The 57,671-nt window shown below is 44.6% G+C and carries 53 protein-coding genes (1 of these 53 running past the window's edge); 32 read left to right on the top strand and 21 right to left on the bottom strand.

Annotated elements, in window-relative coordinates:
• The 3 genes from dnaG to rpsU all read right to left on the bottom strand — a co-directional run.
• On the bottom strand, positions 1–427 hold the 5' portion of the coding sequence (gene dnaG / locus ACYQ28_RS10555) for a DNA primase (RefSeq protein ID WP_460050100.1). The gene continues 1,679 nt to the left of window position 1, outside the view; only the first 427 of its 2,106 coding nucleotides appear in the window; its start codon is at positions 425–427; the stop codon falls past the left edge of the window.
• A 51-nt stretch (positions 428–478) separates the two neighbouring features.
• A complete protein-coding gene (locus ACYQ28_RS10550; protein WP_460050102.1) occupies positions 479–928 on the bottom strand; it encodes a GatB/YqeY domain-containing protein in 450 nt (149 codons plus the stop codon).
• Positions 929–1,171: 243 nt separating this feature from the next.
• The gene (gene rpsU / locus ACYQ28_RS10545; RefSeq protein WP_460050104.1) at positions 1,172–1,387 is read right to left on the bottom strand and encodes a 30S ribosomal protein S21; all 216 of its coding nucleotides are present in this window, start codon (positions 1,385–1,387) and stop codon (positions 1,172–1,174) included.
• Between the two features lie 440 nt (positions 1,388–1,827).
• Here rpsU and tsaD point away from each other — a divergent pair, with 440 nt between their 5' ends.
• From tsaD to ACYQ28_RS10525, 4 genes are all read left to right on the top strand, one after another.
• Positions 1,828–2,856, top strand: a complete 1,029-nt coding sequence (gene tsaD / locus ACYQ28_RS10540) for a tRNA (adenosine(37)-N6)-threonylcarbamoyltransferase complex transferase subunit TsaD (RefSeq protein WP_460050208.1) — start codon at positions 1,828–1,830, stop codon at positions 2,854–2,856.
• Between the two features lie 258 nt (positions 2,857–3,114).
• Positions 3,115–3,489: a dihydroneopterin aldolase gene (gene folB, locus ACYQ28_RS10535; RefSeq protein ID WP_460050106.1), complete on the top strand. Its 375-nt coding sequence runs from the start codon at positions 3,115–3,117 to the stop codon at positions 3,487–3,489.
• Between the two features lie 323 nt (positions 3,490–3,812).
• Positions 3,813–4,355 carry a 2-amino-4-hydroxy-6-hydroxymethyldihydropteridine diphosphokinase gene (gene folK / locus ACYQ28_RS10530; protein WP_460050108.1) on the top strand — a complete coding sequence of 181 codons (543 nt, stop codon included), beginning with the start codon at positions 3,813–3,815 and terminating at the stop codon, positions 4,353–4,355.
• A gap of 253 nt (positions 4,356–4,608) precedes the next feature.
• The gene (locus tag ACYQ28_RS10525) at positions 4,609–5,505 is read left to right on the top strand and encodes a DMT family transporter (RefSeq protein ID WP_460050110.1); all 897 of its coding nucleotides are present in this window, start codon (positions 4,609–4,611) and stop codon (positions 5,503–5,505) included.
• An 87-nt stretch (positions 5,506–5,592) separates the two neighbouring features.
• Here the strand turns inward: ACYQ28_RS10525 and ACYQ28_RS10520 are convergent, their stop codons facing one another.
• Positions 5,593–6,879, bottom strand: a complete 1,287-nt coding sequence (locus ACYQ28_RS10520; RefSeq protein WP_460050112.1) for an ATP-binding protein — start codon at positions 6,877–6,879, stop codon at positions 5,593–5,595.
• Positions 6,880–7,380: 501 nt separating this feature from the next.
• On the opposite strand from ACYQ28_RS10520, the gene ACYQ28_RS10515 reads away from it, so the two are divergent.
• Entirely contained in the window at positions 7,381–7,965 is a 585-nt protein-coding gene (locus ACYQ28_RS10515; RefSeq protein ID WP_460050114.1) for a response regulator, read from the top strand.
• Between the two features lie 80 nt (positions 7,966–8,045).
• On the opposite strand, the gene ACYQ28_RS10510 is transcribed toward ACYQ28_RS10515, so the two are convergent.
• From ACYQ28_RS10510 to ACYQ28_RS10500, 3 genes are read right to left on the bottom strand one after another with little or no spacing between them, the layout of a single operon-like run.
• Positions 8,046–9,554, bottom strand: coding sequence for a SpoVR family protein (locus tag ACYQ28_RS10510; RefSeq protein ID WP_460050116.1), 1,509 nt, complete (start codon positions 9,552–9,554; stop codon positions 8,046–8,048).
• Positions 9,551–10,831 (bottom strand): YeaH/YhbH family protein, encoded by a 1,281-nt coding sequence (locus tag ACYQ28_RS10505; RefSeq protein ID WP_460050118.1) that lies wholly within the window; start codon positions 10,829–10,831, stop codon positions 9,551–9,553. The genes ACYQ28_RS10510 and ACYQ28_RS10505 overlap by 4 nt, the downstream gene beginning before the upstream one ends.
• A 38-nt stretch (positions 10,832–10,869) precedes the next feature.
• Entirely contained in the window at positions 10,870–12,792 is a 1,923-nt protein-coding gene (locus tag ACYQ28_RS10500; protein ID WP_460050120.1) for a PrkA family serine protein kinase, read from the bottom strand.
• Between the two features lie 500 nt (positions 12,793–13,292).
• Here ACYQ28_RS10500 and galE point away from each other — a divergent pair, with 500 nt between their 5' ends.
• Positions 13,293–14,315 (top strand): UDP-glucose 4-epimerase GalE, encoded by a 1,023-nt coding sequence (galE, locus tag ACYQ28_RS10495; RefSeq protein ID WP_460050122.1) that lies wholly within the window; start codon positions 13,293–13,295, stop codon positions 14,313–14,315.
• 134 nt (positions 14,316–14,449) lie between these two features.
• Here the strand turns inward: galE and ACYQ28_RS10490 are convergent, their stop codons facing one another.
• From ACYQ28_RS10490 to ACYQ28_RS10465, 6 genes are all read right to left on the bottom strand, one after another.
• Entirely contained in the window at positions 14,450–15,274 is an 825-nt protein-coding gene (locus tag ACYQ28_RS10490) for a symmetrical bis(5'-nucleosyl)-tetraphosphatase (RefSeq protein ID WP_460050124.1), read from the bottom strand.
• A 42-nt stretch (positions 15,275–15,316) separates the two neighbouring features.
• Positions 15,317–15,691, bottom strand: coding sequence for a Co2+/Mg2+ efflux protein ApaG (gene apaG / locus ACYQ28_RS10485; RefSeq protein ID WP_460050126.1), 375 nt, complete (start codon positions 15,689–15,691; stop codon positions 15,317–15,319).
• 141 nt (positions 15,692–15,832) lie between these two features.
• Positions 15,833–16,633, bottom strand: coding sequence for a 16S rRNA (adenine(1518)-N(6)/adenine(1519)-N(6))-dimethyltransferase RsmA (gene rsmA / locus ACYQ28_RS10480; protein ID WP_460050128.1), 801 nt, complete (start codon positions 16,631–16,633; stop codon positions 15,833–15,835).
• 50 nt (positions 16,634–16,683) lie between these two features.
• Positions 16,684–17,685, bottom strand: coding sequence for a 4-hydroxythreonine-4-phosphate dehydrogenase PdxA (gene pdxA / locus ACYQ28_RS10475; protein ID WP_460050130.1), 1,002 nt, complete (start codon positions 17,683–17,685; stop codon positions 16,684–16,686).
• A gap of 38 nt (positions 17,686–17,723) precedes the next feature.
• On the bottom strand, positions 17,724–19,058 hold the full coding sequence (locus ACYQ28_RS10470; RefSeq protein WP_460050132.1) for a peptidylprolyl isomerase: 1,335 nt from the start codon (positions 19,056–19,058) through the stop codon (positions 17,724–17,726).
• Positions 19,059–19,161: 103 nt separating this feature from the next.
• On the bottom strand, positions 19,162–21,996 hold the full coding sequence (locus ACYQ28_RS10465; protein ID WP_460050134.1) for an LPS-assembly protein LptD: 2,835 nt from the start codon (positions 21,994–21,996) through the stop codon (positions 19,162–19,164).
• Positions 21,997–22,092: 96 nt separating this feature from the next.
• Between ACYQ28_RS10465 and ACYQ28_RS10460 the strand changes: the two genes are divergently transcribed.
• Together ACYQ28_RS10460 and murU are read left to right on the top strand one after the other, a co-directional pair.
• Entirely contained in the window at positions 22,093–23,181 is a 1,089-nt protein-coding gene (locus ACYQ28_RS10460; protein WP_460050136.1) for an aminoglycoside phosphotransferase family protein, read from the top strand.
• 37 nt (positions 23,182–23,218) lie between these two features.
• A complete protein-coding gene (murU, locus tag ACYQ28_RS10455) occupies positions 23,219–23,887 on the top strand; it encodes an N-acetylmuramate alpha-1-phosphate uridylyltransferase MurU (RefSeq protein ID WP_460050210.1) in 669 nt (222 codons plus the stop codon).
• Between the two features lie 8 nt (positions 23,888–23,895).
• Here murU and ACYQ28_RS10450 read toward each other — a convergent pair whose 3' ends face one another.
• Positions 23,896–25,173 (bottom strand): DUF3530 family protein, encoded by a 1,278-nt coding sequence (locus tag ACYQ28_RS10450; RefSeq protein WP_460050138.1) that lies wholly within the window; start codon positions 25,171–25,173, stop codon positions 23,896–23,898.
• A gap of 28 nt (positions 25,174–25,201) precedes the next feature.
• On the opposite strand from ACYQ28_RS10450, the gene rpe reads away from it, so the two are divergent.
• The 8 genes from rpe to ppnP all read left to right on the top strand — a co-directional run bounded on the left by rpe (position 25,202) and on the right by ppnP (position 33,378).
• Complete coding sequence (rpe, locus tag ACYQ28_RS10445) at positions 25,202–25,885, top strand: ribulose-phosphate 3-epimerase (protein WP_460050140.1); 684 nt, start codon at positions 25,202–25,204, stop codon at positions 25,883–25,885.
• 67 nt (positions 25,886–25,952) lie between these two features.
• Entirely contained in the window at positions 25,953–26,648 is a 696-nt protein-coding gene (locus ACYQ28_RS10440; protein WP_460050142.1) for a phosphoglycolate phosphatase, read from the top strand.
• A gap of 292 nt (positions 26,649–26,940) precedes the next feature.
• Positions 26,941–28,410, top strand: a complete 1,470-nt coding sequence (gene trpE / locus ACYQ28_RS10435) for an anthranilate synthase component I (RefSeq protein ID WP_460050144.1) — start codon at positions 26,941–26,943, stop codon at positions 28,408–28,410.
• 16 nt (positions 28,411–28,426) lie between these two features.
• Entirely contained in the window at positions 28,427–29,005 is a 579-nt protein-coding gene (locus ACYQ28_RS10430; RefSeq protein WP_460050146.1) for an anthranilate synthase component II, read from the top strand.
• A gap of 40 nt (positions 29,006–29,045) precedes the next feature.
• Positions 29,046–30,083, top strand: a complete 1,038-nt coding sequence (gene trpD, locus ACYQ28_RS10425; RefSeq protein WP_460050148.1) for an anthranilate phosphoribosyltransferase — start codon at positions 29,046–29,048, stop codon at positions 30,081–30,083.
• A 100-nt stretch (positions 30,084–30,183) separates the two neighbouring features.
• The gene (trpC, locus tag ACYQ28_RS10420; RefSeq protein ID WP_460050150.1) at positions 30,184–30,978 is read left to right on the top strand and encodes an indole-3-glycerol phosphate synthase TrpC; all 795 of its coding nucleotides are present in this window, start codon (positions 30,184–30,186) and stop codon (positions 30,976–30,978) included.
• A 1,009-nt stretch (positions 30,979–31,987) separates the two neighbouring features.
• Positions 31,988–32,986, top strand: a complete 999-nt coding sequence (hemB, locus tag ACYQ28_RS10415; RefSeq protein WP_460050152.1) for a porphobilinogen synthase — start codon at positions 31,988–31,990, stop codon at positions 32,984–32,986.
• Positions 32,987–33,066: 80 nt separating this feature from the next.
• A complete protein-coding gene (gene ppnP, locus ACYQ28_RS10410; RefSeq protein ID WP_460050154.1) occupies positions 33,067–33,378 on the top strand; it encodes a pyrimidine/purine nucleoside phosphorylase in 312 nt (103 codons plus the stop codon).
• Positions 33,379–33,726: 348 nt separating this feature from the next.
• Here the strand turns inward: ppnP and ACYQ28_RS10405 are convergent, their stop codons facing one another.
• The 3 genes from ACYQ28_RS10405 to ACYQ28_RS10395 all read right to left on the bottom strand — a co-directional run bounded on the left by ACYQ28_RS10405 (position 33,727) and on the right by ACYQ28_RS10395 (position 36,724).
• Entirely contained in the window at positions 33,727–34,602 is an 876-nt protein-coding gene (locus tag ACYQ28_RS10405; protein WP_460050156.1) for a ParA family protein, read from the bottom strand.
• Between the two features lie 553 nt (positions 34,603–35,155).
• Complete coding sequence (locus tag ACYQ28_RS10400; protein ID WP_460050158.1) at positions 35,156–35,362, bottom strand: cold-shock protein; 207 nt, start codon at positions 35,360–35,362, stop codon at positions 35,156–35,158.
• A 357-nt stretch (positions 35,363–35,719) separates the two neighbouring features.
• Positions 35,720–36,724, bottom strand: coding sequence for an adenosine kinase (locus tag ACYQ28_RS10395; protein ID WP_460050160.1), 1,005 nt, complete (start codon positions 36,722–36,724; stop codon positions 35,720–35,722).
• A gap of 157 nt (positions 36,725–36,881) precedes the next feature.
• Between ACYQ28_RS10395 and mrcB the strand changes: the two genes are divergently transcribed.
• From mrcB to ACYQ28_RS10375, 4 genes are all read left to right on the top strand, one after another.
• The gene (gene mrcB, locus ACYQ28_RS10390; RefSeq protein WP_460050162.1) at positions 36,882–39,215 is read left to right on the top strand and encodes a penicillin-binding protein 1B; all 2,334 of its coding nucleotides are present in this window, start codon (positions 36,882–36,884) and stop codon (positions 39,213–39,215) included.
• Positions 39,216–39,449: 234 nt separating this feature from the next.
• Positions 39,450–39,914 carry a tetratricopeptide repeat protein gene (locus ACYQ28_RS10385; RefSeq protein WP_460050164.1) on the top strand — a complete coding sequence of 155 codons (465 nt, stop codon included), beginning with the start codon at positions 39,450–39,452 and terminating at the stop codon, positions 39,912–39,914.
• A 433-nt stretch (positions 39,915–40,347) separates the two neighbouring features.
• Positions 40,348–42,720 (top strand): DUF1631 family protein, encoded by a 2,373-nt coding sequence (locus ACYQ28_RS10380; protein WP_460050166.1) that lies wholly within the window; start codon positions 40,348–40,350, stop codon positions 42,718–42,720.
• Positions 42,721–42,726: 6 nt separating this feature from the next.
• A complete protein-coding gene (locus ACYQ28_RS10375; RefSeq protein ID WP_460050168.1) occupies positions 42,727–43,098 on the top strand; it encodes a PilZ domain-containing protein in 372 nt (123 codons plus the stop codon).
• Between the two features lie 86 nt (positions 43,099–43,184).
• On the opposite strand, the gene hemL is transcribed toward ACYQ28_RS10375, so the two are convergent.
• The 3 genes from hemL to hemJ form a co-directional block, all read right to left on the bottom strand.
• Complete coding sequence (gene hemL / locus ACYQ28_RS10370) at positions 43,185–44,465, bottom strand: glutamate-1-semialdehyde 2,1-aminomutase (protein ID WP_460050170.1); 1,281 nt, start codon at positions 44,463–44,465, stop codon at positions 43,185–43,187.
• 85 nt (positions 44,466–44,550) lie between these two features.
• On the bottom strand, positions 44,551–45,372 hold the full coding sequence (gene thiD, locus ACYQ28_RS10365; protein ID WP_460050172.1) for a bifunctional hydroxymethylpyrimidine kinase/phosphomethylpyrimidine kinase: 822 nt from the start codon (positions 45,370–45,372) through the stop codon (positions 44,551–44,553).
• Positions 45,373–46,767: 1,395 nt separating this feature from the next.
• The gene (gene hemJ / locus ACYQ28_RS10360; RefSeq protein WP_460050174.1) at positions 46,768–47,190 is read right to left on the bottom strand and encodes a protoporphyrinogen oxidase HemJ; all 423 of its coding nucleotides are present in this window, start codon (positions 47,188–47,190) and stop codon (positions 46,768–46,770) included.
• 180 nt (positions 47,191–47,370) lie between these two features.
• Between hemJ and nrdR the strand changes: the two genes are divergently transcribed.
• The 11 genes from nrdR (at position 47,371) to ACYQ28_RS10305 (ending at position 55,634) form a co-directional block, all read left to right on the top strand.
• A complete protein-coding gene (gene nrdR / locus ACYQ28_RS10355; RefSeq protein ID WP_460050176.1) occupies positions 47,371–47,832 on the top strand; it encodes a transcriptional regulator NrdR in 462 nt (153 codons plus the stop codon).
• Positions 47,833–47,910: 78 nt separating this feature from the next.
• Positions 47,911–49,044, top strand: coding sequence for a bifunctional diaminohydroxyphosphoribosylaminopyrimidine deaminase/5-amino-6-(5-phosphoribosylamino)uracil reductase RibD (gene ribD / locus ACYQ28_RS10350; RefSeq protein WP_460050178.1), 1,134 nt, complete (start codon positions 47,911–47,913; stop codon positions 49,042–49,044).
• A 13-nt stretch (positions 49,045–49,057) separates the two neighbouring features.
• Entirely contained in the window at positions 49,058–49,720 is a 663-nt protein-coding gene (locus ACYQ28_RS10345; RefSeq protein ID WP_460050180.1) for a riboflavin synthase, read from the top strand.
• Between the two features lie 85 nt (positions 49,721–49,805).
• Positions 49,806–50,930, top strand: coding sequence for a bifunctional 3,4-dihydroxy-2-butanone-4-phosphate synthase/GTP cyclohydrolase II (gene ribBA, locus ACYQ28_RS10340; protein WP_460050182.1), 1,125 nt, complete (start codon positions 49,806–49,808; stop codon positions 50,928–50,930).
• A gap of 193 nt (positions 50,931–51,123) precedes the next feature.
• Entirely contained in the window at positions 51,124–51,594 is a 471-nt protein-coding gene (gene ribH, locus ACYQ28_RS10335; protein ID WP_460050184.1) for a 6,7-dimethyl-8-ribityllumazine synthase, read from the top strand.
• 29 nt (positions 51,595–51,623) lie between these two features.
• The gene (nusB, locus tag ACYQ28_RS10330) at positions 51,624–52,067 is read left to right on the top strand and encodes a transcription antitermination factor NusB (RefSeq protein WP_460050186.1); all 444 of its coding nucleotides are present in this window, start codon (positions 51,624–51,626) and stop codon (positions 52,065–52,067) included.
• A 103-nt stretch (positions 52,068–52,170) separates the two neighbouring features.
• Entirely contained in the window at positions 52,171–53,133 is a 963-nt protein-coding gene (gene thiL / locus ACYQ28_RS10325; protein ID WP_460050188.1) for a thiamine-phosphate kinase, read from the top strand.
• A 78-nt stretch (positions 53,134–53,211) separates the two neighbouring features.
• A complete protein-coding gene (locus ACYQ28_RS10320; RefSeq protein WP_460050190.1) occupies positions 53,212–53,700 on the top strand; it encodes a phosphatidylglycerophosphatase A family protein in 489 nt (162 codons plus the stop codon).
• 130 nt (positions 53,701–53,830) lie between these two features.
• Positions 53,831–54,502, top strand: coding sequence for a TIGR02281 family clan AA aspartic protease (locus tag ACYQ28_RS10315; protein ID WP_460050192.1), 672 nt, complete (start codon positions 53,831–53,833; stop codon positions 54,500–54,502).
• A 22-nt stretch (positions 54,503–54,524) separates the two neighbouring features.
• Complete coding sequence (gene ribA, locus ACYQ28_RS10310; RefSeq protein ID WP_460050194.1) at positions 54,525–55,139, top strand: GTP cyclohydrolase II; 615 nt, start codon at positions 54,525–54,527, stop codon at positions 55,137–55,139.
• Between the two features lie 144 nt (positions 55,140–55,283).
• Positions 55,284–55,634, top strand: a complete 351-nt coding sequence (locus tag ACYQ28_RS10305) for a DMT family protein (protein WP_460050196.1) — start codon at positions 55,284–55,286, stop codon at positions 55,632–55,634.
• An 86-nt stretch (positions 55,635–55,720) separates the two neighbouring features.
• On the opposite strand, the gene ACYQ28_RS10300 is transcribed toward ACYQ28_RS10305, so the two are convergent.
• Positions 55,721–56,137, bottom strand: coding sequence for a type I restriction endonuclease subunit R, EcoR124 family (locus ACYQ28_RS10300; protein ID WP_460050198.1), 417 nt, complete (start codon positions 56,135–56,137; stop codon positions 55,721–55,723).
• Positions 56,138–56,232: 95 nt separating this feature from the next.
• Between ACYQ28_RS10300 and ACYQ28_RS10295 the strand changes: the two genes are divergently transcribed.
• A complete protein-coding gene (locus ACYQ28_RS10295; protein WP_460050200.1) occupies positions 56,233–56,886 on the top strand; it encodes an IS1595 family transposase in 654 nt (217 codons plus the stop codon).
• Positions 56,887–57,671 lie beyond the last annotated feature (785 nt).

Genomic DNA, 57,671 nt, shown 5'->3' with positions numbered 1-57,671 from the left:
ACTTAGCGGCGTGTATTCTGCTTTCATGCTGGCGCAACTGTGTTTGAAAAAACAGATTCGCTTGCTCGAGTACTTGGTATATTAATTTTCTTTGCTTATCGGCGGCTTCTGCCTTTGCTGAACGCTCTTGCTTGGGAACCGTCAGGCCGACCAGTTTTGCTAAGTTTTCAACCGCCTCAGGAAAGTTAAGGCCGTCGTAGTTCATGACAAAACCAATGGCATTGCCACTGGCACCACAACCAAAACAGTGATAAAACTGCTTGTCTGAGCTAACCGTAAAAGACGGCGTTTTTTCTTGATGAAACGGGCAACACGCTTGGTAGTTTTTACCCGCTCGCTTGAGCTTTACCCGGCTATCAACAACATCAATGATGTCGACTCGACCGAGCAAGTCATCAATAAACGCCTGCGAAATTCGCTCTGACAAGAGTGTTTGATCTCACGCATTGAGATTGAACTACAAAAACTTAGCCAGCTATTAACCTAACTTGGCTTTCACCAACTTACTGACCAACCCCATATCGGCGCGACCTTGAACTTGTGGCTTAACTATAGCCATAACCTTGCCCATGTCTTGTGCAGCTTGGGCGCCAGATTCTTCGATAGCTTTAGCAACAATGGCTTCAATTTCAGATTCATCTAAGGCAGCAGGTAAGAACTCACCAATAACAACAAGTTCTTTTTGCTCTTGCTCGGCTAGTTCATCACGACCGGCGTCTTGAAATTGAGTAATAGAGTCGCGACGCTGTTTACACATTTTATCGAGAATGACAAGAATGCGAGCATCGTCGAGTTCAATGCGCTCATCAACTTCAACACGTTTGAATTCTGCTTGGATTAAACGCAAGGTATTTAGACGCTCTTTCTCTTTGGCACGCATAGCGTCTTTAACAGCGTCTTTTATTTGGGTGTAGAGTTCTGATGGCATGTACGGACTCCTTCGATAAACCGCTGCTGGCGTATTTTGGGTTTCACGCGGGCTCTGAGGGATGTTTGGCCAAGGGCTCCACCGTTAAAATTCAATAATTGTTGAATTCATCGGGATAACCACATCTAGACGCCTGAACTTTGAAAGACAACAAAGCCTATTCGCACAGGTGAACGAATAGGCTCTGAAATATTCTTGTCTTTAAGCCTTGATCTAGCCGTATTGGCTAGGGCTCAGCACAGATTAGTAAAGACGTTGGAACTTACGGCTTTCGCGCTGCACTTTTTTCGCGTGACGCTTAACAGCAGCTGCTGCTTGACGTTTACGAACAGTAGTTGGTTTTTCATAGTGCTCACGACGACGAACTTCGGCAAGGATGCCCGCTTTTTCACATGAACGCTTGAAACGACGAAGTGCAACGTCAAATGGCTCGTTTTCTTTAAGCTTTACTGATGGCATAGAATCTTATTACCTGTTTGATCAATGACAGCTGTGCATCTTATCGATTTCTGCGTGGAAATCTTCGCGCTGCAACAGCCAATACTTACTAAATTAAGGGGCGCAGATTCTAAACCTTTGTTCGCCGTCGATCAATATAAAACCAAGAAAAACTCTGCAACCCATTAAAAAGTTTCAATTAACTCTTATAAATCATTGGGTTAATAAACATTGTTTTGTGAGTTCTGAAGATATTCTAGGGATTGAACTCGGTATATGATTTTTAAACAGCTCAACGAGAGGTTTAGCCTGAACATGGCAAGTTTTGTACGGAAAAGTGCCGATTACGGCGCTTAATGCTATGATGCCGCGCTTTCAGAGTACGTGAAGTCTGTATTCAAATCAGCCTAGCGTACATGTTTTACCTTAATACTTCTGTAAGCGGCTGGATACTGTTGACCATGCGAGTACTCGGAATTGAAACTTCCTGCGATGAAACCGGCGTTGCCATTTACGATTCAAATCTCGGACTGCTAGGGCATAGGTTATATAGCCAAGTTAAAGTACATGCCGAGTATGGCGGTGTGGTGCCAGAACTGGCATCACGCGACCATGTTCGTAAGCTACTGCCACTAGTCAACGAAGTACTTACCGCTACAAATTCGGCGACCACCGATATCGACGCCATTGCCTTTACCAACGGCCCGGGCCTGATTGGTGCTTTGATGGTCGGCGCCTGTTTTGCTCGCTCACTGGCTTATGCTTGGAATATTCCCGCTGTCGGTGTTCATCACATGGAAGGCCATTTATTGGCGCCCATGCTGGAAGATAATCCGCCGTCATTTCCTTTTGTTGCCTTATTAGTTTCGGGTGGACACACTCAATTGGTGGATGTTCGCAGCATTGGCGAATACCAGCTTTTGGGCGAATCACTCGATGACGCAGCCGGTGAAGCGTTTGATAAAGCCGCCAAAATGTTGGACTTGGACTATCCCGGTGGTCCGGCGATTGCCAAACTGGCGGAGCTGGGTAATCCAGATCGATTTAAGTTTCCAAGACCCATGGTTGATCGACCGGGCTTGGAATTTAGCTTCAGCGGATTAAAAACTTACACGCTCAATACTGTAGCCGAACACAAGCAAGAAAATGGTCTGCCAGACGACCAAACCTGCGCCGATATCGCCTTTGCCTTCCAAGAAGCAGTGGTACAAACCATCGCAATTAAATGCAAGCGCGCACTCGAACAGACGGGTTATACAACATTGGTTATGGCCGGCGGCGTTTCGGCAAACAAGCGATTACGGGAGCTGCTAACGCATAATCTTGCCAAGATCGGCGCTTCGGTTTTTTACGCGCGCAACGAGTTTTGTACCGACAACGGCGCCATGATCGCCTACGCGGGCTGCCAGCGACTGCTTAACAATCAGCAGGAGCCTCTCGGCGTAACGGTTCGGCCGCGCTGGGACATGACCACCCTAGCGCCCTTGTAAATTCTGTTCGTCAACGAGTTGCTGGTTTACTTCACGAAAAATTCGGACCGATTGCGAAGCTCGTCTGGCCAAATATTTATTGAAAACTCTGCAGAATCTGGAGTTTTCTGCGACGCTGGGATATGCCATCAACTTCAATAACGATAAATTATTGAAATTATGAAAAAATTAGCAACTCCAATTTCTGTTCTGCGATTAAATTCCAGCTCAGCATTCAGAGCATGCTGATATTTGCTTTATTCTGCACAGAGAATTGCCGTGATTAGCACCGTTTTTATAGAAGGCTTAAAAGTAGAAACCGTAATTGGCGTGTACGAATGGGAAAAATCCATTCTACAAACTCTGGTTTTAGATATTGAAATGGCATTTGATTTTTCGAAAGCCATCACCAGCGATAAATTAGAACATACTCTCAATTACGCAGCCGTGGCAGACTATTGCCAAGATTTTGCAAAGATACATCGCTTTGAATTGATAGAAGCGTTTTCTGGAAATTTGGCGCAAGAGCTACGTGATAAATTCTCGTTGCCTTGGATAAAAATGACCGTGCGTAAACCAACGGCGGTTGCAAACAGCCTTGCGGTGGGATTAACTTTAGAGTTTGGCGAAAGACCTATAGGAAACTCTAATTAACCTAGAGTTTCTCGCAACACAAGGAAGTGTCGTCAATTTCGAGAACGGTAAGCAATTGAAATTGTGAAAAAATTGAAAATCGCATTGTCAATTTCTGTCCTCTAATTAAATCATGGATGAGTTAATTAGAGGTTCCTATTGTGATCTCATTACAAGAGCTTTTACCTAACTCATTGTGAATTCACAGAAACTCTAGATTAGTCAGAAATTTCTCTAAAACCGCTAAATTGAACGTTCGAAATTTTCCTACAAATTTAACTCACTGTTTAAGAGTCAGTTATCTGAAAAATTTTACGTATTTTGATAGATAGGTTATTTGGTTGATGCAAACAAAATACGATGTATTCCTAGGTTTAGGCAGCAATATTCTGCCAGAAAAAAACCTCCCTTTTGCGCTTCAAGAATTGTCTAGCTTGTTTGGCACGTTAACGCTTTCTAATACCTACGAAAGTGCTGCGGTCGGCTTCGACGGCCCAAATTTTTGGAACTTGGTGGTTCAAACAGAAACAGCCATGGATTTAGAGAGTCTACGCTTAACCTTGCGCGACATCGAATACAAACTTGGCCGCGATCTTAAAGCAGAGAAATATTCTAACCGAACTGTCGATATTGATATTTTACTGTACGGAAATCTTACCGGCATTATTTGTAACCTTGTACTTCCTAGAGAAGAAATTACCTATAACGCCTTCGTGCTTCGTCCTCTTTCAGAACTTCACCCAGAAGGTGTTCATGCGGGTTCACAGTTAAGTTACAGAACCCTTTGGCAAAATTTTGAGGGCGACCGAGAACTCAAATTGGTAAAAAACGGTAACGACATTTTAAACGTAGACTCGAACACAGAAAATTTTGGTTTAATTGCTTGACCAATTTTCGGTTCGCGGTCAGAATCCGTGCGGTTACTATTTTTACTCGCTTGTACGCAAACAATTGTTATTATCATGACTGTATTTTTTTATCTAACTGCTATTTTCTGGCATCGCCCCGTTCCCAAAGGAATGCAGCGGCTCTTTGCGTTTGTGGATAAAAAATTGTAATCCATAAAAAGTAAGATTTTTCAAAAGGCCGCACGTTTAACACTGCGGCCTTTTTTTATTTTTGAATTTCGAGAATTAAATTGTGAAAGTTATTCTATGTTACATATTGGTTGTTCTGATTTGGTCGACAACACCACTTGCCATACATATTAGCAGTGGTGATGTTGGGTTTATGCTGGCCGTGACATTGCGCATGACGTTTGGCGCGGCGTTAGTTTGGCTGGTATTACTCTATGTTAAAAAAACTTTCACATTAAACCGACAAACCATCATTACTTTCTGTGCAGCATCTTTTGGTGTATTTCCCAATATGCCTCTGGTTTATTGGGCCGCGGAAAAAATTCCAACCGGTGTGGTTTCATTATTATTTTCTACCTCGCCTTTTATTGTTGGCCTGTTCTCTAAAATTATATTGTCTGAATCCATTGGGCTAGAAAGACTGCTCGGAATGATCATTGCTTTTTTGGGTATGGCGCTTGTTTTTAGTGATCAAATACAAATTGGCCCAGATGCGCTGTTAGGAATTCTAGCGATGATTGCATCAACCAGTATTTTTTCGATAAGCGCGGTGATGATGAAAAAACTCGGAACAAATACAGATCCATTACAACAGTCTTGCGGCAGCATGCTATTTGCCTTGCCGGGCCTATGGATTACTTGGTTAATGATCGACGGCAGTGTTCCTACGCACGTTGAATGGGTTTCTATTTCCGCTCTTGCGTATCTGGTGGTAATAGGATCTTTGATTGGCTTTAGTGCTTATTATTATTTATTAAAAAATCTATCGGCTAATACAGTATCCCTAACTGCAATGATATCGCCAATATTTGCCATGATTTTAGGAACAGCGTTTAACGATGAGCAATTTAATCCACTATTATTAATTGGCGCCGCCGTTTTACTCATAGGATTAGGTGTTTATTTAGGATTATTTCGCAAGTTATTGCAAAGAACACCTGCATTGCAAAAAGCTGAATAACCGGCTCAGCGGTCTCTGATTATTTGTTGGGTGATTTTATCGGAGATTCTAAATTAAAAATAAAATCTTCTATAAACGCTTATATTGCTACACAAAAGGTTCGGTATTGGCACTTTTTAGAATGGGTAAGGTCACCGTAAAGGTTGTACCCTTACCTACTTCGCTGGAGACAGAGATATTGCCATTATGAGAATGGACAATTCCATAGGAAACGGACAATCCCAAACCTGTACCTTTGCCAACATCTTTGGTGGTAAAAAACGGGTCGAATATTTTCGCCATATGTTTTTCTTCAATGCCAACACCCGAATCCGTTATAGAAATACAAATGGTATCGGAATCAATTTTTTTGGTGACTATTTCTATTTCGCCAAAATCTTCAATAGCATGCAGGGCGTTAACCAACAAATTAACAATAACTTGGTTAATTTGCGGTGCAATACATTCAACCTTGGGTAGTTCTTGAAATTTTTTATTAATTCGCGCTTTTTGTTTTATTTGATTAGCAACAATATTTAATGCAGATTCGATACATTCGTTAATATCTGTTTCTTGCCAGACTTTTTTCTCGGGATGGGAAAAGGTTTTTAAATCTTCGGCTATTTGTTTGACCTTCTTTAAACCATCTAACGATTCATTCAATAAATCGGCGGCGTCACTCAATAAAAATTGAATATCGGGTTTATTACCTGCACCGTCAATATTTACGTTGCCATTAATATCGTTAGCATCTAAAGCTACCGTTTGTTTGTATTTTTCAACAAAACTGCCTATGTCTGAACAATATATTTGTAAGGTTTGTAGGTTGGAATAGACGTATGCAACAGGGTTATTAATTTCGTGTGCAACGCCTGCGGCCAATTGCCCCAAGGACGCCATCTTCTCTGCTTGCATCAGTTGGGAATGCGTATCTCGCAAGCGTTGATTGGCTTGCGTTAACTCTTGAGTGCGTCTGGCAACTAATTCCTCGAGGTATTGAGATCGACTTCTAAGCGCTAACTGAGTATTAACTCGCGCGAGCAGCTCTTCTTTACTGTAAGGTGTTTTTAGATAGTCGTCCGCGCCAAGGCGAAATGCATCGGCAACCGTTTCTGGTGAGTGGTCGGCGGAAACGACCAAAACTCTTGGTTTGTAATTACCGGGAAGCTTGTGTATCTCGCGCAACACATCCATGCCAGAAACATTTGGCATGTTCATGTCCAACAATAACAAATCGAAGTGTTCTGCTTTAACGGCGTTGAGACATTGATCGCCGTCCTGCGCGTGCTCTAAATAAGGATACTCTGATGAAAGTATTTTATTTAGCAGTGTCAAATTTACCGGATTATCGTCCGTTATCAGTATTTTTGCAGTCGCAGAAGATAGCAGGTTCATTAGCTTTTGGAATTTCCGTTAGTTTCCAAATATCAGAATTATTGACCTTCTAAGTATACACAAATCGACGTAAATTATTGCTATTTAAAATCGAAATGATCCAAACGACAGGCAAAAAAAACCCCTCACTACCTGGGAGGGGAAAGGGTCTTAGGGTGTTCTGCTAAAAAGTTGACATTGGAACTTTAATAGTTGATCAACTTTTTAAAATTCGACAGTACTGTTTGTCCTAAAAAGGCGCACAGGAAAGAAAATGGGGCATCAAAAATTCAAACAATTGAAACAGGAAGCTAGGATGCCCCTCAACTTGAATAGAAGTATACAGAACATGTCTAACCTGTCAAATATGACTCATGTAAAATATAGTTATACATTCCTGTCATTTATGATCGAAAAGTCACTTAAGTCAGGTTTAAATTTGCAGTAAAGTATCCTTTTGGTTCTTACCCTTAAAATGAATACGAGAACCCAAATGTGTGAGACAGAGAAGGCCATAACAGAATGACAGAACTCCGAGTGCTAACCACCGGCGAAGCCGCGAAATACTGCGGGGTAAACTTTCGAACAATCATTCGGTGGATTGAGCGCGGACGGCTGAAAGCCTATAAGTTACCGGGTCGTGGAGACCATAGAATCAAGCAAGAGGACTTTGTTGAGTTTTTGCGAGAGAACGAACTGCCGGTACCAGAAGAGCTAGAAACGGGTGCTCTGGAAGCTTGTACAACACCTAAAGTACTTGTAGTCGACGACAACCCAGAAATGGCTAAGGCCATTGAACGCGTGTTTAGAATGCAGGGCTATGAAGTTACCACCGCGCTGGATGGATTTGTTGCCGGATCACTTGTATCGACCATCAAACCCGATCTTATAACCCTAGATTTAAGAATGCCGGGAATTGACGGATTTGAAGTGCTGAAATATTTACGCACCAATGAACAATTTAAAAAAATGAAAGTGTTAGTAATTTCTGCTGAATCCACAGAAAACCTAATAAAAACTCTCGATCTAGGCGCCGATGATTTTTTACAAAAGCCTTTTGAAAATATCACCCTGATAGAAAAAGCTCATCAATTAATTGCTGTATAAAAATCGTAAGCATTAGAAAAACACATAAAAAAAGCGGCTTATTTCAGCCGCTTTTTTTATCGCCCAACATAAGTGATTACTTACTTATTATTGTCGTTTTTCGGGCATTGAAAACTTTCGCATAAAATACCATTATCGGTAGAGTGCAGATGTACATCAAACCCCCAGATACGATGAATATGCTTTAACACTTCGTCGGTGCTTTCACTGAGAGGTACGCGATTATGTCGATTATGTTCTAGGGTAATTGAGCGGTCACCGCGAACATTGACTTTAGTTACCTGAATATTCGGTTCACGATTACCTAAATTATATTGTCCCGCTAACGATTCACGAATTTTTTGATAACCATCTCGATCATGAATAGCACCAACGATAATATCGTCTTCAAGATTATCGTCAATAATGGTGAATAGTTTTAAATCTCGCATCACCTTGGGTGATAAATATTGCAGAATAAAACTCTCATCTTTGAAATTACGCATGGCAAAATGCAAGGTTTCAACCCAATTAGAGCCAGCAATATCGGGGAACCATTCTCGATCTTCTTCGGTTGGATTTTCACAAATTCGGCGAAGATCAGAAAATATATTAAATCCTAACGTATAGGGATTAATTCCAGAATAATACCGGCTGTTGTATGGTGGTTGATAAACAACGCTGGAATGTGACTGCAAAAACTCCAGCATAAAGCCATCACTTAGCTTGCCGCGATCGTAGAGAGTATTTAATAAGGTGTAATGCCAAAAAGTCGCCCAACCTTCGTTCATTACTTGGGTTTGGCGCTGTGGATAAAAGTATTGTGCAATTTTGCGAACAATTCTAAGAATTTCTCGCTGCCAAGACTCTAACAGAGGCGCGTTTTTTTCAAAAAAATACAGCAAATTTTCTTGAGGCTCTGCTGGAAATTTAAATGCATCCAACGCTTGGGGATTGTGCTCACCTTTTGGAATGGTTCGCCACAAATCATTCACTTGGCGCTGTAAATATTCTTCACGCTCCTTTTGACGGAACTCTTCTTCTGCCGTCGAAATTGGGTAAGGTCGTTGATAACGATCTACACCGTAATTCATTAAGGCATGACAAGAATCTAGCAATTGTTCTACGGCATCAATACCATGTCGCTCTTCGCATTTGGCAATATAATTTTTTGCGAAGACCAAGTAATCAATAATCGATTCGGCATCGGTCCAAGCTCTAAATAAATAATTACCTTTAAAAAAAGAATTATGTCCATAACAGGCATGCGCAATAACAAGCGCTTGCATAGTCATGGTATTTTCTTCCATTAAATACGCAATACACGGACTTGAATTAATCACAATTTCATAGGCAAGACCCATGTGCCCACGATTGTAGGAGCGCTCGGTATTTAAAAATTGCTTACCGTAAGACCAATGATTGTAACCAATGGGCATACCTACCGAAGAGTAGGCATCCATCATTTGTTCAGAATTAATAATCTCGATTTGGTTTGGATAGGTATCTAAGCCAAACTCTTTAGCAATTTTGGCAATCTCCCGATCATATTCTTCGATCAGTTCGAATGTCCATTCTGAACTTGTAGAAATAGGCTGTTGTGCACTCATGCGGTTTTCTTCTGAAATAATTCGCGGAAAACTGGGTATATATCGCCGAGATCAACAATTTGCTCCATGGCAAAGCGATCTGGAAATGCCCCAGCAACAGTTTCATACTCTTCCCAAAGTGCTTGATGCTGTCTTGGGGTAATTTCTATGTACGAGTAATATTGAAGCTTTGGCAAAATCTCATCAATTAACAACTTCGAACACGTTGTCGAGTCGTCATTCCAGTTGTCACCATCAGAAGCTTGCGCAGCGTAAATATTCCATTCAGAAGGTGAATATTTAGTCTCTAAAATTTCTTTCATTAAATACAGTGCACTGGAAACGATAGTGCCGCCGGTTTCGCGAGAGTAAAAAAACTCTTCTTCTTCGACTTCTTTAGCGCTGGTGTGATGTCGAATAAATACAACTTCGGTTTTTTCGTAATTTTTTTGCAAAAATAAATACAACAAAATAAAAAATCGTTTCGCCATGTCTTTGGTTGCCTGACTCATTGAGCCAGATACATCCATAATGCAAAACATAACAGCCTTACTGGTAGGAACCGGATATTTAACCTGTAAATTGTATTTAATATCGAAGTCGTCTAACCAAGGCACTCGTTGAATTCGCGCACGTAAATCCGCGATTTCGGCCAATAAACTTTCAATTCTATTGTGGTCGCGTAATACCGGATCGGCAGCTTCTAGCTCAGCTAATTCGCTTTCGAGTATTTTAAGTCGCTTACGTTTACCACCAGCAAGCGCAATACGTCTTGCATTTGCAGAGCGAAGTGAGCGAACAACGTTGATTTGCCCCGGTGAGCCTTGATTGGAAACACCGGCTCGGCGGGTTTTGAATTCTTCGTTACCCGATAATTGACGTTTTACAAGATTTGGCAGCTCTAAATCCTCGAACATAAAGTCGAGAAATTCTTCTTGCGTGATCTGAAAGACAAAGTCGTCGATCCCTTCCCCTTGGTCACTGGCGTTACCTTCGCCAGAACCTGAGCCACTACCACCACCCGGTGGACGTTGAATATGATCACCTTGAACAAATTGATCATTACCCGGCAAAACTCGTTCTTGGTATCCGCCTTGGCCATGATGAAAAATAGGTTCGGAAATATCTCGGGTAGGAATACTGATCTGTTCACCGTTTTGCATATCGGTGATAGAACGACGAGAGACGGCCTCGGAGACCGCCTTTTTGATGTGTTTTCGGTATCGGCGCAAAAAGCGCTGCCGATTTACTGTAGATTTATTTTTCGCGTTGAGTCGTCTATCTATGATGTAACTCATCAAAACTCCTAACAGTTCATTCGGCAGAGCGTACTACATTATTGTGATTTTCTTACCCGTAGGTACCATTCAGAAAGAAGGCGAACTTGTTTTTCGGTATAGCCTCTTTCCACCATACGTTTCACAAAATCTTGGTGTTTTTTCTTATCGTCGTTAGACGCTTTTGCATTAAATGAAATGACTGGTAATAAATCTTCGGTATTTGAGAACATTTTCTTCTCAATAACCGTTCTTAATTTCTCGTAACTGTTCCATGCCGGATTGCGACCGTTATTATTGGCACGCGCACGTAGAACGAAATTAACCACTTCGTTACGAAAATCTTTAGGGTTGCTAATTCCCGCTGGTTTTTCAATTTTCTCAAGTTCTTCATTTAAAGAACTACGATCCAATATTTCGCCTGTCTCGGGATCTCGATATTCTTGATCTTGAATCCAAAAATCGGCATAGGTTACGTAGCGATCGAAAATATTCTGTCCATATTCAGCATAGGATTCGAGATACGCGGTTTGAATTTCTTTACCAATAAACTCGACGTATTTTGGCGCTAGGAACTCTTTGATAAATCCTAAATAACGATCTTGTACTTCTTGCTGATATTGCTCTTGCTCAATTTGTTGCTCAAGCACATACAGCAAGTGCACAGGGTTTGCGGCTACTTCGGTGGCATCAAAGTTAAATACTTTCGATAAAATTTTGAAAGCAAATCGAGTAGACAAACCAGACATGCCCTCATCAACGCCGGCGTTGTCTTTGTATTCTTGTAACGATTTTGCTTTTGGATCTGTGTCTTTTAAATTTTCGCCGTTATACACACGCATTTTTGAAAATACGTTAGAGTTCTCCGGCATTTTTATTCGTGAAAGAACACTGAATTGCGCCAACATGCTTAAGGTATCGGGAGCACAAGGAGCGGCAGACAACGAAGAGTTTTCGAGTAGTTTTTCGTAAATTTTTATTTCTTCAGAAACACGCAAACAATATGGCACTTTAACGATATACACACGATCGATAAACGCTTCATTATTTTTGTTGGTTTTAAAACTTTGCCACTCGCTTTCGTTAGAGTGAGCAAGAATAACGCCATCAAATGGAATCGCACCCAAGCCTTCGGTACTGTTGAAGTTGCCTTCTTGAGTTGCTGTTAACAGTGGATGCAACACCTTAATGGGTGCTTTAAACATTTCCACGAATTCCATGATGCCTTGGTTGGCGCGACACAAACCACCTGAGAAACTGTAGGCATCGGGATCATTTTGTGGGAAGTCTTCCAGTTTACGAATATCAACCTTACCCACCAATGAGGAAATATCTTGGTTGTTTTCGTCACCGGGTTCAGTTTTAGAAACAGCGACTTGATCGAGAATAGACGGATAAACTTTTACAACACGAAATTTGCTGATATCGCCGTTATATTCATGTAACCGTTTAACTGCCCAAGGTGACATGATGGTTTTGATATAACGAGAAGCAATTCCATAGTCTTCTCTTAGAATTTCACCGTCTTCATCGGGATCAAATAAACCGAGAGGAGATTCAAATACGGGAGAATCTTTAATGCAATAAATGGGCTGGCGTTCGATTAAAGATTTTAATTTTTCAGCAAGTGAAGACTTACCACCGCCAACGGGGCCAAGCAAATAGAGAATTTGTTTCTTTTCTTCCAAGCCTTGTGCGGCATGTTTAAAGAAGGAAACAATCTGCTCGATCGCTTCTTCCATTCCGTAAAAATCTTCAAACGCTTTATAACGTTTAATGACTTTATTGGAAAAAATACGACTTAAGCGGGGGTCTAGAGAGGTATCAACAAGTTCAGGCTCGCCGATAGCAACAAGCATCCGTTCAGCAGCACTTGCGTAAACACTTGGATCGGATTTACAAAGATCAAGGTACTCTTGAATCGAGAGTTCTTCCTGCTGAGTCGCGGTATACCTTTGCTGGTAATGATTGAAAATACTCATCGAGTGCATCCTCTTGCGTGTAATTAAGCGCGGCGGGCAACAGGCCTAATGGCCGGAGGGATTCAACGTTATTTGATATCTACGTGCCTAAAACTAAGCATAGCTAAAAAATTATCTATAGCTAATCATAGACGCTGAAAATCTACAGACATTACAAACGTTGTCGCCGTGGCTTTGGCTAATATCTCTTCGCGGTGATCTCCTCACACATAATCCGTTTTACTGAGACAATTTCAGTCATAAATCGATTCCGGCTTTTATCAATTTATTGATCAATAAATTTAACGCGTAATATTTTATGACTCTACTTTGAATGACTGCTGAAAGTATTTATTTCATATCAGTATTCATTAGCTTTATCAGTAAAACGACCGCAGCTTGTCAAAGACTAGGCTGTATTCTGAAATTCGTTACAGTTATTATTCTCTCATTAAAGCGTAACATGCAAGCATGTTTTCGTATAAAAGGACAAATTAATTGGATAGGAAAATAGAATCACAATGAGCTTGATTTTAGTCACCGGTGGCGCAGGTTACATAGGTAGTCACACATGTGTAGAGTTAATCGCTGCTGGATTTGAGTTATTGATTCTCGATAATTTATCAAATAGTAAACGTGAGTCTGTGAGGCGCGTCGAGAAAATTACCGATCAATCGATTCAATTTATCGATGGTGATATACGCGATAAAAATATACTTAGGAATATATTTTCTAATTATTCGATTGAGGCAGTGATCCATTTTGCAGGCTTAAAAGCGGTTGGTGAATCTGCCGAAAAGCCTCTCGCCTATTACGACAATAACGTCGCCGGTACCGTTACGCTTTGTGAGGTTATGGGAGAGTTTGGCTGTACGAATATTGTTTTCAGTTCATCGGCCACCGTGTATGGAGAAAAGGCGCCCATCCCTTACGTGGAAACCCTGCCAACATCAGCCAGCAATGTTTATGGTCGAACTAAGTTGATGGTTGAAGAAATTTTAAAAGACCTAACAGCCAAACCCAATTCCGACTGGTCCGTGTCACTACTCCGTTACTTCAACCCCATTGGTGCCCATCCAAGTGGTTTGATTGGCGAAGACCCTAACGGTATTCCAAACAACCTTTTGCCTTATGTTGCTCAAGTAAGTGTTGGCAAACGCGAGTTTTTGGGGATTTTTGGCGATGACTACCCTACCCGAGACGGTACCGGTGTTCGCGATTACATTCACGTCGTAGACCTGGCCAAAGGCCATGTGGCGGCGCTTAAACACCTGCTGGCAAGTAAATCCGGCTGGCAGGTGTATAACTTGGGATCGGGAAAGGGAATTAGCGTTCTTGAAGTCGTTACCGCTTACGAAAACGCCTGTGGAAAACCCATCCCTTACCAAATTTTGCCGCGCAGAACCGGTGATCTGCCCGAGTTCTATGCCAATGCCGATAAGGCACGAGACGAACTGGGCTGGCAGGTAGAATTAGGACTAGAAGAGATGGTTAGAGATACGTGGCGTTGGCAGTCGAATAACCCTAACGGTTACGATGACTGAGCACCAACAACCACCTACCCCAAATTAAGTTGCTGCTATGTTGAATTACCACAGTGTTGTTCGTTTCAAGCCACACTGTTGTTAGTTCCAACATAGTGCTCTTAGAGCACTAACTCCTAGACAGGATTTGCGCTTTATTTTTGGTCTGGCTTGCAACTACAGGTGAAACGCTGGCGATCTTCTAAACGAATCATGGTGAGATGCTCGCCCCACACGCAACCCGTGTCTAAACCGATCACCTTGTCACTTCCCGTTTCTCCTTTTAGAGCGGCCCAATGGCCAAACAATAATGGAAATGAAGTTGGCTGCTCTAAAAAGTGTTTAAACCAAGGATCAAAACCCTCTGGGGCATCTTCGGGCTCGCCTTTGTTGGAAAACTGCAACTTACCTTTGGCGTTACAAAAACGCATGCGCGTAAAGTAATTGGCTATGGTTCTCAGGCGAGTATAACCGCCGAGTTCTTCGCTCCAACTTGCAGGACTATTACCGTATATGTTGGCAAGATATTCGATTATTGCCACGTCGTTTTGCAACACTTGTTCGACTTCTCGGCTGTAGCTTAAAGCCTGCTGTATCGTCCATCGCGGATGAACTCCGGCATGAACCATTGCGATACCATGCTCCTCGTTCCAATAAAACAACGGCAAATTCCGCAGCCAACGAATTAATTGCGGAGCATCGGGAGCTGCGACGATTTCGTCCAGAGTATCACCCCGCGATGGCTCGCGTTGTTGATAGTAGATCGCCAACAGATGAAGGTCGTGATTGCCAAGTACTGCCGTCACTGAGTGACGACGTTCGTATAAGAAACGCAGTGTCTCTAACGACTGGGGGCCACGATTAACGAGATCACCAACCAGCCACAACTGGTCTGATTCTACCGAAAAGTTAACCTGCTCAAGCAAGCAAATTAAAGGATCAAGGCAACCTTGGAGGTCGCCGACAACATAGGTGGGCATCTTGCGAATATTATCTTATAAAAATATGAGAGTTCTTAAAACTCAGTGTAGCGCGTATGGTGGAACAAGTGCGAAAGTAGGCACGGGAGCATCAAAAATATCACCGTTATCGGTGCGCATTTGATAGCTGCCCTCCATAGTGCCGAATTCGGTTTCAAGTACAACACCACTGGTGTAGGTGTACTCCTCGCCAGGGTTCAAGTGCGGCTGCTCACCAACAACACCGTCGCCACGAACTTCCTGCGTCACGTTATCGCCGTTGGTAATCAACCAGTGGCGGCTGATTAACTGCGCCGCGGTGTGGCTTTGATTACGAATGGTGATCGTATAGGCGTACACAAACCGCTGATCACCGGGATCAGACTGCTCTGCGATGTAGTGGGTTTTTACGCGAACCTCAATGGGTACATCTGTCATTTGATTTGATGTCTCTAACAAGAAACCATGATCTAAAAATAATTCGGCTAGATATCGCCACGTTTGTAATCACTTACCAAGTGCAGCAAAGAATTAGCCAGTTTAATGTATTATAAGTGCCAATAATCTGTATAGATTGGCTCAATGCTCATTCACATGACAAGCATTGGCAATACTCACAAAATCGGCGACCGTCAGAGATTCAGGTCGAGTATTAGGATCAATCCCTAATGCTTCGAGCTGTGCACCATCACACCATTGCTTAAGCGCGTTACGTAAAGTCTTTCGGCGCTGCTGAAATGCGCTGTTGACAACTTTTTCGAGCACACTCACATCGGATGCGACAACCGGGAAATCAGAGTAAGGCTCTAACCTCACCACTGCCGATTCTACCTTAGGTCTTGGTACAAAGCACTCGGGCGGTACCAAAAACAGAGATTGTACGTTGCAAAAGTATTGAGTCATCACACTCAGCTTGCCGTACGCTTTACTACCAGGGTCTGCCGCCATACGCTCTACCACTTCTTTTTGCAGCATGAAGTGCATGTCTTTTACAAGAGGACCTAAGCGCAGTAAATAAAAAATCAGTGGCGTGGATATATTGTAAGGTAAATTGCCAACAATTCTTAATGGCTCAGCTGCACTTGCCAGAGACGAAAAATCGAATTTAAGCGCATCGGCTTGATGCAGTTTAAATTCTGGATATTTGGCAAAACTCGCCAATAAAAATGGCACCAGATCTCGGTCTAATTCCACCACATTTAACTTAGGGCATCGCGCCAGCAGCAACTCGGTGATCGCACCCTTACCTGGGCCAATCTCGACGACGTTATCACCCGGAGTTGGCGCAACACTGTTAACAATCTTAGAAATAATGCCGAGATCGTGAAGGAAGTTTTGCCCAAATCGCTTACGGGCTGTGTGATGAAACGGAGAAGTCACTAACGAATATTTCCAAACTAAAAAGTTATAATGATAAATCTATGATGAGATCAACGTTGAGCTGTTGCCATCTCGATGGCGGTATCCAAAGCGTAGGCCAGACTTTCATAACTGGCAGTGCCTCGACCGGCCAAATCTAACGCTGTGCCGTGATCCACCGAAGTGCGAATAAACGGCAGACCCAAGGTAATATTAACGGCACGGTGAAAGCCTTTGTATTTTAAAACCGGCAAACCCTGATCGTGATACATCGCAACAATGGTGTCGCAATCTTGCATATGACGAGGTGTAAAAACCGTATCGGCGGGATATGGTCCGTCTAAATTCAAACCTTTAAGTTTTAGGGTTTCGAGCACAGGAATAATCACGTCGATTTCTTCGCGCCCCATGTGCCCACTTTCACCGGCGTGCGGATTTAATCCACACACTTTGATTTTAGGACTTTCAAGGCCAAATTTTTCGCGTAATTCTCTGTGGGTAATCTCAAGAATTTCGGTTAACAATGATGCTGTAATCGCCTGCGGGACCTTCGCCAAAGGCAAATGCGTAGTAACCAAAGCAACGCGCAAGCCTTCGGTGGCAAGCATCATAACAACACGATCTACACCCGCCTGTTCGGCAAAAAATTCGGTGTGACCACTGAAAGGCACACCCGCATCGTTAATAACGCTCTTACTCACAGGTCCGGTCACAATGGCCTGCCATCGGTTGGTTAAACAACCCTGGCTTGCAACCTTGAGCGTCTCTAAAACATAGCCACCGTTGTTGGGATTTAAGACACCGGGTTTTACAGTGTCGTTAAGAACCACCGGCGACACCAACAAGTTCTTTGCCGGTAACAGACCTTCGTTTCGATGTCGATCATCATCGAATTCGACTAAGTTCAATTCCAAGCCTAATAAACGAGCTCGATCCATTAATAATTGCGGGTCGGCAATGGCGACAACCTTGGCATTAAGCTGGTTTTGGGCGAGTTGTACCAGAATTTCTGGGCCAATACCGGCAGGCTCACCCGGAGTCACAGCAATGGTTGGAGGTGTTAATACAGACAAAGCAGTGACTCGGGTAAAGTGAATAGAATTGTTGGAGATTACTCGCCTAAACGAGTTTCAACGTACGCTTGACCACGCAATTCTTGCAACCAAATTTCAAGCTCTTCGTTAAAACGACGGCTGCGTAACAAATTTTCGGCGCGATTGCGAACAACGGTCTCAGTCATGTTTTCGTCGCGGCGATCATCAATTTTAAGAATATGCCAGCCAAATTGGCTTCTAAACGGCAGACTGATTTCACCTACCGGAGTTTGATTCATCATCTGCTCAAACTCTGGAACAAACTTACCCGGTAAAGACCAACCCAAATCACCCCCAGATAACATGGAACCAATATCTTCGGAATGAATTTTAGCCAGAGCTTCAAAATCGGCTTCGCCTTTCATGATCTGCTCACGATAAGTCAGCAACAGCTCGTAGGCTTCTTCATCGGTAAGAATCTCAGACGGCTTTAACAGAATATGACGAACATGCGCTTGTTCAATAACGGTTTCTTCGGCACCTTTGCGATCGTATATTTTAAGGATATGAAAACCTGCACCAGACTTAAACGGCTTGCTGATTTCACCAACCTTCATACTATTGAGATGCTCCGAAAAGACCTCTGGTAGTTCGATACCTTTACGCCAGCCCAAATCGCCACCATTCAATGCATTTTGGCCACCTGAATGCGCCACGGCTAGGTTTTTAAAATCCGCGCCCAGCGACAACTGTTCATAGAGTTTTTCGGCAATGGCTTGGGTTTTGGCGACGTCATCACCGCGACCAGCGTCACTGAACGGTACTAGAATATGGCCTAATTGGTACTCTGGAGATAACCAGAATTTACCTTCTTCAGAATTCAAGAAGTTATCGATTTCTTGTTCGGTAATCTGAATTCGATAGTTAACACGCGCCTGCTGAACACGTTGAATCATGATTTCATCGTGCAGCTGCTGGCGCATAGCGGCGGGAGAAACACCATCGTTAGCAAGTTTATTGAAAAACTGCTCGCGAGTAAGATTATTAGTACTGTGTAGGCGCGTCAGGGTTTTTTCGATTTCGTCATCGCCAATTTCGATGCCCATGCGATATCCCATGGCCAACTGCAAACGCTTCACAACCAAGTGTTCAAGCACCTGATCTTGCAGTACTTCATCGGGCGGCAACTGGCCGCGAGCTTGCAATTGCTCTTTGACTTGATTCAACTGGTTTTGAAGCTCGCTCTCCATAACCACGTCTTCATCCACAACGGCGACAACGCGATCGAGACCTTCGGTTTTTGCGGTTGCAAGATCAGCGCACAAGCACAGGCTCGCCATTGCCAAGAATTTGCGTAGATTGTATTTCACCGGCCAAGCCATTGGATTGAGTGAGAAAAGAGTCTGAGTCATTCGGTTTTTCTTCAATTTGAATCTACCTAACTTTATGATTTTGGCGTCAAAGCAGCGCCGAATTTTTGTACATCTATTGAGTTTTTTCAACGTTTAAACTCAATTAGGGCGTTGGCGCGATTCTCAACTCCCGAGTTGAATATCCGGGAATCGCCTCAGACAGAAGTTTGGCAAATTTACCCTGACCACTGCCTAAACCTTTGAACTGAATATCAAAGAAGACACCGCTTTTGAAATCTAAGTCTTCTTCGTCGATTACTTCAGCCAAGTCACTGTCGATCCAACGGCGCCAAATAAATCGTGCTCGATAACAGCAACTGTTGTATTCGAAGCCGCCAAAAGTGTCCAGTTCCCGATCAAAGGTGAAATCGTGCAGATTTCGGAAAATCACACTGACTTTTTTATTGACAGGCAAAACCACAGATAGATCACTCTGACGAGTGCTGGTCTCAACGGTTCTACCATCGGCCTCGATGCGATCGTTGCGTCTGTTGAAGTTAAAGCCGACGTTAATCAATCGATAATCGTCATCTAGGTAACGAAGACTGGTGCGACCTTCACTCATTAATTGCTCTTCTTCATCGTAAATAATGTCGGAAGACCAAGTAAGAACGTTTGAAAGCGCTGCGCTAAATTCACCGGCGATTTCGGAGTTAGGAGTGACCTCTTCTCGGCTGGAGCTCAAAAATACACGTCGATCTTCGAAGTAAAAAATCTGCCCGACGCTCGCTCTAAAGACTTCTTGACCGCTGTCGTTGTTGATAAAACGTGTGGTTAAACCCACGCTTAAGCGATGATCGTCATCGATGCGATCGCCGCCGGAAAATCTTGAAGTACGAAATAACTGGTTGTAATCGAAGCTTAAGTCGGCCGAGTCAAAATCGACGTTTTGGTTATCGTCGGTAAGTCGCAACAATTCGCTTTGATCGGCGAAATCACTGTAAAAGTAAAACAGTCTCGGCTCGAAAGTTTGCAAATAACCTTCGCCAGCCAAACGGCCTTCGCGCTCGAAGAACAACCCCGTATCTAAACTGCCCTGCAACACCGTGTAGTCTTGGGAAGTATCCACACCGTCGGAAAGATTATCGCCGTTGAGATCAAAGCGAGTGTGCTTTAAGTGAACGCCCGGTGTGAAAAAGCCGTATTGCGCCTGATTTCTCCAGAGGAAATCGTATTCGGCACGGGCACGATCACCCACAATGATATTTCTGTCTCTAAAATCGAACTCATCGCTGTGCTCAAAACTAACCACCTCGTGTTTAGCGTTGAGAGAGAAATCACCCCACTCGTAATTACCGTCTACGTTGATGCGCGGCAGCTCTTGGTAGGGTTCAAAAATATCAAAAACCAGCGTCTGGTAACTGGTGGCAGCAAGTTTAAAGTTCCAATTATTAGTGCGATAACCGACGGTACCGTTGCGCAGTAAGTGCGTTTCAGAACTGACATCAATGGCAGTGTTGTTCAGGTCGCGAAAATAGTTCTGATCACTGACACGGGTGAAATCGATAGAGCTGTACCAGCTCACCGGAGCACCAGCGGAGGCGCCGCCTTTCTGATACAAACCAACCAACCAGCGATCGCGGTTGATAAATGGGTTGTCTTCGCCCGGCTCAATGATGCCTGCCTCTACCAATGAGTCGGTATCACGACCGTCAACACCGGGATCATCTTCGAGATAGGCCAAGTCCAATTCCGATTCAAACTGTTTAGACAAATGACGAAATTGCGTCTCTAAAATAGGACCGCGATCATTAATAACACGTGGGTTAACAATCAAATCGTAATTGGGCGCTAGGTTAAAATAATACGGCAGACTTACGTCTAAACCGCCGTTATCACTGAAGCCCACAGTTGGAAATAAAAAGCCCGACAGACGTTCGTTGCTGGTCGGAAAGGTCATGAACGGCAGATAAAAAACCGGCACGCCTTTGAATTTAAACACGGGATTTTTAGCAACACCCCAAAGCTGACCTTCACGAATATCCACCGATTCTGATTCAATCTGCCAATCCGGCGTTTGCCCCGGCGGACAGGCGGTAATGGTGGTTTCGTTAAGATGCAGACTGTTGTTGGCGTGACGTTTCAAACGCACAGCATCGGCGCGCATTTGATTGGCATACAACAGTAAATTAACTTCGTTAAATTCGGCCGTATTATTTTGATTATTAATCTCGCCTTTGTCGGCGATGATTCTAAGTTCCGGTTCGCGATACACCACGCCACCTTCGGCTTCTGCCTGACCTGTGGTCTGATCAATTACCACACGATCGGCTTCGATAGAGCGACGCCCCTGAATCGCCTTCACGCCACCTTCTAGCAAATAAGTAGTACCGTTGATTAACTCGGTGCGATCAGCAATGGCTTCAAGCGGCGGATTGTCATCAGAAGTGGCTTGCAACAATTCTTCTGGTGCGAAGTAATGGCCCGCACATACGTCGGTGCGCAATAGCGAGTCTATTTGCTGTTGCGTCATGTCTTCGCGCAGCACCCAATCGACAAATTGCGGCGCTACGTTACTTAAATCGGTGCGCGAATTTAGCAGTTCGCCACCGCCATTATCGTTTCCAGATTGCGCGTATACGCTTGAGCTTGCGCCTATAACGCAGGAGAAAAGACTTGCACCCAGTGATAATGTCTGGATTAATTTCGACAAAGACTTGCGAGCAAAACGCTGTTTGCCTACAGAAACCGGCGCACCAATCAACGTTGATACTCGAACAGGTTTATGACTTGAGCGATGATGACGAGACAATCCGGTTGGTAAACTTGACAGCATGTGTGGGCAGCATGATTCGGTTAACAGTGGATGCGAGATTCTACGCGAAAGCCACCGGTCAAAGAAGTCATGGTGGCAATAAAACTCCAGCATCACTAATAGACAACCAACTTGATGCTGACTAATTTCATTGTTGAAAAGACCCTCGACAGAAACCGACACCAAGAACTCAAACTGAAAAATTAAAGCAGAATATCGAGCCAAGTTGCTCAATAAACATTGATCTGATTACCCCAATATTAAAGTAAGCACATAATAATGACTGAACCCTTACCTGAAACCGGCGCCGAATTCGAACATTGGATTAAACAACAACTGGTAAACTTGTCGTTTGCATCGCTCTCTAACGAGCAAATCAACCATGCATTTTTATCAACGCTTACCGGTGACGCAGGTTTTAGGCGTTACTTTCGTGTGAACTTCCCCAATTCTCCAATCACCCTAATCGCGGCCGCCTGTCCCGCAACTACGGTCAATACCACTCTGTTTCATGAACTTTCCGAAAGCTTAAACGGTAGCGGTGTTAGCGCACCGCAAGTGATCGCCATTAAAGAAGGTAAGGGTTGGTTACTGCTGGAAGATTTTGGAGACGACCTTTTACTGGCAGCACTGAGCGAAGATGCTTTGAACGCACAAATGCTCTACGCAGAAGCAGCCATGACTCTGGTCTCACTGCAACTGAATCGCGATTACGATTTGGACATCGAATCCTACAGCCCACAAAAGCTCAAAGCCGAAATGGCGCTGTTTGAAACTTGGTTTATTGAACAGCAACTGGGTTTGTTTTTTAACGACGAGCAAAAGCAGACACTAAAACAAAGCTTCGACACACTGATCCACAACGCTCTTGTTCAACCACAGGTTTTGGTGCATCGCGATTACCACAGTCGTAACCTTATCGTGCGCGACGGTTTGCCTTTGGGTGTGATTGATTTTCAAGACGCCGTTTGGGGACCAATTACCTACGATCTCGTCAGCCTATTTAAAGATTGCTACGTGCGCTGGCAGCCGGAGCAGATAAAACGCTGGGCATTGAATTATCGTGAACTCGCCACCGACGCCGGATTACTGGCCGATGTCGATGAAACTACCTTTATGCGCTGGTTCGACCTCATGGGCCTGCAACGCCACATAAAAGTGTTGGGCATCTTTGCGCGCCTAAATTTACGCGACGCAAAATCTAATTATCTCAATGATTTAACCCGCGTCTTTGCCTACACCCTAGACGCCGCCGAGCACTATTCTGAATTAGCCTCTTTTGCCGATTTACTGCGTGACGTGGTTTTACCCGCCGTTGAGCTGCAACCTTGGTACAACCCAGACAGCGCCAAGCCTTGGCAACTTTAGACATAACCTCTTTGCTTAGGACTTTTCTGTGAAAGCGATGCTACTGGCGGCGGGTTTTGGCAAGCGTATGCTGCCGTTAACCGCACACACTCCCAAGCCTTTGTTGGAGGTCGGCAAAGACAGCCTAATCGGCCATCAACTGACGCGACTAAAACAAGCCGGCATTACCGAGGTTGTTATTAATGTCGCTTACCTTGGCCAGCAAATTATCGACAAGATCGGTGATGGTAGTGATCGCGGTTTAACCATTCATTATTCCGTCGAAGAAGAACCGCTGGAAACCGCCGGAGGTATCGATAAAGCCTTGGCGATATTGGGCGAAGAACCGTTTCTGTTGGTCAACGGCGACATTTGGACCGATGTCGATCTCGCGCAATTTAGTCGGTTACCTTTGCACGCCAACCTTGCGCGCTTGCTGCTGGTGAATAATCCTGATCACAACCCGAATGGCGACTTTTCCGTTTCCGAATCCGGACAAATTTTACCGAGTAAAACCAAGCAGACCTTCACCTACAGCGGTGTCGCGCTGATTGATCCAAAACTGATTACCCGCTATCAGCACCGCCGCGAGGCCTATCCGTTAAAAGAAGTTTTCGACGCCGCTATTGCTTTGGGGAAATTAGGCGCCTCGATTCATAGCGGACTTTGGCTCGACATAGGAACGCCGGAACGTCTTGAAGCACTTCGCGATCTGCTCAGTAAATAGGTTTCGAATTATTGAACCGTGCGATTGATAAAACCCAGCACTCGATTGGCGAGAAACTCCGGGTTTTCCGGTGCATCGGGTAACGCCTGCTGTACATAACGCTCATAGCCGTTACGTATTGCGGTAGTTTTTCTGAGTTTTGCTGCAATATTCGCGGTGCCACTGCGATGATAAATATCCAACACCGGCGCGGGTGCATTCAAAGCAGTCACCAGATCGGCCTTCTCAACCCGCTTAAACAGTGCAACCTTTCGAGCGTTATCGCCAGCCATCATTCCAGATTTATCCGTCATTTCAGGTTTATCCACCATTGCGTTTTCCATCATAGCGGCGTCCGTGGCGTCTGATTTATCCAACATGCGGCTCTTATCGATCATCATGTCGCCGGACTTCTGCATACGAACAACGCTGTTTTCGGCATCAATTAATACCAGCGCTAATACAGGATTTTGAGTTCTATTACGTTCGATCAGCTTTTGTGCGTAGCGAGTCGCCCACACCGCACCATCACCAATTCCCACCAACACCACCTTCGCGGGATTTGTTTGTTGGATAAGCTCTAAGGCCGCATCCAGTTGTGCGTCCAACACCTTGGAGAGATCCAAAGATTCAACGGCTTTATCATCCTTGATCATCATGGCTTTATCGTCTTCGGCCATAGATTTTTCGGCCATCATCGGCTTATCAGCCATGGATTCTTCCATTTCGCTACCATCATCGGCCATAGCATCTGATTCCTGCGCACTCCTCGGATACATCAACGGCGGCAAGCGAATTGGCGTGATGGTAATCACCGACCAGCCACCCGAGGCCAATCGCGTCTGTAAAGGTTTAACTGTAGTTGGCCAAACCGCATGTTGGGACTTACTAGGAACAATAATGACATTGCCTTTGATGGCCGATGATTCTGCGACCTCCAGCGCCGACAGAAACTCTAAGCCTTCGGCGTTTAACCAGTGAATTTCAGCTAAGGGTAACTGCTCGGCGACCAACTGCATTTCGCGCAGGTACCGGTTTCTAAAATCGGTAGCGACACGTTCAATCGTCACATCGGCTTGCGAGCTGCTATCTTCGGCATCGGGTTCGGCTTCCTGCGCAGAAACACTCGAACACATAAGCAACTCGATGATTAAAAGTAGAGATATTCGAAGGAATTTCGAAAAAAATAGCCTAAATTGGGTGATTGAGGCTTTTTTCAGTACAATAGCGCCGCTTTCAACACGCGCACTCGATATGTCGCCGTGTTGAGGCATTCGTAAACCAGTATTCAATGTCCACAAAACCATGGAAGGATTCACCACCGGGTAAGCTCACATGCAAGATTTCAAAATCGCTCCTTCTATTTTAGCCGCTGATTTCGCAAGACTCGGCCAAGAAGTCGAATCCGTTCTGGCCTCCGGCGCCGACATCGTTCACTTTGATGTTATGGACAATCACTATGTGCCTAATTTAACCGTCGGCCCTATGGTCGCTAAGGCACTGAGAAATTACGGCATTGAAGCGCCCATTGATGTGCATTTAATGGTTGAGCCGGTTGATGATCTTATCGGTCAATTTGCCGACGCAGGTGCAACCTACATCACCTTCCACCCGGAGGCCTCTCGCCATGTCGATCGCTCAATTCAATTGATTAAAGCGGCCGGTTGTAAGGCGGGTTTGGTTTTAAATCCGGCTACCGAAGTGAGCAGCATTAAAACCGTGTTGCCACAATTGGATATGCTGCTGTTGATGTCGGTGAATCCAGGTTTTGGCGGACAAAAATTCATTCCCTATACCCTAGATAAATTGCGTGAAGCCCGTGCCGCCATTGATGCAACCGGCCAAGCCATTCGCCTAGAAATCGACGGTGGCGTCACTGCCGACAACATTCGTGCGATCGCCGAAGCCGGTGCCGACACCTTTGTGGCCGGTTCTGCGATTTTCAGCAAACCCAACTACAAAGATGCCATTGATGCCATGCGTGCCGAGCTGGCACTGGTTGGTGGTAAATCCGCGTAATTCAAAGAAAGCTCTGAACCTGTCAGAGCTTATGTATTTTTCTTACAGTTTTCAGGAGCTTTATCGCATGGGCGCGACCACAGCCAAACCTACCTTGTTGCAGCGATTGTTTGGCGGCCTGCCAAAGTTGGTGATGTTCGATCTCGACGGCACCTTGGTTGACAGTGTTCCGGGCATTGCCGCCGCTGTGGATAAAATGCTGATTGAATTTGAGCTGTCTCCTGCTGGAGAAGATAAGGTTCGCAGCTGGGTTGGTAACGGCCAAAAGTTGTTAGTCGAGCGCGCCCTAGCGGATGCGGGTATCGATGTTGCGACCAATTTGGATAAAGGCATAGAAGGCTTTCGCAAACACTATGCGCACACCAGCGAGCAAGGTCTAAGCCTTTTTCCGGGCGTTTTAGAATTCCTAGCGTTTCTTAAAGCGAATAATGTGCGAATGGCCGTGGTCACCAACAAGCCCATCGACTTTGTGCCCGCCATTTTAAAAAGCCAACAGCTCGAAGACTTTTTTGAAATGTCTCTGGGAGGTGAATGCCTTGCCGAGAAGAAGCCCAAACCGTTACCACTCTTACACACAATGGAATTCTTTCGAGTTGAAGCCAAGGATGCATTGATGGTTGGTGATTCCAACAACGATCTACTCGCCGCAGAAGCCGCCTTGGTGAAAAGCCTTGCTCTCACCTATGGCTATAATCGTGGTGAAGACTTGAGTATTTATCCACATCTATGGATTGGCGATGATTTATCCGAACTCTGTCAATGACTGGAAAGCTAAATCAAAAACACCGTTACGATTGGCTAGACGACCAGCCTCTAGCTGGCTAAACTAGCCACAATTTTTCAACCACCTCAGGTTTTTTGGTCGCGTTTAATGCTTAAACAGCTCAACCAAATCAATACGCAAGCCGCAATCATTGCAATCAATGGTTATTCGTTTGCCTCTTCATGGCGATGGCGTCACTAAAGCCAGATCGCGGTCATTTCATGTCCGCCGTTTTCATCTCGTATCGAATAAACCCAAAAATAAAGCGCGAAGTGCGTGAAGAGATACCATCATGACGCCCGAATTATTTCAAAACTACGTCAACCAAGGCTACAACCGTATTCCGGTTTGTCGCGAAATCCTCGCTGACTTAGAAACACCGGTTTCTTGCTACCTAAAACTCGCCCAGGGTAAATATTCTTACCTGCTAGAGTCTGTACAAGGTGGCGAGAAATGGGGGCGATATTCCATTATCGGCTTGCCCAGTACCACGGTTTTAAAAGCCTTTGGTGACAGAGTTACCGTCGAAGAACACGGCAAACTTACCGAAACCATCACGCTTCCCGATCCATTAGCGTTTGTCGAAAGCTTTCGCCAACGCTTTAAGGTTGCACCCATTGAGGGTTTGCCGGTCTTTAACGGCGGATTGGTTGGCTATTTTGGTTACGATTGCGTGCGCTACGTTGAGCCGAAGCTCAAAGACAGCGTCAATAAAGACGTTATTGGTACACCAGATATTTTGCTGATGGTTTCTGAAGACGTTCTCGTTTTCGATAACCTTGCCGGTAAGCTTATTTTTATTACCCACGCTCATGCTGACAAGGCTAATGCTCTAGAGTTGGCCAATCGCCGTCTTGATGAACTCGAAGCCAAACTTGCCGAACCCGTGACCGAAACCGGTAAAACCATCAAGCTCACCAGTGAAGCCAAACGAGAAGCCGATTTTACCTCAAGCTTTGGTGAAGAAAATTTCGCCAAAGCCATTGGTGCTATTAAAGATCACGTTCTTGACGGCAACACCATGCAGGTGGTTCTGTCGCAACGTCTTTCGATTCCCTTCTCGGCATCACCCATTAACCTGTACCGCGCCCTGCGCAATCTTAACCCGTCGCCGTACCTCTACTTTTTAGATTTGGGCGATCATCAAGTTGTGGGTTCCAGTCCAGAAATTTTAGCGCGGCTCGAAAACGGTGAAGTGACCGTGCGACCCATCGCAGGAACACGCCGACGCGGTAAAACCGAAGAAGAAGATCTGGCTCTTGAGCAAGAAATGCTCGCCGATCCGAAAGAAATTGCCGAGCATTTAATGTTGATCGATTTGGGTCGCAACGATGTTGGCCGCGTAGCCAAAAAAGGCACCGTTGAGCTGACCGATAAGATGGTCGTAGAACGTTATTCCCACGTGATGCACATTACCTCAAACGTCACCGGCCAAGTTCGCGATGGCCTCACCGCCATGGATGTGCTTAAAGCGAGCTTGCCTGCCGGTACGCTCAGTGGTGCACCGAAAATTCGGGCCATGGAAATCATTGACGATCTAGAAAATGAAAAACGCGGCATCTACGGCGGCGCGGTGGGTTATATCGGCTGGAGCGGCAATATGGATACCGCCATTGCCATTCGCACGGCCGTGATTAAAAACCAAACTCTATATCTGCAAGCAGGTGCAGGCGTTGTTGCCGATTCGGTACCTGAATTGGAGTGGAAAGAAACCATGAACAAAGCGCGCGCGATGTTTCGTGCGGTAGACATGGTTTTATAGGATTAGGAGCACTCCAATGATTTTAATGATCGATAACTACGATTCTTTCACCTACAACGTTGTGCAATATCTGGCCGAACTTGATGCCGATGTTAAAGTAATTCGCAACGATGAATTAACGCTCGAACAAATTATTGAACTGAACCCCGAGAAAATTGTTATTTCTCCGGGTCCGGGCAATCCCGACGAAGCTGGCGTTTCCATTGAAGTGATCAAATCGCTGGCCGGAAAAATCCCTATTTTAGGGGTTTGCTTGGGACATCAAAGTATTGGCCAAGCCTACGGCGGTAAAATTGTGCGCGCGGGGCAAATTATGCACGGCAAGACCTCAATGATTCATCACACCTCTACCGGTGTTTTCCGAGGTTTACCGTCGCCCTATCGCGCTACTCGCTATCACTCGCTGGTACTCGATAAAGAATCGCTGCCAGATTGCCTAGAGATGACGGCATGGACGCAAACCGACGATGGCGACATCGAAGAGATCATGGGAGTACGCCATAAAGAGTTAGCGGTTGAAGGCGTGCAGTTTCATCCAGAATCGATTTTGTCAGAGCACGGCCACGCACTACTGAAGAACTTCCTCGATCAATAAGTTGTAACTGACAACGGGTTCCCGTTTGGGAAGACACACTATGACCGATATAAAACAAGCCCTTCAAGATGTTGTTGCGGGAAATGATCTAAGCGTTACCGACATGACCGAGGTAATGCACCAAATTATGACCGGCGGCGCCACCGATGCGCAGATTGGCGGATTTCTAGTTGCTCTGCGCTTAAAAGGCGAAAGCATCGACGAGATTACTGGTGCCGCCACGGTTATGCGTGAACTGGCAACCGGCGTTGAATTAAACCAAGAAAACCTCGTAGATACCTGCGGCACCGGTGGCGACGGCGCTGACTTATTTAATGTTTCTACAGCTTCAGCCTTTGTAGTTGCTGCCGCCGGTGGACGCGTTGCCAAACACGGCAATCGCTCGGTTTCAAGCAGCACCGGCAGTGCCGATCTATTAGAAGCAGCAGGAGTTAACCTTAATTTAACACCAGAACAGGTCGCTCGATGTGTGGACGAGCTTGGGGTTGGCTTTATGTTTGCTCCTGCTCATCACAGCGCAATGAAACACGCCATTGGCCCACGCAAAGAGCTCGGCCTGCGCACCATTTTTAATATGCTTGGCCCTTTAACCAACCCGGCAAAAGTTACTCGCCAGGTGATCGGTGTCTTCAATAAAGACCTGTGCGAACCTCTCGCGCACGTCTTACAGCGCTTGGGCAGTGAGCGTGTATTGGTCGTCCATGCACTCGATGGTTTGGATGAGATATCCATTGGCGCACCTACTTTTGTGGCAGAACTGAACAAAGGCCAAGTAACTACTTATCAGATTCAGCCAGAAGATTTCGGCATTGCCACCCAAAGCCTTGATGGTCTTGCCGTAGACAGTGCCGATCAGTCACTTGCTATCATTAAAAGTGCACTGAAAAATGAGAAAACAGCAATTGCCCAAAAGGCACTCGACATCATAGCTTTGAATGCAGGCGCCGCTATTTATGCAAGCGGAATCGCAGACACCCTAAAAGACGGGGTTACCATGGCCAATGATGCCCTAGGTAGTGGTTTAGCTTTAGAAAAGTTAAACGAGCTAGTCGCTTTTACCCAAGTGTTTAGCGCATAACAATCGATTTTGGCATCGATATAAACTGCCACCGGCAATCTGCTGGTGGCATCCTCTGCCAATCGATAAACACGATAACGAACTCATAAGCGCAAATACAATGAACACGCCAACGATCTTAAAAACCATCGTCGAACGTAAATTCGAAGAAGTAGCCGCTCGACGTGACGTTACTTGTCTTGAAACACTCAAGCAACGTATTCAACAACAGACTCCAGCGCGAGGCTTTGTTAACGCCATTGAAAATAAACTGGCCAACAATCAAGCCGCCGTTATTGCCGAAATTAAAAAAGCCTCGCCCAGTAAGGGCATTATTCGCGAAAATTTCGACCCTAAAGCCATCGCCGAAAGCTATTACCAAGGTGGCGCAGCCTGTTTGTCTGTGCTGACCGATGTGGACTTTTTCCAGGGCAGTGATGCGTATTTACAAGAAGTACGTGCGACTGTACCGCTGCCAGTGATTCGCAAAGACTTTATGGTTGATCCCTACCAAATTTTTGAATCACGAGCGATAGGTGCTGACTGTATTCTATTGATTGTTGCCTGCTTGAGCTTTGAAAAACTCAAAGAATTGCACGATCTCGCCGTTGAGATTGGTCTTGATGTGTTAGTGGAAGTTCACGACCGCCAAGAACTGGAAACAGCGCTTCAGTTGAATACTCGTCTGATCGGTATCAACAATCGCAACCTGCACAACTTTGAGGTGACCTTAGATACAACGTTCGATCTGTTACCCCTGATTCCAGAAGATCGAATCATCGTCACCGAAAGCGGTATCCACACCACCGATGATATCGCCGCCATGCGCGGTCATAATGTGCACTCGTTTTTGGTGGGTGAATCATTAATGCGGGCTGAGAATCCCGGTGAGCGTCTCGCCGAACTTTTCATGTAACGTTATTTTTAAGTAACGCTAATAAATCGCATAAACCCACCATCGAATTCCGTCTGCGACCTATTAAACTGAACATGACTCACTTCGGTTAGACATGTTCAGCCCTCTTCGAAGCTTCGTGCTTGCTAAATTTTATTCCAACAACAAAACATGTTGGTGAACACCCGTCTTTTGTAGTTTTTCTCTTTTTAATTTTCGAAAGCTTATTGCAATAAATTTAACCAATCGATGGCTAGTACAAGACAGTATTATTACAACTGGCGAAATATTGTCGTTACGATCGTTCAATATGACAAAAATATGTCATAACTCGTTATTTCGAGTAGCTAGAAACACGAAAACAACGAAATAAGTGTTGATTATAAAAACCCTTATCCCCAAAGTTATTCACAAGCAACTCACCCTTGATGGATCGAAAAGAAAACAATCTGATCAGAAAAAAATATTTTTTAATAAATACGTGACGCTAATCTTAAAATAAGAAATAACTGATATCGAAATAATTACTCAGTCTCAGTGTTCCACGAGGAATCTACGCTCAACACCCTGACTAATTCAAAAAAGTCTTATAAATTCGGTACTTTCATGCGTACCCAATTCAGCTCGCCGAAAATATAACAATCGTTCATATTAGGTTTTGGCAGGATAAAAAATAAAAATTTTGAAAATTGTGTAATAAAAAGTCGCCTAAAATTACCTAAAATTTCATTGATCAAAAACCAACCAGAACCCTTAAAGCGAGGTTTTGTGACTTTTAGAAGTAATTATCCACAGCTTATCTTCAACACTATTCAGAGTTTCTGTGGGTTAGTCACAATTCTTTGACAAAACTGCAACATTATTCACCTTTATCATTGATTGCATCGTGAAAATAACAAAATACTTTAAAAAACGGATTATTAGTCAGCATGTTCCACGGATAATGTGCTTTCTTAACTATCGAATTCGTTAATAACCTTGTTAAACTCCGAGCCGTTTTTTGAGCTGTGCAATAACCGAGTGAGATTTTATGCGTTCTTTTCCTTCCACCCGAATGAGACGCCTGCGTGCGCAAGACTTTTCCCGCCGCTTGGCTCGGGAAAACCAACTGTCCGTCGACGACCTGATCTACCCGATCTTTGTCACCGAAGGCGAGAACAACCGCGAAGCCGTCCCGTCTATGCCGGGCGTCGAGCGATTGAGTTTGGACTTATTACTGGTTGAAGCAGCACAATGGGTGGAGCTAGGCATTCCGATGGTGGCTATTTTTCCGGTAACGCCGCCGGAAGCTAAGTCACTGATGGCCGAAGAGGCCTACAACCCCGACGGACTTGCCCAAAGAGCGGTTCAATTACTGAAGCAGAATTTTCCAGAATTGGGCGTCATGACCGATGTGGCATTGGACCCATTCACAACACACGGCCAAGACGGCATCATTGATGACAACGGCTACGTGCTTAACGACATCACCAAAGAGATCTTGGTAAAACAAGCGCTTTCTCATGCCGAAGCCGGTGCCGATGTGGTTGCACCGTCTGACATGATGGACGGTCGAATTGGCGCGATTCGCGAAACCTTAGAAGCTAACGGTCACGTAAACACCTTAATCATGGCTTACTCTGCCAAGTACGCTTCGGCCTACTACGGCCCATTTCGCGACGCGGTAGGCTCTGCTGGCAATTTGAAAGGCGGTAACAAGTACACTTATCAAATGGACCCCGCCAACAGCAACGAAGCCTTGCACGAGGTTGCCTTAGACATTCAAGAAGGCGCAGACATGTTTATGGTCAAGCCCGGCATGCCTTATTTGGATATCGTGCGACGTGTGAAAAGCGAATTGGAAGTACCCACCTACGCTTATCAAGTAAGCGGCGAGTACGCGATGATTTGTGCGGCGGCACAAAATGGTTGGCTCAACCTAGAAGCAACCGTAATGGAATCTTTGCTGGGTTTTAAACGCGCCGGCGCCGATGGAATTCTTACCTACTTTGCGCCACTTGCGGCTAAATTATTGCGAGAAGCAAATTAATTTATCGAGTCGAAAAGCCATAAGCTAGAAAAGTACTTTTCACCGAAACTCTGTTAAACATCAATTGGAAATAAAAAGCTATGCCACAATTTACCGATGTCACCATCACTAAAAAAGCGAATATTTATTTTGATGGTAAGGTCACTAGTAGAACCGTTCTCTTTGCCGATGGCAGCAAAAAAACGCTAGGAATTATGCTTCCGGGTGAATACGAGTTTGGCACCGATGCCAAAGAGTTGATGGAAATTCTTGCCGGTGATTTGGAGATTCAATTACCCGGCGAAGATTGGAAAACCGTTACCGGTGGAGAGTCTTTCGAAGTTCCTGCTAATTCCAGCTTCAAGCTAAACATCAAAACCGTTACCGATTACTGCTGTAGTTATCTCGACTAAGTTCAAATACCGAACTCGGTAATCGTGCCTTAAAGCGAATGATCAATGGCTCAGACCTTATCGACTCAATCTCAGATTCACAAAGTCTAAGATCTAGATAGCCTGAGCCATATTTATAAATCTGCATTCAATACTCTATTTAGGTTTTAGGAACCGCTGATTAACTCACACGAGATTTAATCAACAAGTAGACATTGAAAATACGATTGCCAACTTTCTACAATTTTAGTCACTTACAATTTTAGTCACTTACAATTTTAGTCACTTACAATTTTAGTCACTTACAATTTTTGAAACTGACCAAACGCACTTGATTCGCTGGAAGCTTGAGTTGATTCAGAACTTCGCTTAAACCACTTCTTGTTTTTCAACTTCTTCGGTATCCGCTTCAGATAATGGCTGTGACGAATCCGATTTTTGAGAGTAAGCACTTTTCGAGACTTCTTCGGGCTCTTGCCACAAACCCGAAATACGCAAATACAATTCGGTAAACTCCTGAGCAACCTTGTGTTTCGCACTCATGAAAACCACAGGTTTGTGCTCGCGGTGCGACTCCCGAATTTTAATTGAGCTGGACAAAAAAGGTTTTAATACGGGAAGACCTTCTGCCTCTAACTCAGCAACCGCTTCTGCTGGAAGACGTGCCTGAGCATTAAACTGATTGATAACAATGCCTTCAATTTCTAACTCATCGTTGTGATCTTCACGAACTTCTTTAATGTTCTCCAAAAGCTCGTACAAGGCTTTACGGCTGAATACGTCGCAATCGAAAGGAATAATGCATTTATCACAGGCAATGAGCGCCGATAGCGAATAAAAATTTAATACCGGCGGAGTATCGATATAAATTTCATCGTAAATTTTCGATAACTCTTTTAAGAAACTGCGCAACTTGTAAATTTTATGACGGGAAACGAGTTTTGACTCTAGATCGATAAGATCAGAATTGGCGGAAATTAAATATAAATTATCGAACTTGGTTTTCCGAACAAAATCATCGGCGGTTAAATCACGAAAACTGTAATTAATTTGCGAATCAAAAAACTCACCAATGCCAACAATATTGTCATTGCCATCGTGGCCTAAATAGTGAGTGCTGTTCGCCTGGGGATCAATATCAACCACAAGCGCTTTTTTACCTTGTTGAGCGGCAACCGCGGCGAGATTGCACGTAATTGTCGACTTACCTACACCACCCTTACGGTTAAAGATTGCTCGTATCATGTTTCCCCCAAGATTTAACAGAGATCGCTAAGAGCTAACCCTACACCGAACGTTGCGATCGACCTTTAAGATATTAACGAATGAGACAAAGTCATTCTGAAGGAAACTTGCTAAAAAATCATCTTTTACACAGGGAAATCACAGCAACGGCTAAAAAAAAGGGCGATATTTATTTTTATAATTAATGAGTCTGAGTAAGTAAAAAAATATTCGTTTATCAAATAAAAATAGCTGTAATTTAAAAATATAAATTGTTAATGACGCATTAATTTAAAAATCATTAGTTTTAGTCTTGAACGGTATAAGTATCTTCGAATTGAAAACATACCGCTGGCCATCAACCAAATTTTCATATTGTTATTCAGCGTGGTTCGAAATCACCAAATTAAAGAACACAAACCGAAAACAAAACTTAATCAATGCAAAACATCAAGAACAATCGCTTGTGCTGAAAAACAGCAAAGCTACGAACAAACAGGAGGATGAACGTCGAAAAAGGGATAAATAAATGGGAGGGTTTGTGATGGCTCTTACGAACCATCACAAGCGCAATTTAGATCGCTACAACTTCTTCAGCTTGTGGACCTTTTTTGCCGTCAGTAACGGTCATTTCAACTTTTTGACCTTCTGCCAATGATTTGAAACCGTCACCAACGATGGCGCTGAAGTGAACGAAAACGTCTGGACCTGATTCTTGAGAGATGAATCCAAAACCTTTGGTTTCATTAAACCATTTAACAGTACCGATAGTTTTAGCCATAAAGATAATCCTGTGATTGTGTAAATTTGGGCCATATGGGCAAAGTGTGTGTTAAATACGGTTTGTTGCTTTGCATACAGGACGTGGCACTGCTGGTTTGATGCCAAAGGCAAGAAGCAGGTGTAACGTGGAGCGGTATAACAAGTGACAAGATACTACCGAAATTTAAGCACTATCATCCTACTGAAAGACCATTAAAAGGCAAGTAAAAATACGCTTAATTTGCTTGCTTTTGATAAACGGGCAGATTTATGTACGAATTCGGGATATTAGTTGAATTAACGCGCCACATTTGTCGATTTTTATGACGCAGGCGGCTCTCATTTTCGTGAAAAACCCGCCTACTTGATCCAATTTTTAGAGTGGAACCAGTGTTTGTTCTAATAGAGAAGTGTATTGGTCGGCTCTTAAGCGAGGCCCAAACTGACAAACCAAGGTCGCAGACGCCAAACTTGCTAATCGACCGGCATCGGCAAAGCTGTGTCCTTGAGTAATTGCGTACATAAAAGCACCAGCGAACAGATCTCCAGCACCATTGGTATCAATTGGTTCAACCTTGTGTGGCTCGACTTGAATCAGTTGTTCGCCGTCAAATAGCAATGCACCTTTTGAGCCCCGCGTTAGCGCGAAAGATTTTGTGTACTTTTTCAACGCCTCAACCGCATCGTCCAGTGTTGAAGCTCCGGTAAAATCCATCGCCTCAGCCTCATTGCAGAACAATAGATCAACACCCTCACCGATCATCTCCAACAAAGGCTCTTTAAAATAAGCCACCATAGCCGGATCAGAAAAGGTTAATGCGGTTTTAACGCCGTTTTGTGATGCATGCTCACGAAGCTTTAAAACCGCCTCGCGCGCAGTTGGTGATGACGAAAGATAACCCTCAATGTAAATGTATTTACTGTTGGCGGCCACAGACAGATGCAACTGATCCACGCCAACGGTTTCGCTGATCCCTAAAAAGGTATTCATGGATCGCTCCGCATCGGGAGTAATCAGCACCAAACATTTGCCGCTAATCCCGTGGTGTTCGGCAAATTTTGGAAGATAATCCACTTGAGCACTTTGCAAATCGTTCAAATAAAAACGACCATCATCGTCGTCGGCCAATTTACAGCTATAAAAGGTCTTCGCGCCAAAATAACTCGCAGCAATCACGGTATTGCATGCCGAACCACCGCTGGCTCGTTTCGAAGCAACTAGATGGCCTTCAAGATGCGCCAGTAATTCTTGCTGACGTGTCTCATCAACCAAGGTCATAAAGCCTTTTTCAACGCCAAATTTCGCTAGATCAGCATCCGTCACTTCAATTTCGGTATCGACAAGTGCATTGCCAATTGCGTAAATATCGTACTTTTCCACGTATTTTTCGTCTCTGTTGCGGTATTGATTGGGAAAGTTTAGCTTACACTAAACAACACACCAAAAACCTTATCCATGTCTGTTCTAGAACTCTCACTGAGCGCTCAGATCAAACGCGGGATGCAATTAATCGGTTTGATCTATAAACTCGCCCAGTATGACTAAAGCAGCACGTAAGAAATCACCCGCCAAATCCCGAAGTAAGAAAACCAAACGCAGTTTTAAACAAAAACTATTTCGTTTTTTTCTCTACTGCACATTTATTTTTATTACCGTATCGCTGATTGGTTTTGCCATTATCGACTACACGGTAACGCAAAAATTTGATGGCAGAAAATGGGCTCTGGCCGCCCGAGTTTATGCCCGCCCACTGGAAATTTATCCCGGCGCCAATCTCACCATAGAAATGTTGAAAGACGAGCTTTCCGGTTTGTCCTATCGATTTGTAGCTAACCCTGCCAGTCCACAACAAGCCGCTTTTGGCAGCAGTGCTGCTGAAATTTATTTACCGGCCCGCAAAGTCAACGAACAACGCTTCGAAGCACAAAAAATACGCGTCGAATTCGCAAACAATCGCATCGAACGCGTTACCAGTAACGGCAAACCTCTTACAGACGTCGTGCTATTTAGTCCTATGGAGATTGGTGCAATTTACCCGGCCACCGGAGAAGATCGTATTTTGGTGCGCCTTCAAGAAATACCACCGCTGTTGGGCGAAGCATTAATTGCGGTCGAAGATAAAAACTTCGTAAACCACCACGGTATATCTCTAAAATCCATTGCCCGAGCCATACTCGCGAACCTACAAGCGGGTCAGCTGGTACAAGGTGGTAGCACCATTACTCAGCAGCTGGTTAAAAACCTGTATTTAAGCAATGAGCGCTCTTTAACACGCAAATTGCTCGAAGCAGCCATGACCATTTCTCTCGAATTACACTATTCAAAAGCCGAGATATTAGAAACCTATATCAATGAAGTGTATTTAGGCCAAGCAGGACGACGAGCCATTCACGGTTTTGCACTGGCCTCTAAGTTTTACTTCAATAAATCCGTTGATCAGTTAAATACCGAAGAGATTGCCTTGTTAGTGGGCATGGTCAAAGGTGCCTCTTATTACAATCCGAAACGACACCCCGAAAGAGCCAAAAATCGCCGCGATACAGTTTTGACCGTCATGGCTGACAACGGCTTAATCGAGAAAAGTCAGGCTGAACAATTAGCGGCAAAGAAAATTGCATTGGCGCCTGCCGAACAAAATCAACACGCCTTCCCAAGCTTTATCGATGTCGTCAAAGAGCAATTATTACGGGATTATCAACTCGAAGATTTGCAATCAGAAGGCTTGCAGATCTACACAACTCTCGCTCCCAGCTTGCAAAGAAGTGTCGAAAAAACCATTCAGCAAAAGCTTTCAGATTTGGAGCGCAGTTATTCCATAACACGCAATACCTTGCAAAGCTCAGCGGTGTTTACCGCCGTTGGCAGTGGCGAAATCTTAGCGGTTGTTGGTGACAGAAACACCTCCTTCGACGGTTTTAATCGAGCTTTAAATGCCAAGCGACCCATAGGCTCTTTAATAAAACCAGCGGTTTATTTAACGGCGTTAGAAAGCCGTCGATACACATTGGCTACACCGCTGGACGATTCCCCGGTCAACATTGTCGTCGAGCAAAACAAAACGTGGCAGCCGCAGAACTTCGATCATCAAAGTCATGGACAGGTGCCGCTCTTTTCTGCACTGGCAAATTCGTACAACCAATCGGCAGCGCGGCTGGGAATGGATTTAGGCGTTGATCGAATCAGCTCAACCGTTAAGCGTTTGGGAATCGATGCAGAAATCCCTCAGGTTCCGGCATTAATTCTTGGCTCACTGGATCTGACCACTTATCAAATGAGCAACTTTTATCACACCATTGCTAACGACGGCATCTATACGCCGCTACGAGCTATTCGCAGCATTTACACGCCCGATGGTAAACGTTTGCAACGATTTGGTTTAGAAAGCAAAGAAGTGGTTGCCAGCGAAAATGCATACCTGCTGGATTTCGCCCTGCAAATTAATGCCCATCAAGGTACCGGAAAATCCATTTACAACACGCTGCCAGAATCTCTTGCGGTTGCCGGCAAAACCGGTACCACCAACGATCAACGCGACAGCTGGTTCGCCGGTTACAGCGGCGATCTTTTAGGTGTTGTTTGGGTTGGCGCTGACGATAACCAACCCTTGCCATTAACAGGTTCAACCGGTGCCTTGAATATTTGGAAAGATGTTTTTCGCCAGGTGCCCACCAGAGGAATTGAAAAGCTCAAACCGGCCCGAATTGACTTTCAATGGGTCGATGCACAAACCGGGTTAATAAGCGGCCCAAACTGCAAGCAAGCTTTATCATTACCATTTATTGATGGGACAGAGCCTTCTCAAAAGGCGAGGTGTGAATACATTCAAACGCCCGTAAAACCCTGGTGGCGGAGAATTCTGGGAGGCCAGTAGTTATTGAGCCGTTCAGCAAATACTTATCTTAACGATGTGTTAGCGAATAAATTTAGGCGAAGGTAAAAACTGTGTAACAAATTGGCGGTTTGACTATCCGTTTCGCACAAATTCAAGGTACAAACAACATCATCATGGACTTATCGCTTGCCAGCGCGGGTTACACCGTTAAACATTTCTGATTAATTCAACGGTGATTTACTCAGAAACTTTATTTTAAATAGACTAAGAAACATGCCGTACGAATTATTAAAATCATTGGCTTACCGTAAAGTTGGTAAACGCGAGCTTATTGCGGTCACACTCAGTTGCGTATTAACGGGTTGTGTAGCCACTCAGCCGACCGCCACAGCACCGGTTATTCCCGGCCAAACCCAAGAGAATTCGAGCTCGGCGCCCACTAACAAAGCGCCAGCACCAACACAGGCACCCTCTCAACAACTCGCCTTATTAAACAGTAAGTTATACCAAGCTAATCAGGCTCTTGACCAAGGCAAGCCTGAAAAAGCCATTGAGATAGCAGAGCAAAGTCTAAGATTAGATCGCTCAGATGCTCGCTTCTACCTAATTCTTAGTGAAGCGCACTGGGTCATGGGCAATTACGATCTGGCCAGAAATTTCGCTCGACAAGGACTACGATATGTAAGGCCCTCACAAACAGACATCAAACAAAAATTGCACAAATTTACCCAGATTTAAACGCAGCGGAAGAGACATAATCTTAGTATTTGCTTATATTTAGCGTAATATCTAAACAAATCAGAAGTGACTTAACCGATACACCTAACCACTTTTGGTACTACTCATGCTTTAATTGGGTAGACGTCACAAAACCGTACTTGATGTAGTCGCGCGTAATAGAAATTGTGGGCACCGTAAAATAAAATTTTACTGATAACTTTTCGTAATTCACCGACAATACTTAAGCATAGATGCTCGATAAAGCATTCTAAGATTGCCGTGAAATTACACGACAAAGTGAGCACAGACAGAGTTAGGCTTCGTAAAAGTCAAAGTCAGGTCTGCTAACGTTAAAATCCGTCGTGTAATGCTCGAAGATATCCACAAACAGATTTCTTGTACGAACCGTCCATCAATACTGGTCTAATATAGTTTGATAAAGGCGAACAAAGTGCCCAACGACGATATGAATAGTAGTAATCCGTTATCCCAAACCAATCAGACCGCTGCTCAGCTAAGCAATGCTGAAAAACAACTCGTCGCGCGCTTAAAGTCCTGCCAAAAAATCACCTGTGACTTTACCGAAGATCAATTTAGACCCTTTTATAACGCTCTAGACGAACGTATTGCTCAAGCAATACGCAACGCAAGCACCAACGCAGAGCAACGCTACTTTTACGATGTTCAGCGTCATCTAAGACACAACATCGAAGAACTTAAACGTCACCTTATCGGTTATATTGGCGAGTCCTTTGTTAAATTTAAATCCGGTAATCTCGATACTCACGCCAATATCAATGAAAAAACCAATTTGTCGTTGGTTGAAAATGAAGCGCTAGAAGAAGAAATTGCCATCAGCTCTGCGGCCCGACGCGCAGACACAAAATACGTAGAAATACTGTGGTCAATACAAAAACGCTTCTCCGAACTGATTAACCAACAGCCCGTCAATGACAGCAACAATCCCGTCGCACCTATTCAGTTTTGCGACGCTTTACGGCGAGCATTAGGTGTTTTAAAGCTTGAATCAAAAGTTAAACTGCTTGCTTACGAAGAATTTGAACGCACTTTTACTAACGAATTAGAATCTCTGCTTGAGCAAATTAATCGTTACTTAGTCGGTGAAGGCATTCTTCCAGAACTCAATTTTCATCAACAAGGCAGCGCCCAAGTGGCCAAAGCCGTTGCTGCCTCGGAATTCGACACCAATATCGAAGCCAATGGCGACTTCGAGTCGGCTTATTTGCAAGCTCAACAAAATAATCCGGAAGCAAGCTTAAAAAATCAGACTAATTTAATGCGCGCTATCCGCGAGATTCAAAACTTCGGCGCCCCAGAACCCACTTCGCAGGCTCCGCAGCCAACTCATTTTGCCAACCCGGTGCCCTTGCAATCACTCATAGGTTTTAACGGCAACTTTGCGGCACTCAACCAAGCAAACTTGTCTGGAGGTTCACCCCCAGTTATGGGCGGTGCCGCCGGTGGTCGCCACATGCAAGTCATCACCAACCAGCAGTTGGTTGGTGCTCTGCAAGCCATGCAGGAACAAATTTTAAATATCCGCCAAGCTGGCGTAGAAGCCTTGCAACCTGTAGATGTCGCTGCGGTTACTGCACAATTGAGTGAAGAGCTCGCGAAAGAAAATAAGGATGGCGCCGTTGAAGGCAAGGACATGCACGTTATCGAGCTGGTTGGAATGCTGTTCGATTACATGCTTTCCGATGATTGCCTTCCCGATAACATCAAGGCGTTGTTGAGCTACCTACACACGCCCTATTTAAAAGTAGCCTTTATGGACCCAGAGTTTTTCGAGCAGGCCGAGCATCCCGCACGCTTGTTACTTAATAATCTCGCCGAAGCTGGGGTACGCTGGGTTTCTAATGATGGCTCCAATCAGTACGAGATTTACGACAAAATCAAAGCCATTGTTTCTAGTATTCTCGAAGAGTTCAAAGACGACGTTAAACTCTTTGCCGAGTTGTTAGTGGAGTTTAGCTCGTACACGAAAAAGATTTTGCGCAAACAAGAACTCATGGAAAAACGTGCCATGGAAAAAGTCCATGGTGAAGAAAAACTGCGTGAAGTTAAAATTCGCGTTAACGCAGAAGTAAGAAAACGTACCGACGGTAAAGAAATGCCATCGGCGGTATTGTTGCTGTTATTGCAACCTTGGTCAGATTATTTGTCATTCATACTGCTGCGCTTTGGCACCGAGTCTGAACAATGGCGTCGAGCGGTAAGCGCCGTTGACGACGTGATCTGGGCGGTCGCCCCCAAGCAAAGTGCCAATGAGCGAGCTCGACAAATGGAAATGCAAGCTGAGCTTTTGGATTATTTAGAAGCCGGTTTAGAAACCATTGGTTACGATCAGGTTAAGGGTCGCAAACTCATCGATGCAGTAACCGCTCTTCAAAAAGCTGCGCTCGCACAAAAGACCGTAGAAGTTGCACCGGCGCCAATGCGATCTAAACTTGAAGCGATGGCAGAGAAAAAAGCGGGTACACCTGTTCAAGCCAAAGAAAAACTCTCTGAAGACGAGGCTCGATTAGTTGAGAGCTTGAAAATGATTGAGTTTGGAACCTGGTTTGAATTTGATAAAGGCCGCCGATTGAAAGTCGCTTGGTATAACTCGAAAACATCGCACTACATGCTTGTCGATCAAACCGGCAAAAAAGTGGGCATGAAAACCGGGTTAGAATTAGCCAGAGACATGATCGCCAGGAAAGCCCGCGTGATCGTTGGCAGTACCAAACCCTTTTTTGAAAGAGCACTGGAAAATATTTTCGAAACCATGAATACCAAAAAGGCCAGTGCCGGAGCCTAATTTGCCATGACTCGCGAACCCGATAATGCACCGCGAGATAAGGAACGTCGAAAAAAGAAACGCCATATATTAAGAGACAACGTTGAAGTAGTCTCTACGGATCACCAACCGCTCGGCAGAATTGCCGATGTTCATGAAGAAGGCTTCATGACCTATGGCGCCACCGAATTGGAAGTGGGAGAAGTTTACGATCTGATCTTCTATTTGCCCGTCAATACGCTAAAACAGTCAACCGTTGAGCTGTCGGCCATCTGTCTTTGGCAGAGTATAGCGATGAGTTCTGAGCCGGAATCTTTTTGGCACGGATTTCAGATCACACGTATTTCACCAAAATACCAAGACGTTTTAGAGCAAATCATAAAAGTACAAAGTTATTAAAAGACACCGATTCAACTGAACGCCTTAAACAAAAAAAGCTGCCAGTGGGCAGCTTTTTTATTATTCGCAGTTCAATGAAAAATACATCACAAGCTTTTCATGACTTTCTCGCACGCATCTAACGTAAACTGAATATCGTCATCCGAGTGAGCTGCTGACATAAATCCAGCTTCATAAGAAGCAGGTGCAAGATAAACACCTTCTTTTAACATGCCATGGAAAAAGCGATTAAATTTTCCGGTATCACACGCCATTACCTGCTGGTAATTGGTGATTTTGTCTTCTTCGGTAAAAAAGAAACCAAACATACTACCGGCAGAGTTCGTGGTAAAAGGCATCTCAAGCTTATCGGCAACTTCGCGCATACCGGCGACTAATTTATCGGTAGAGGCGACGAGCTTGTCATAAAATCCGTCTTGCTGAATTAAGTTGAGATTAGCAAGACCGGCCGCCATGGCTACAGGGTTTCCAGATAGAGTACCCGCTTGATAAATTGGACCCAAAGGTGCGATCTGCTCCATTACGTCGCGTCTGCCACCAAATGCTCCAACCGGCATACCACCGCCGATAACCTTGCCCAGCGTAGTTATATCGGCAGTTACACCATAATAACCCTGCGCGCCTTTTAGGCTAACTCGAAAACCCGTCATTACCTCATCGGCAATCAACAGTGCACCGGATTCATTACATTGCTGACGCAGGCATTCTAAGAATCCCGGAATCGGCGGAACGCAATTCATATTGCCAGCGACCGGCTCAACAATAACGCAAGCAACCTGTTCGCCGAGTTCAGCAAAGGCTTGTTTGACACCTTCGATATCGTTGTAGGTCAAGGTGATGGTGTGTTCAGCCAGAGAAGCCGGAACACCGGGAGAACTGGGAACCCCCAAGGTCAAGGCGCCAGACCCGGCTTTGATCAGCAGTGAATCACTGTGGCCGTGGTAACAACCTTCAAACTTAATGATTTTATCACGGCCGGTAAAACCACGAGCAAGACGAATCGCACTCATGGTCGCTTCGGTACCGGAGCTAACGAATCGCACCAAATCCATACCAGGAATAATTTGGCACAACTGCTCGGCAAGAGTTGTTTCGATTTCAGTCGGCGCGCCAAAACTCAAACCGTATTGAATTTTATCGATAACCGCTTGAATAACGTCGGGATGAGCATGACCAACAATCATTGGCCCCCAAGACTGAACGTAATCTACGTAACGTTTTCCGTCTACATCATACAAGTAGGCGCCTTTAGCTTTTTCAAAAAATACCGGCGTACCACCCACGGCTTTGAACGCCCGAACCGGTGAATTTACACCACCGGGAATGAAGTTTTTGGCACTTTCAAATAATTGTTCTGAACGATTCATCTCAGGGTCCTTGCTTGGGCACAAACTTAAAGACCGCTATTGTGCCACCGAAATCACAAAATTTCAGAACCTAAAGCATTCAAATCTAAGAAATAGGGTTTTCAGCCGGAACCAGAGTACGATCGGGAATAGGATTACCCATACCAATTAGACGACCACGAGCTAAGCACGACCACACGTACTTTTGCGCATTACCAACACCCACGTGCAGCGGCAGACCATGAGCAAACTCACAAGCAACGGCGGCACCAAGCGTAGAGGTGCAGCGCATTTCAGATAATGGTGACTTATCTTGATTGACGTAACTCTGAATCAATCCTCGCTGTCCATACAGTTTTCCAGAACGGACTTCACTGTAGTTCTCGGTACCGGTGATCAAAACATGCTGGCAGCCGGTTTCTAAAATCTCGGCCGCGCAGGCGTCTGCCGAATCGGCAAAATCTGATAACAAAAAGGCTTGATTGAGTGTTGCCACCGAAATGTAAGCACGAGGCAGCAGCAAAGACTTAATGGCTTCTAGAACCTCAATGGTGGAGCGCTGGTGATCGTTTACGGTCGCAAATGATTTGGGTTCTACAATCAAGGGGATATCGGGGTAATCAACCAAAACCGAATGAAGTGCCTCGACATTTTCTAGCGAACCTAAAAAACCAGCTTTAATGACTTTTACCGGAATATCCTCCAGCAGGGTTCGCATCTGTTCCAACACCAGCTCCGACGAGGTTGGAACAATTTTTTTAACTTCGCGAGTATCACAAACAAAAGTTGAGGTCTGCACCGTTAACGACTGGCAATGCAACGACATGCAAGTTTCGATATCCGCCTGTAATCCTCCAGCACTGCTAGGATCGTGTCCGTTCAAACACAATATAACTGGAATATTAGCGCGTTCTAGCGACTTTAACATTTTATAGCCTCAAAGCTCAGACATTTGGGTACAGAATAAAACCGGCAAACTCGAAAAACGGACAGATGATAAGAACCACCCGTAAGACAGACTTTAATAAATTATCGTTTACTTTGGTTTAACTTCGACATTGAAAATAAAAAGAACAATATTCATTTTTTAGATAACTGCAAAATAATCGATTTATAGCAATAAGATTATTGAGCCGACTTTAAAAATTTGAATTTTGTACTTCCATTTTAGAAAAAAAACACAGGCCTCTTGCCAGTGGACTTTCTGAATAATTTTGGTAGTACTCAAAGTCTAGCCGATCGTGAACAATTGGTTTACACCTTAAAACCTCAATTACTAATGAATTCATCGCTAATTTAGCGAAGAAAAAATACTCAACAACGTACCCGAGAATTCACTAGCGTTTAAATTCGTATAAGTACTTACAAATAAGTATTTTAGCGACTTTATCTAGAAATCCAGCCCGGCCTATGATAGCGATTAAAGTACGTACTCGTTATTCATTTTTCAAGAGAAGGGAATCAATCTCTAGTTTAAGCTGCTACAAAAAAATGCTTAAAATTGTTCATCCCGCACTATTTTACGCAATCGCAAAGAGTAAAACCTTTGTCCGCTTAGCAAAAAATTAACCTCAAAATATTTATTTGAGCAGCCACGCCAAACTTTTGTGAAAAATGCAAAAAATTTATACAACATTCAACACGGGTTTATACATCTAATATTACTTAATGCCGAATTTAGACAAATATTGAACGAACGAGAAAAAATCCCCAACATACCAATCAGGTAACTATCAGGTTTATAAAAAGAAACTTTGATAAACTCAGACTTTATTCAAGAACGCACCAGAGACACAAGCAAATGTAGAGACACAGGCAAATGTCGCTAATTTCAAAAACGATAAGGGATTGAAATTGTATAGAAACAGGAAGCGGTTTAGAAACAGGAAGTGGTATAGAAACAGAAAGTTGTATAGTAACGGGAAATAGGATTGTCAATTTCTACACCCTGATTAAATCATGGAAGAGTTAATCAAAGCTTTCTATAGTTTCCGACAAAATTTAACAACACAGCTCGGTTTTACGCAAAATCCCCAAAATTATCCTCCCAACGACCGCGATTAATTTTAGAAAATTGACCTACAAACTGTAGCTGTATTGCTGATAAATTCGAAATACTGGCTTTCAAATTTAGAAACAACTGAATTCCATTCTAAATAATCGTTCATATTTACTGCTCAGTGCATCCATTACAACGTCTAAAAAACCACTTAGAAAAAATCAAAAAAAAAGCCTGAATTGACCTTCAGGCTTTTAAAAAAATAATCATTTAAATAAATTGATAACCGTTAAAACCGCGGTTCTTGAGTTTTTTACGTTTTCTCTAGAATGGTCTTACCACCACTAATATTACGATGGCTAACAAAAAGAGGACTGGCACTTCATTGAACCAACGAAAATACACATGGCTTTTGGTATTTTCATCGCGTGCAAATCTTTTTAAATGAGCGCCACACATATGATGGTAACCAATCAATAAAACCACCAAGGTTAATTTAGCGTGCATCCAACCCGACGAAAAATAATAACTCGCATTAAATGTGAGCATCCAAATACCAAAAATAAGTGTACCTAACATACAAGGCGTACCCATGCCTTTGTATAACTTGCGTTCCATCACCTTGAATCTTTCTTTACCGGCCTCATCTTCACACATCGCGTGATACACAAATAACCTTGGTAAATAAAAAAGTACCGCAAACCAGGCAATCACAAAAAATATATGAATCGCTTTAACCCAAAGCATTAATTTCCCCCTTAAACACGAACACAAACTTAAAAACTGCAATTTAGGCTTATGATTTACATACGATCAATCGCCACTAAGTCACTAGGGTTGTAAAGACTGATATAGTCTGAATTCCCCGAGAATGTGGTAGTATGGTAACTGTTTTGTCGCCTATTATCCTAAAAAACCCAAATTATTATGCACTGTCCTTTTTGTAGCGCCGAAGACACCAAAGTCATCGATTCCCGCTTGGTCGCCGAGGGCGATCAGGTTCGTAGACGCCGTGAATGCATGTCGTGTAGGGAACGATTCACAACCTACGAATTGGCGGAGCTGTTAATGCCAAGGGTTATTAAAAATAACGGTATTCGCGAACCCTTTGACGAAGCCAAACTCAGAGCCGGTTTGCTCAGAGCGTTAGAAAAACGCCCGGTAAGTACCGAGCAAATCGAATCGGCCATTGCTCAAATCAAACATTATTTGCAAGCCACTGGTGAGCGAGAAATTAAATCACTCATTATTGGTGAGCGTGTTATGCAGGCACTGCGTAGTTTAGATGAAGTTGCTTACGTACGATTTGCCTCGGTGTATCGACGTTTCAAAGATTTGAATGAATTCCGCCAAGAGATCGACCGCCTCGAAAAGAAAGAACCGTCTTAAGCATTTACAGATTCGTTCGGCACTGCGCCCAATACTCGCTCAATTCATTCTTAAAATTTGATAACGCAACATTGCATCATGGCAATTACCAACATCGATTACGAATTTATGGCCAGAGCTCTGCAATTAGCAGAGCGTGGTTTATTAACAACATCGCCCAATCCCAGAGTTGGCTGCGTAATTACCCACGGTGAGCGCATTATTGGCGAAGGCTTCCACATTGAGGCCGGAACCGGCCATGCCGAAGTCAATGCGCTGCAATCTATCGATGCAAGTGATACCAGTGTTGGTGCCACCGCTTACGTAACCTTAGAGCCGTGCAGTCACCACGGCAGAACCGGGCCTTGCTGTGAAGCCTTAGCAACGGCAGGCATTGCGCGAGTGGTGTACGCCATGACCGATCCAAACCCATTGGTTGCAGGTCGTGGTATTCGCTATCTTGAGCAACAAGGTATTCAGGTCGATGGCCCAGTTTGCGAATCACAAGCAATGGCGCTGAATCCGGGCTTTATCAAACGCATGCAAACCAATAAACCGTTTGTACGCCTAAAACTCGCCATGAGTTTAGATGGCAGAACGGCCATGGCCAGCGGTGAAAGCCAGTGGATCACCGGCCCCAAGGCGCGCGCCCAAGTACAAAAACTGCGCGCACGCAGCTGCGCCGTGGTGACCGGTCACAGCACCGTCACGGCGGATAACGCACGCCTCACGGTGCGCGTCTCAGAATTACCCGAACAAACCTACGCGCCCTTAAAAAATCACCCCCAAAGTCGAGGCATGAGACGCCCACTGCGAGTGGTGCTGGATTCCAACGCATCGCTCAGCGGCCACGAAGATTTCTTTCACGAACAAAGCGAATGCCTTTGGGTGACCGCTGGCGCCAAACCCGCACACATATTGCCAACCATCGAATGGAAGACACTGCCATCGAAAAGCGGCAAAGTCGATCTCAACGATCTGCTCGACGATCTCGCTTCACGTCAATGTAACGAGGTGTTGGTGGAGTGCGGCGCAACCCTTGCGGGAAGCTTTATCGAGCAAAAACTTGTCGATGAGTTGGTTATATTTGTTGCACCGGTCATATTGGGTTCAAGCGCCCGGCCACTGCTGCAATTGGACATTCAATCGATGTCAGACAAGCTCGAAATGGACATCACAGATATAAGAGCCGTCGGCCAAGATTGGCAGATCACGGCGAAACCAAAGCCTTAATCGGACCTATTTTATGTTTACAGGTATCATCGAAGCGGTGGGAGAAGTCGCCGCATTGGAGCCCAAATCGGGCGATTTACGCGTTAGAATTAAAACCGGAAAACTCGATCTCTCCGACGTTCAACTGGGCGACTCCATTGCCACCAACGGCGTGTGTCTAACCGTGGTTGATCTACCGGGAGATGGCTACTGGGCCGACGTGTCAGTAGAAACCATCGCCTTAACAACGGTCAAGCAATGGAAAATTGGCTCAAAGGTTAACCTTGAAAAAGCGTTGATGCCGCAAAGCCGTTTAGGCGGTCACATCGTCAGCGGCCACGTTGATGGTTTAGGTGAAGTTATCAGCCGTGAAACCGAAGCCCGTGCCGAACAATTTCGCATTCGCGCACCACAAGAATTAGCCAAATACATCGCTCACAAAGGCTCTATCACTATTGATGGTACCAGCCTGACGGTTAACGCCGTGTCGGGCAACGAGTTTCAACTTACCATTGTGCCACACACCATCGCCGAGACCATTATCGGCACCTATAAAACCGGCACAAAGGTCAACCTAGAAGTGGATGTTATTGCCAGATACCTAGAGCGGCTACTCACCGGTGGTACTGAAAACCATAACAATCACTCAAAAATCGATATAAACTTTCTCGCCGAGCACGGCTTCGCCAAAAACTAGGCGACACGAAGCAGGCTTTTACGCGCCAGCTCGGTTACAATGCCGGCAAAAACCATAACTTATAAATTCGTTTAACGAGCAAGCTATGCAACTAAATACCGTAGAAGAACTGATCGAAGATATCCGCCAGGGTAAAATGATCATTCTCATGGATGACGAAGACAGAGAGAACGAAGGCGACCTTATCATGGCCGCCGACATGGTACGTCCACAAGACATCAATTTTATGGCGACTCACGCCCGTGGACTTATCTGCTTAACCCTTACCGAGCAACGCTGCCGCACCCTTGAGTTACCCTTAATGGTAACCAACAACCAAGCAGCGCACTCAACCAACTTTACGGTATCGATTGAAGCCGCCGAAGGTGTTACCACCGGTATTTCCGCGGCCGATCGCGCGCGTACCGTGCGCGCTGCGGTTTCACCCACCGCGGCTGCTCGTGACATAGTGCAACCGGGCCATATTTTTCCGTTGATGGCGCAACCGGGCGGCGTATTAAGTCGCGCAGGCCATACCGAAGCAGGTTGTGATTTAGCACGTCTTGCCGGTCGTGAACCTGCCTCGGTGATTGTTGAAGTGATGAACGAAGACGGCACCATGGCGCGCCGTTCCGATCTCGAAAAATTCGCTAAAACTCACAACCTTAAAATTGGCACCATTGCCGATTTGATTCATTACCGTTCGGTAAAAGAGCAAACCGTTGAGCGCACCAACGAGCGTAAAGTCGATACCGTTCACGGTGAGTTTAACCTTTACACCTATCGCGATTTGGTTACTAACGAATACCACTTTGTACTGGCCAAAGGTGACATTGATCCCGAAATTCCAGTACCGGTGCGCGTTCACGTGTTAAATACTGCCCGCGATATTTTGGGCATTCTTCGCGAGACCGATAAAAAATACAGCTCTTGGACGCTTCAAGACGCCCTTTCCTACGTTCAAAGTGAAGGTTCAGGCGTTGTGGTGTTGATTTGCCACTCAATGTCTACCCAAGACATCGAAGAAAGCATCGATTGGTTACTCAGTGGTAAACAAAGCCAACCGCCGGGCAACGCGGCCTATCGCCAAGTGGGTGCAGGCGCGCAAATGCTGCGCGATTTGGGGGTGCGTAAAATGAATATTTTATCGGCGCCACTGCGGTTCACAGCGCTTTCTGGGTTTGACCTAGAAGTGGTTGACCGAGTGGATGCACCAACGCCAAAACCCTAAGTATTTTTAAAAATTCTAAGTATCTTTAAAAATTCAAAGTATCTTTAAAAATTCAAAGTATCTTTAATTGACCGAGGCTTTCTCGTTAACGTATTAAAGCAGTCGCATTAACGTATCGAGTCAGATGCGTGAACGTAACAGAGTGAGGCTCGGTCGCCTAACAATCAATAATAAGTGTTTAAGAGAATTTTTCATGAGTGATATTCACGTTATCGAGGGCGATTTTCGCTCCGTCAATGGCAAATACGCACTAATCGTTAGCCGCTGGAACAGTTTTGTTGTTGAAAGTCTTAAAGCAGGCGCACTAGATGCATTAAACCGCCACGGTGTTGATAAAGAAAACATCACCATCTATTACGTACCCGGTGCGTTTGAATTTCCGTTAATGGCGCAAAAAATTGCTGACAGCGAAAAATTTGATGCCATCATTGCACTAGGTGCAGTGATTCGTGGCGGCACACCTCATTTCGACTATGTAGCCGGCGAATGTACCAAAGGTTTGGCGCAAGTATCGCTTTCCAGCTCAATTCCAGTGTCGTTCGGTGTACTAACCGTAGACTCAATTGAGCAGGCCATTGAGCGATCTGGCACCAAGGCGGGCAACAAAGGCGAAGAAGCTGCGTTAACCGCCCTTGAGATGGTTTCTGTTTTGGCTAAAGTTTAAGTTTAGCGGTTGTTTTTATAGGTATGACAATGAACGTTTCACCAGCAGCGCGACGCAAAGCGCGCCATTATGCCATGCAGGCACTTTATCAATGGCAAATGGCGGGTTCGGCTTTAAATGTTATCGAAGCTGAATTTCGCGTTGACTACGATATGAAACCGGTTGATGTGCAGTACTTTCACGAGTTACTGCACGAAACTCCGGCCCAGCTCGATGAACTCGAAGCTATTTTTAGCAAACATCTGCAAAGTCGTGCACTCAAAGAGCTCGACCCAGTGACATTGGCCCTGCTACGCATGTCCACGTACGAGCTTAAAAATCGCATCGACGTTCCTTATAAAGTTGTTATCAATGAAGCGGTCTCGCTCGCGAAAAAATTTGGTGCCGCCGATGCGCATAAGTTCATCAACGGTGTTCTCGATAAAACGGCGCTAGAATTGCGTAGCGTAGAAGTAAAGGCCGACACGCAATAATCGATACTCAACACACTCTGGTCTGGCTGCACGTACACCTCTCAAACATTAACCGATGAGAACCGCAGCCAAATCTTTCCCACTGTCGAATCGGTAACTCACTATGACAACTATTGGCGAATTCGAATTAATCGAACAGTTCTTCGGTGGTCAGTTTGCATCCTACGGAGTCAACCTAGGCATTGGCGATGATTGCGCACTGTTGACTGTGCCACCAGAGAAACAGCTTGCGGTTTCTATCGACACGCTAATTGGCGGCTCCCATTTTCCAAGAAACGCAGACCCAGAACTCATTGCCGAACGTGCGTTACGAGTTTCAATTTCTGATCTCGCCGCCATGGGTGCCGATCCCATGTGGATCACCCTTGCCTTAACAATACCGTCGGCAGAATCCAGCTGGTTGTCAGGATTCAGTCGCGGCTTGTTCAGAGCCGCTGAAGAGTTCAACGTATCATTGGTCGGCGGCGACACAACTCGCGGGCCGCTGGCGATAACCTTGCAGGTTCACGGCAGCGTATCACCCGATAAATCCATGCTGCGCTCCAACGCCCGCGTGGGTGATTTGGTATTTGTTACCGGTACCGTTGGCGACGGTGCGGCGGCGCTTGCCGTCATTAAAAAAGAGCTAGAAGTTGGCAAGTCGGCCTTCAGTTATTTTATGGGTCGCTACTACACACCAAAGATTCTCGTGCGCCAAGCACAAGCATTGGCAACGGTCAGCCGCTGCGCCATTGATGTTTCCGACGGTTTGCTCGCCGACCTTGGCCATATTTGCAAAGCCAGTGGCGTCGGAGCCGTGATTGAGGCCGAACGCCTGCCGTTATCCGACCCGCTACGCAAACTCTGCGACCCAGATACAGCTCTTAACTGGGCACTTGCCGGTGGCGACGATTACCAACTGTGTTTTACCGTACCACCGGCAAAAATCGCTCGCTTAGAAGAAATTCAAGAACAACATCAAATCGAATTCACCGCCATTGGCGAAATAGTGCGCGGTGACGAGTGTGTATGCTTAAGTGGTGGCAGAGTCGTAGTTCCGGAAAAAACCGGATACAAACATTTCTAAGCGAATACAAACATATCTAAGATTGTGGCGGTGTAATCACAAGCCTACATCGCCAACCTCAAACCTATAAGAATTCCTGTGGTAAAACCTAATTTTAAAGACATTTGCCGATCACCTTCGTTATTTTTAGCGTTCGGTCTAGGCTCGGGGCTTGCCCCAAAAGCTCCCGGAACCTTTGGTACCCTTGCCGCCATTCCATTTTATTGGCTGTTTGCCGACCTTCCTTTAGCCATTTATCTGAGCATTATTGTATTTACTTCGGTAATTGGCGTTTGGATATGCCAGGCCGGTAGCAATTATCTTGATGTACACGACCACCCAAGTATTGTGTGGGACGAGTTTGTTGGCTATTGGATTACCATGATTGCCGCACCCAGTGGTTGGGCGTGGATTGTGGCAGGATTTGTGATCTTTAGAATCTTCGATATCCTCAAACCTTGGCCAATCTCTTGGGCAGACAAAAATACAAAAGGTGGATTAGGCATAATGACCGACGATATTCTCGCGGGAATATTCTCTTGGATTACTCTGCAACTGTTGGCGCAACTGGATTATTCAACGTTTTAACCTGAAAAAGTTATCGACTTGTTGCGATAGCGCGCGTAAGTCCAACACTGAACGTAGTAGAATGGGTCTGCTGTTAAGTAACCTGCAAAACATGATTTAGCTTTCGAAACGGAATCTATCGGTAAATCTTATGAGAGTACTGACACGAAAAGTCCTACAACGCTACCAATTACCAGTCACACTTGCGTTGCTAGCACTGTTTTTAACTAACTCCAGTTACGCCACCAGCGTGCAGGTGAACGGACTGTTTTCAGGTTCGGCGGTAGTTACTATTGATGGCAAACAGCGCCTACTCAAACAAGGAATGACCAGCGCCGAAGGTGTAAAACTCATATCGGCAACCAGTAAACAAGCTGTATTGGAGTTTAATGGTGAACGCCATACATTAGGGATTTCACAACAAATCTCTTCTGGATTTCAAAAAGCTGAAATTCAGCAGACCAGAATCCCTGTTGGTCGTGGCGGCCACTACTTCACCTCGGGCCAAGTTAATGGCCGTCGGGTGGATTTTTTGATCGATACAGGCGCAACACATCTCGCCTTTAATAAGCAAACCGCCATCGATCTGGGCATTAATTTCCGGGCAGGTAAAGCCTCATCGGCCAGTACCGCCAACGGGGTTGTGCCCATTTTTATTGTCAATTTAGAAAGCGTTTCCGTGGGTGGAGTTACAGTGCACAATGTCTCTGCCTCGGTACATCTCGACGGCTCGCCGTCCATCGCCTTGTTAGGAAATAGCTTCTTAAAACAAGTTGATATGAGTACAGAAAACGGAGTGCTTCTATTAAGTACCAGCCGTTAAGAGGCTTCATTGAGGAAAAGCAGTGACCATTGAATATATAGAGTCGTGTAAATTACCAACCCCCTGGGGCATATTCGATATGCACGGCTTTTTAGAAAAAGAAACACAAAAAGAACACGTGGTCTTAACCATGGGTGACATCAAAAATGGCGAACCCGTATTGGCAAGAATACATTCCGAATGCTTAACCGGAGACGGCCTATTCAGCCTACGTTGCGACTGTGGCGCACAACTGCAAGCTGCGTTGCACAAAATCGCACAAAAAGGCCGTGGTGCGGTATTTTATTTACGACAAGAAGGTCGCGGTATTGGCTTGTTAAACAAGATTAGAGCCTACCATTTGCAAGACGCTGGCGCCGACACCGTAGAAGCCAACGAAGCCCTAGGCTTTGGTGCAGACATGCGCCGCTACGACATTTTAAAACCCATGCTTGAGCACTTTGGCATTAAAGAATTACGCTTAATGACCAACAATCCGCGCAAAATTCATGCATTAAAAGAAATTGGTATCAACGTAACCGAACGACTACCTCACGAGACTGGCCGCAACCCACACAACCAAAAATATTTAGAGACTAAAAAAGGCAAACTTGGCCACATGTTTGACCAAGCAAATAGCGAAGAAAACCCGGAATAAACCGAACCGCTGCAAACATCAACTGCCCGAGACGTTAATAACCCAATTCCCAACTTGCCAACCGATCTCTGATTAAATCAAACCCGAATTAATCAGAGACTCTCTCTTAAAGCACAACCCGTTGCAGGTAAACCAAAAGCAATCATGCATCCCATATTAATATCCATAGGGCTACTGCTTTGCAGTAACGTCTTCATGACCTTTGCGTGGTACGCACACCTTAAAGAACTCAACAACAAACCTTGGTTACTCGCAGCTCTTTTTAGCTGGGCCATCGCCCTACTTGAATATCTCTTTCAAGTCCCAGCCAACCGAATTGGATACAGTGTATTAACCGTTGGACAACTCAAAATCATCCAAGAAGTCATTACACTCTCGGTATTTGTACCCTTCTCGGTCATGTACCTTAAAGAACCTCTAAAACTCGATTACCTATGGGCAGGACTTTGTTTAATAGGCGCCGTTTACTTTATGTTTCGCAGTAAATTCTCTTAAAGAAACTTTGGCTAAGTTAGAGATCACTTTGATCAACGCAGAAATCAATTAATTAGCCATTATTTTCCAAAATTTATCGCTGACACTTAGCACCAAAAAACACTTCCAACAACGCCTTTAAATTTTTCCACCAACGCAGCGATTCGCTCAAATACACTCTGCTTTTTGGTGAGATATTTAGGATTTAACGGACTCATTTTGGGCAAAATAGAATTTAATTCTGTTCCCGCATCACTGGCGTATTCACGTTTTAGAGAACCTAAAATATAACGCTTCGCGGCTTCTTCATTTAACGTCTCCGCTTTAATTAGCTCTTGAGCTTCACGCTTTTGTTCTGCTTGCGCGAAAGTAAAAAATGCTTCGATTACACTCACTTTATCATTCAACTCATCCAGATTAGTTTGCTGAATAAAATCGTCACAGGAATTCGTTTTTTTATGGGATTGAGGCGACTGATAGCGGTAAATTGCGAGATCTGATTTATCCGGTAAAGTCGAAATCAATGGAAGTTATTTGCTGAGAATACAAATCACATTGCGTTGAGATTTTTTTAGGGGCTGAAGTAGCTAAGAGCAGCCTAGAGGCTACTCTAAAGCTCATGTATACAAGAAAAAGCCGGTTAACACCTAGGCAACAAAGTAGGCTTATAGAATATTTTGTCGTTGGAGCAACTGCTCGGGCGACGGCTGAAATGCTTGGAGTACAATCCAATACAGCCATTCGCTTTTTTATGCGACTAAGGCAGCTGATAGCCAGTAAATTGCCGAGATACGATTTATCTGGTGAAGTCGAAATCGATGAAAGCTATTTTGGTGGAGTACGTAAAGGCAAGAGAGGTCGAGGCGCTGGAGGTAAAATAGCAGTTTTTGGCCTATTAAAAAGGGGTGGGAAGGTTTTTACCGTAATTATTCCCAGCGCCAAAACTGAAACTCTGCTACCCATTATCAATGAGAAAGTTACACCTGACAGCATTGTCTACACCCATACATTTAAATCTTACAATGCTTTGGATGTGAGTGATTTTCATCATCAGAGGATTAATCATTCGAAATTATTTGCTGATAATACAAATCGTATTAATGGAATCGAGAACTTTTGGAATCAGGCTAAACGCCATTTACGAAAATTTAATGGAATTAAACAAGATAATTTTTATTGGTTTCTTAAAGAGTGCGAATGGCGCTTCAATGGAAGAGACCACCAAACTCTACTAAAACAGCTAAAATACTGGTATAAAACGACAAAACACTAGCTCTTAGCTACTTCAGCCCCTTTTTTTAAATCGGGCTAAACGATATTCAAGAAAGCTCAATGGAATTAAACTAGAGGAAACTCTGATTAAATCATGGACGAGTTAACCTGAGGTTCTTAGATAGTTTTTAATGGTTTATAAGTTAGATTGAAAAATTCGGCCCTGCTATTTTCCAAATAGCAGGGCTCCAAAATCCCTCCGCTTCGGCCCCGCTTAGCTGCTCCGCAGCTGCTTGGGCCTGCGCTCTAGGGTTTCTGACTGGAACTTGAGCTCATAGACCTAGGGATAAACGCAGGCCAAGAAAGTCGAGGCGCTTGCAATACGACTTGGAAGCAATCCTCAAGTGTTGATAGAGATTTCCATTAGCCTTGTCGCTATAGATTAACTGGTAAATCGTTTCATGGTGCAAACACACGATCTTTTAGGACTGAATAGGCAATCCACAACCTGTTGAGGACTTAGCTCTTGGTGTGTTAGAACCGTAGTCTAAAATTTTAATATATCCATTAACTTAATCGCTTTATAAGCTTCTGTTCTTCGAGTATAACTGAGCCGTTGCGTCTAATCTGGTCGATAACTTCTCCGGCCATTGTTGCGCTTCAGTTCTTGACTAATCGTTGAAGGACTGCGTTTTAATTGATGGGATTAAGTAAGAATTTAATGATGATTACGACAAAGAAAAAAACCAAAAAATCCATATCAATCAATCGCGGTTTCAAGTAATAACTGCAATTTCATAACGCAGCGAGTAAATCAACTCGCTGTCCCATAAATAATTCATTAGG

The organism is Sessilibacter sp. MAH1, assembly GCF_054658315.1.
Note: the sequence above shows the minus strand (reverse complement) of the source record. Positions and strands in the feature narration are given on the sequence as shown.

Coding starts and splice junctions, on each gene's coding strand:
- rpe (WP_460050140.1), top strand. CDS start 25,202: ATGCAAGATTTCAAAATCGCTCCTTCTATTTTAGCCGCTGATTTCGCA.
- trpE (WP_460050144.1), top strand. CDS start 26,941: ATGACGCCCGAATTATTTCAAAACTACGTCAACCAAGGCTACAACCGT.
- ACYQ28_RS10305 (WP_460050196.1), top strand. CDS start 55,284: ATGCATCCCATATTAATATCCATAGGGCTACTGCTTTGCAGTAACGTC.
- ACYQ28_RS10430 (WP_460050146.1), top strand. CDS start 28,427: ATGATTTTAATGATCGATAACTACGATTCTTTCACCTACAACGTTGTG.
- trpD (WP_460050148.1), top strand. CDS start 29,046: ATGACCGATATAAAACAAGCCCTTCAAGATGTTGTTGCGGGAAATGAT.
- galE (WP_460050122.1), top strand. CDS start 13,293: ATGAGCTTGATTTTAGTCACCGGTGGCGCAGGTTACATAGGTAGTCAC.
- apaG (WP_460050126.1), bottom strand. CDS start 15,691: ATGACAGATGTACCCATTGAGGTTCGCGTAAAAACCCACTACATCGCA.
- ACYQ28_RS10345 (WP_460050180.1), top strand. CDS start 49,058: ATGTTTACAGGTATCATCGAAGCGGTGGGAGAAGTCGCCGCATTGGAG.
- ACYQ28_RS10550 (WP_460050102.1), bottom strand. CDS start 928: ATGCCATCAGAACTCTACACCCAAATAAAAGACGCTGTTAAAGACGCT.
- ACYQ28_RS10460 (WP_460050136.1), top strand. CDS start 22,093: ATGACTGAACCCTTACCTGAAACCGGCGCCGAATTCGAACATTGGATT.
- trpC (WP_460050150.1), top strand. CDS start 30,184: ATGAACACGCCAACGATCTTAAAAACCATCGTCGAACGTAAATTCGAA.
- ACYQ28_RS10520 (WP_460050112.1), bottom strand. CDS start 6,879: ATGAACCTGCTATCTTCTGCGACTGCAAAAATACTGATAACGGACGAT.
- ACYQ28_RS10400 (WP_460050158.1), bottom strand. CDS start 35,362: ATGGCTAAAACTATCGGTACTGTTAAATGGTTTAATGAAACCAAAGGT.
- mrcB (WP_460050162.1), top strand. CDS start 36,882: ATGACTAAAGCAGCACGTAAGAAATCACCCGCCAAATCCCGAAGTAAG.
- ACYQ28_RS10515 (WP_460050114.1), top strand. CDS start 7,381: ATGACAGAACTCCGAGTGCTAACCACCGGCGAAGCCGCGAAATACTGC.
- ACYQ28_RS10490 (WP_460050124.1), bottom strand. CDS start 15,274: ATGCCCACCTATGTTGTCGGCGACCTCCAAGGTTGCCTTGATCCTTTA.
- ACYQ28_RS10385 (WP_460050164.1), top strand. CDS start 39,450: ATGCCGTACGAATTATTAAAATCATTGGCTTACCGTAAAGTTGGTAAA.
- ACYQ28_RS10440 (WP_460050142.1), top strand. CDS start 25,953: ATGGGCGCGACCACAGCCAAACCTACCTTGTTGCAGCGATTGTTTGGC.
- ACYQ28_RS10510 (WP_460050116.1), bottom strand. CDS start 9,554: ATGAGTGCACAACAGCCTATTTCTACAAGTTCAGAATGGACATTCGAA.
- nrdR (WP_460050176.1), top strand. CDS start 47,371: ATGCACTGTCCTTTTTGTAGCGCCGAAGACACCAAAGTCATCGATTCC.
- ACYQ28_RS10470 (WP_460050132.1), bottom strand. CDS start 19,058: ATGACTCAGACTCTTTTCTCACTCAATCCAATGGCTTGGCCGGTGAAA.
- ribH (WP_460050184.1), top strand. CDS start 51,124: ATGAGTGATATTCACGTTATCGAGGGCGATTTTCGCTCCGTCAATGGC.
- hemB (WP_460050152.1), top strand. CDS start 31,988: ATGCGTTCTTTTCCTTCCACCCGAATGAGACGCCTGCGTGCGCAAGAC.
- murU (WP_460050210.1), top strand. CDS start 23,219: ATGCTACTGGCGGCGGGTTTTGGCAAGCGTATGCTGCCGTTAACCGCA.
- folK (WP_460050108.1), top strand. CDS start 3,813: ATGCAAACAAAATACGATGTATTCCTAGGTTTAGGCAGCAATATTCTG.
- nusB (WP_460050186.1), top strand. CDS start 51,624: ATGAACGTTTCACCAGCAGCGCGACGCAAAGCGCGCCATTATGCCATG.
- ACYQ28_RS10450 (WP_460050138.1), bottom strand. CDS start 25,173: ATGGTTTTGTGGACATTGAATACTGGTTTACGAATGCCTCAACACGGC.
- ACYQ28_RS10405 (WP_460050156.1), bottom strand. CDS start 34,602: ATGATACGAGCAATCTTTAACCGTAAGGGTGGTGTAGGTAAGTCGACA.
- thiD (WP_460050172.1), bottom strand. CDS start 45,372: ATGTTAAAGTCGCTAGAACGCGCTAATATTCCAGTTATATTGTGTTTG.
- thiL (WP_460050188.1), top strand. CDS start 52,171: ATGACAACTATTGGCGAATTCGAATTAATCGAACAGTTCTTCGGTGGT.
- hemL (WP_460050170.1), bottom strand. CDS start 44,465: ATGAATCGTTCAGAACAATTATTTGAAAGTGCCAAAAACTTCATTCCC.
- rpsU (WP_460050104.1), bottom strand. CDS start 1,387: ATGCCATCAGTAAAGCTTAAAGAAAACGAGCCATTTGACGTTGCACTT.
- hemJ (WP_460050174.1), bottom strand. CDS start 47,190: ATGCTTTGGGTTAAAGCGATTCATATATTTTTTGTGATTGCCTGGTTT.
- ACYQ28_RS10315 (WP_460050192.1), top strand. CDS start 53,831: ATGAGAGTACTGACACGAAAAGTCCTACAACGCTACCAATTACCAGTC.
- ribBA (WP_460050182.1), top strand. CDS start 49,806: ATGCAACTAAATACCGTAGAAGAACTGATCGAAGATATCCGCCAGGGT.
- ACYQ28_RS10505 (WP_460050118.1), bottom strand. CDS start 10,831: ATGAGTTACATCATAGATAGACGACTCAACGCGAAAAATAAATCTACA.
- ribD (WP_460050178.1), top strand. CDS start 47,911: ATGGCAATTACCAACATCGATTACGAATTTATGGCCAGAGCTCTGCAA.
- ACYQ28_RS10295 (WP_460050200.1), top strand. CDS start 56,233: ATGTATACAAGAAAAAGCCGGTTAACACCTAGGCAACAAAGTAGGCTT.
- ACYQ28_RS10375 (WP_460050168.1), top strand. CDS start 42,727: ATGACTCGCGAACCCGATAATGCACCGCGAGATAAGGAACGTCGAAAA.
- ACYQ28_RS10500 (WP_460050120.1), bottom strand. CDS start 12,792: ATGAGTATTTTCAATCATTACCAGCAAAGGTATACCGCGACTCAGCAG.
- tsaD (WP_460050208.1), top strand. CDS start 1,828: ATGCGAGTACTCGGAATTGAAACTTCCTGCGATGAAACCGGCGTTGCC.
- ppnP (WP_460050154.1), top strand. CDS start 33,067: ATGCCACAATTTACCGATGTCACCATCACTAAAAAAGCGAATATTTAT.